The following is a 55,471-nucleotide window of genomic DNA, read 5'->3' as shown; positions in this document are numbered from 1 at the left end:
GACGACGACGGCACCTACGAGGTCGGCCGCCCGAAGTAACCGTAGAGCTTGTCAGAGCTTGTCCAAGGCGGACTGGAGTCGTCCGATCGACGACGACACGCCGTAGCGGTCGGCGAGTTCGGCGACTTTGCCGGGATGGCGGGCCGCCAGTGGCAGTTCATCACCATCGGTGGAGAACGAGATGTCGGCGTCGGTGGCCACCCGCACCACCGGTCCGGCCCTTTGGATGTAGTCGGCCGCGGCCAGCAGCTTGTTCCGGTGCGCCTTGGGCAGCCGCGACTTCGGGTCGTGGGCGGCGGCAACGATCCGCTCCAGCGACCCGTGCTGAGCCAGCAGCGCGGCCGCTGTCTTCTCTCCGATACCCGGGACGCCCGGCAGCCCGTCGGATGGGTCGCCCCGCAGCAGCGCCAGCTCTGCGTAGGCCGGCCCGGCCCGGTCGACGGGCACGTTGTAGGTCTCGGCTACCTCGCGTGGGCCGTACTTGACCGCCTTGGACAGTCCGCGGCCCAGATAAAGCACCCGGACCGGGACCGGCTCGTCGCGTACCAGCTGCAGCAGGTCGCGGTCGCCGCTGACCACCACCACGGGGTCGCGGCGCTCGCGTTCGGCGAGCGTGCCCAGCACGTCGTCGGCCTCGCACTGCTCGGCCCCGGCCGTCGGGATGCCGAACGCGTCGAGCATCTCCATGATCATGTCGACCTGCGGGGTCAACTCGTCGGGCACCTGCTCGATGTCGACGTCGGTGGCCGGGTTCGCTTCCTCGGCAGGGACAGCTACCCGGTGCGCCTTGTACGACGGGATCAGGTCGACGCGCCACTGCGGCCGCCAGTCGTCGTCCCGGCAGACCACCAGCCGGCGCGGCCGTTCGCGGGCGATCACTGTGGCGACCGCGTCGAAGAACCCGCGCAGCGCATTGACCGGCCGACCGTCCGGCGCGGTGATCGACGACGGGACACCGAAGAACGAGCGGAACCACATACTCGCACCGTCGAGCAGGACCAGTGGGGCTTCATTGGACGTGCGGGCCATGCCGGCCATCCTGCCAGGTCACCTTTCCCCGCGAGCAGACACAAACTCGCATACTTTCGCGGCGATTCGTGCGAGTTTGTGTCTGCTCGCGGGGAGATCGCCGCGCGCACTAGCCTGAAAGACATGACAGGCGCTCGATTCGACACCGACGTGTACGCACAGCGACTGCGCGCGGCGGTGGCTGCCGCGGCCGACGCCGGGCTGGCCGGCCTGGTGATCACACCGGGATACGACCTGCGCTACCTTGTCGGCTCCCGGGCCCAGACCTTCGAACGGCTGACCGCGCTGGTGCTGCCGGCAAACGGTGAGCCGACGATCGTGGTGCCGCGGCTGGAGCTCGCCGCGCTGAAGGACTCGGCCGTGCCTGAACTCGGTGTGGCAGTACGGGATTGGGTTGACGGTGACGATCCGTACCGCCTCGTCGCCGACGCGTTGCCCGGTCAGGTTCCACACCATGTCGCGGTCACCGATTCGATGCCGGCGCTGCATCTGCTGCCGCTGGCCGACGTGCTCGCCGCGGTGCCGGTGCTGGCCACCGACGTGCTGCGCAGGCTGCGGATGGTCAAGGATCCGGCCGAAATCGACGCACTGCGCAAGGCCGGTGCCGCGATCGACCGCGTACACGCGCGGGTCCCCGAGTTCCTGGTCCCGGGCCGGACGGAAGCCGACGTCGCGGCGGACATCGCCGAAGCCATTGTGGCCGAAGGACATTCAGAAGTGGCGTTCATCATCGTGGGCTCCGGTCCGCACGGGGCCGATCCGCACCACGAGTGTTCGGACCGGGAACTGCGCGTCGGCGACATCGTCGTCGTGGACATCGGCGGCCCCTTCGACCCGGGCTACAACTCCGATTCCACCCGGACCTACAGCATCGGTGAACCCGACCCGCAGGTGGCACGCCGGTATGCGGTGCTGCAGCGGGCCCAGCGCGCCGCGGTCGAGTCCATCCGGCCGGGCGTGACGGCCGAACAGGTCGACGCCGCGGCCCGTGACGTGCTGGCCGCCGCGGGACTGGCGGAGGCGTTCGTGCACCGCACCGGGCACGGTATCGGGTTGTCGGTGCACGAGGAGCCCTACATCGTGGCGGGAAACACGCTGCCGCTGCAGGAGGGGATGGCGTTCTCGGTCGAGCCGGGAATCTACTTCCCGGGCCAGTGGGGTGCGCGCATCGAGGACATTGTGGTCGTCACCGCCGACGGAGCGGAGTCGGTGAACAACCGGCCGCACGACCTCGTCGTGGTCCCGGTGCCCTGACCGGTCAGGCCTCGCCGCGGTCGAGCAGCGCCGACGACCCGAGCACCCGCGCGATGCGCACCTCGATCACGACGCGCTTCGGGTTCGGCCGGGGCGTGCGGTAGCGCTGGGCGTACCGCAGTTCGGCGTCGCGTACCGCGTCGGCGTCGGTGTGCACCGCCGACTTGCCCTCCAGCGACAACCAGCGGGCGCCGTCGACCTGGCTGAGGACCGCGACCCCGCGATGCTCGGCGTTGACGGCCTTCTGGGAGCCGCCCGAGGTGATCACCCGGGCGATGTGGGTGGCGGGGTCGAACGTAAAACCGACGGCCACCACATGCGGGGACCCGTCGGCCCGCAGCGTGGTCAGCATCGCGAGGTGGCGCTCGGACAGGAACGCGAGCGCGTCGTCGGTCAGTCGGGTCGTCGCCTTGGCCATCGGCCCCACGCTAGCGCAGGCGATAATCAGCGCCGTGGAGGACACGAACGCGGGACCGGTGGTGATTTTCGGCGGTCGCAGCGAGATCGGCGTGGAACTGGCGTGCCGGCTGGCGCCGGGGGCGGCGGTGGTGTTGGCCGCCCGCAGACCCGACGCGCTGCGCGAGCAGATCACCGCGGTGCAGCGGGCCGGGGCCGCGTCGGTGCACACGGTCGCGTTCGACGCCGACGATCTCGCCGCGCACCGCGGGCTGGTCGATGCGATCGAGGCCGAGCACGGCCGGATCGGCACCGCGGTGCTGGCGTTCGGGATCCTCGGCGACCAGGCCCGCGCCGAGGAGGATCCCGCGCACGCGGCCGCGATCACGCACACCGACTACGTGGCCCAGGTCAGCCTGCTGACCGAACTGACCGCCAGGATGCGCCGGGCCGGGGCGGGGACGCTGGTGGTGTTCTCGTCGGTGGCCGGCGTGCGGGTGCGTCGCGCGAACTACGTCTACGGGTCGGCCAAGGCGGGCCTGGACGGCTTCTGCAGCGGTCTGACCGATGCGCTGCACGGCACCGGTGTGCGGTTGCTGCTCGTGCGGCCCGGCTTCGTGATCGGCAGGATGACGCAGGGAATGACCCCGGCGCCGCTGTCGAGCACGCCGGCGCAGGTGGCCGACGCGACGGCGCGGGCGCTGCGCAAGCGGCGCGACACGGTGTGGGTTCCCGCTCCGCTGGCGTTGTTGGCGCTGGTGTTCCGGCTCCTGCCGCGGCCGGTGTGGCGTAGGCTGCCGCGGTGATCGTCGTGGTGGGCATCGGCGCCGACGGAATGGCCGGGCTGCCGCCGCCTTCGCGCGCTGAACTGGCAAGGGCCACCGTTGTTTACGGTTCCCGTAGGCAGCTTGATCTGCTGGACGCGACGGTGACCGCGGCGCGGCGGACGTGGCCGAGCCCGCTGCTGCCGGCGCTGGACACACTGCTCGACGGTGGTGATGTCGACGTGCACGTGGTGGCCAGCGGAGACCCGCTGCTGCACGGCATCGGCAGCACGCTGATCCGCAGGTTCGGTCCGGACAGGGTGGCGGTGCTGCCGCACGTGTCGTCGGTGACGCTGGCCTGCTCGCGGGTCGGCTGGTCGGTGCAGGACACCGAGATCATCAGCGTGGTGTGGCGCGAACCGCACACCGCGGTGCGCCGTGGCGGGCAGGCCGTGGTGTTGTCGCGGGACGGTTCCACGCCGGCGGAACTGGCACGGCTGCTCACCGCCACCGGACGGGGTGACTCGGAGCTGACGGTCCTCGAACAGTTGGGCGGCCCAAAAGAGTTGCGGCGCACCTCGACAGCGCGGGAGTGGGCGGCCCGGCCACCGGCGGACGTCGACGACCTCAACGTGATGGCGGTGCGGTATCTGCCCGACGAGCGCCGGTTCGGCGCGCTGCCGGACGACGCGTTCGCCCATGACGGGCAGATCACCAAGCAGATGATCCGTGCCGCGACACTGGCCGCGCTCGCGCCGCGGCCGGGGGAGTTGCTCTGGGACGTGGGTGCGGGGTCGGGCAGTGTCTCGATCGAGTGGTGCCGCAGCGGACCGGGTTGCCGCGCGATCGCGTTCGAACGCGACGACGCCCGCCGCGCCAGAGTCGGCGAGAACGCGGTCGCCTACGGTGTGCCGGTCGAGACCGCACGCGGCGCGCCGGAGTCCTTCGCCGATGCGGCGCCGCCCGCGGCGGTCTTCGTCGGCGGCGGCGTCAGTCAGCCCGGCCTGATCGAGGCCTGCTGGGAGAAACTGCCCGCCGGTGGCCGACTGGTCGCCAACGCGGTCACCGTGGAATCGGAAGTGACACTGGCGCAATGGTATTCACGTGTCGACGGGCGACTGCGCCGGTTCCAGCACTACCAGGGCGACGCGGTCGGCGCGTTCACCGGATGGCGGCCGGCGATGCCGGTCACACAGTGGTCGGTGACGAAGCCTGATACGACCTGACCAGTGCTATCGACTCGAGTTCGCGGATGGCGCGGCAGCCGCGGCGCAGCATGGTCAGCATCATCTCGTCGCCGCGGTCGGTCGACGACGCGAACGCGGTGCCCAGCGCGGTGATCAGCGGCGCCTGCAGCACCCCGAGTCGGTAGTCGTGCCAGCAGGTCTGGAGGTCGTAGCCGGTGACACCGTGGCCCAGCAGTGCCGCGTGGTACCGCTCGACCAGACCACGCTCGACCTCGGCCCGGGTCTCCGGTAGCAGACTGGTGGCGGTGAAATACGCCAGATCCCGGCTGGGTAACCCGAGCCCGAGAGTCTGCCAGTCGACGACGGTGACGCGGGTGCGGTCCGGGTCGTAGAGCAGGTTGTCGAGCCGGTAATCGCCGTGCATCAGCGAGAACCGGTCCGGCACCGCGAGCAGCCACGGGGTGATAAGGCCCATCGAGGTGAGCAGTGTGTCGCGGTCTTGGTCGCTGATGGACGCCCCCAGCTTGTCCAGTGTGATGTCAGCCGCCACCTTGGCCACCTCGCCCATGCCGGTGGCGGCCGCTTCGTCGCCGGGCTTGGGCATCACGATCGACGGCAGGTCGAAGTATCGCCGGTCGTTCCAGGTCGGCCCGTGCAGCCCGGCCAGCGCCTCGACGGCCAGTTCCGCTTCGCCGGGGGTGCACCCGGCGATCTGGTCGCCCTGTTCGGCGGGCGCCATGTCGGCCAATACGAGCACGAAATCCTTGCCGTCAGCGGAAATCTCGCTGTGAAAGCAGCCGGGCGCCGGGATGGCGACGTCGCTGGCGATGGCGGTGTAGAAGTCCACCTCGGACACGTAGCCCAGGGCGACTCGTTCTCGGACTTCGTCGTTCTGTGCGGGCAGCTTGACCGCGAAAGTGGTGGGTAGAGAAGGTGATCGGGAGTCAGTGGAGTAAGCGGCGGTGACCCGGTAGGTGGCGCCGGTCTGCCCCGTGCCGATGGCGACCACATCGGCCCTGTCGACGTCGGTGCCCAGGACCGCGGTCAGCCACGCGGGCGTGATGTCCTCAGGACTACGCGGAATCGTCACTCGGACCGCCTTTCGTCAGTCGCCGTCGCCGGCGTAGATCGTGCGCAACCAGATGGTCTCGGCGCCGGACAGCAGTTCGGCGCGGGTGAGCCGGCCGCCGACGGTGTAGCGCTCCATCAGCCGGTCGTTGAACTCCAGCAGCAGGCTCGCGAGCACCTCGGCAGGAGCGCCGGCCGGGGCCCGTCCGCTCTCGCGTTCACCGGCGATCATCGACGCGACCGGGCCCACGAAGGATTCCCGCGCGTCGTCCCACACACCGCGGACCGCGGAGCTGGATGCGCGGGCTTCCAGCATGGCCGCCAGCAGATAGCGGTGTTCGTCGACGGTGCCCAGCAGCGCCTCCAGCATTCCCCGGATGCGGGCGCGGGGCGGCTGGGAGGTGTCGCTGAGCAGGTCGCTGGCCAGGAAACCGTCCTCGTACATCGGCTCCAGCAGCGCGGCCACTGCGGCGGCCTTGTTCTCGAAGTAGAAGTAGAACGCCGACCGGGTGACACCGGCCCGGCGGGTGACGTCGGCGATGTTGAGGTCGTCGAAGCCGGATGCGCGCAGGTGGTGGTCCAGTGACTCCAGGATCGCGCTGCGCCGCAGGTCGCTCTTCTGTGGCTGCCGCCGGTCGGTCGGCGAACGCACCGGGAGGCCTCGCTGCACGCGCGACCTTAACCCGCAGTTCTGACAACTGTCAACGATGCGCGACAGATGTCAGATGGCTCAGGATTGCGGGTACCGGCGCGGGGTGAAGACGCGGTCGGCGCCCCCGGCGCCCCCGGCGGCCCAGCGCGTCTGTGACGAGCCGACGATGAGCAGGCAACGCATGTCGACCTCACCGGGATCCAGATCGCCCAGCGCGACCACCCGCACCGATTCGCTCGGCCCGGACACGTCGCGGCCGATGACGACCGGCGTCGCCGGATCACGGTGTTCCAGCAGCAGGGCCCGCATCGCGGCGACCTGCCAGGTGCGGGTCTTGGAGGCCGGGTTGTAGATCGCGAGCACCATGTCGGCGGCCGCGGCGGCGGAAAGTCGGCGGGCGATGACGTCCCACGGCTTGAGCCGGTCGGACAGCGAGATCACCGCGTAGTCGTGCCCCAGCGGCGCGCCGACCCGGCTGGCCACCGCCTGGGCCGCCGTCATCGCCGGGATCACCCGGACCTGCACCCCGGGCCACTGCTCGGCCTCCTCGAGCACGGCGGTCGCCATCGCGAACACCCCCGGATCGCCCGACGACACCACCGCCACGGTGCGTCCCTGTTCGGCCAACTCGCAGGCCAGCCGCGCACGGGCGGGTTCGTCGGTGTTATCGCTGGGATGCAGGCGCTGCCCACCGCGGACCGGCACGCGGTCCAGGTAGGGGCCATAGCCGATCAGGTCGGTGGCCGCGGCCAGCTCCCGCCGGCTCTGTGGCGTCATCCACCCGATGTCACCGGGCCCGAGCCCGACCACCGCCACCGAGCCGGCGCCGGACGGCTCGGGATCGCGGCCGGGCAGCATGGCCAGCGCGAAGTAGGGCACCGACGCGTCGTCGACGTCGCTCGCGGGCAGGACCCGCTGCCTCTCGGTGCTGGCGCGTTCGACGTAGAACGCGTCGGTCATCCGGCCTGACGCGCAAAGCGCTTGCCGCACAGCGGGGTAGGACCGTCCCAGCTTGAGGATCACCGCCGCGTCGGTGTCGGCCAGGCGGCGTTGGAGTTCGTCGGCGGGCAGCGTGCCCGGCAGGATGGTGAGCACCTGGTCGCCCTGCACCAGTGGCGTCGACACCGCGGCCGACGCGGCGCTGACCGAGGTCACCCCGGGCACGATCACGGCGTCGAACCGCTCGGTGAGGCGGGTGTGCATGTGCATGTAGGAGCTGTAGAACAGCGGATCGCCCTCGGCCAGCAGAGCGACGTCGCGCCCCGCGTCCAGGTGGGCGGCGATGCGGTCGGCGGATTCGCGGTAGAAGTCCTCCATCGCTGCGGCGTATCCGCCGGGGTGGTCGGAGGTCTCGGTGGTGACCGGGTAGACGAGGTGCTCCTCGACCTGCCCGTTGCGCAGATAGGGCTCGGCGATCGAACGGGCGATGCTGCGACCGTGCCGCGCACTGTGATAGGCGACGACGTCGGCGGCGCCGATCACCCTGGCCGCCTTGACGGTCACCAGCTCGGGGTCGCCCGGGCCCAGTCCGACTCCGTACAGCGTTCCCTGCGGGTTGCTCATTCTTCCTCTGCCGCAATCGAGTTCACGGCGGCAGCGGCCATCGCGCTACCGCCGCGCCTGCCTGTCACGACCAGATACGACACGCCCCTGGGGTTGTCGATGAGCTCCTGCTTGGACTGCGCGGATCCGACGAACCCGACCGGTCCGCCCAGCACCGAGACCGGCGGCGCCAGGCCCTCGTCGACGAGTTCGAGCAGCCGGAACAACGCGGTGGGGGCGTTGCCGATCGCCACGACCGCCCCGGGGATCCGGTCGCTCCACAGGTCCACCGCGGCCGCCGAGCGGGTGGTGCCCAGTTGAGCTGCCCGTTCAGGCGCACGCGGATCGGCGACCAACGACACCACCTCGTTGTCGGCGGGCAGGCGGCTGCGGGTGATTCCGGCGGCCACCATGGACGAGTCGCACAGGATCGGAGCGCCGGCGGCGAGGGCGGCGTGGGTGCGGGCAGTGACATCCGGGGTGAATGCGACGTGCTCGGCGACATCGACCTGTCCGCACGTGTGAATCAGGCGGACCACCACCCGGGCCACGTCGGCGGGGAACCGGGCCAGGTCCGCCTCGGCGCGGATCGTCGCGAACGACTGACGGTAGATCTCAGTGGCGTCGCGGATGTAGTCGAGCACCCGATCACCCTACGGGTGGGGTTCGCGGGCCCGGTAGCCGTCTCCGGTCGCGATCAGCACCCGGGCGTCGGCGGGGCTGCCGCAGGCCCGCTCACAGCCGACGAAGTGCCGGTGAACTGTGATGTCGGGATCGTCGACCGCTGCCGCTGCGGCGTCGGTGCGCACATCGGCGACCGAGCGCGCGCAGCCCGGGCTGCCCGTGCACGCCGACACCGACAACCACGGCGAGTTCTCGTCGAAGATCAGCCCGAGCGGCGCCAGCACCCGCAGTGCGGCGTCCGCGACGCCCTCGTCGAGGTCGAACACCAGCACCGAACGCCACGGGGTCACCGCCAGCGGCGCCTCGACGGCGGCGAGGTAGCGGGCGACCTGTGCGTCGAGGACCCCGAGCGGCACCGCGGCGCCGAGCGCGATCCGCCCGTCGTCCTGCGGGATCCAGCCGACCGGCGGGCGGGAGGTCGGCGGCCACGTCGCACCCGGCGGGGCGGTCGGGGTGAGGTTGCCGAGCAGTTCCGCGGGATCTGCGAGTTCGGTGACGCGCCAAGCCGTTCCGCGTATCTCGGTGAAGCGCCGCGCAAGACGCAGCAGTTCGGGCACCGCCTGGTCCAGCGGGATCCGCACCCCGGTGTCGCGGCCGGCGAGAAGCACTGCCGCGGTGTGCCTGTCGAGCACGTGAACCCCGGCGTCGGCGCCCAGGCCGGAGATGTCGCCGCGTCCGTCGTCGATGCCGAACAAGAACCGGCCCGGCAGATTCGCCAGGTCGGGATCGTGCTGCATCGCCATGTCGAGGGCGCGGACCAGCGCTCGTGTGTCGCGCACACCGCCACGTCGGCCCGACAGCGGGGAGGCCAGGATGTTGCGCACCCGCTCGTGGGTGGGTGACGGCAGCAGCCCGGCATCGGCGAGTGGCCCGGCAACCGCGGCGGCGTCCTGGATTGCGCGGATCTGCAGGTTGGCCCGCGAGGTCAGTTCGAGGGTCGCGCTGCCGAAGTCGATGGCGACCTGGGCCAGGGTTTCCAGCTGGGCGGCCGTGAGCGCGCCACCGGGAAGCCGCACCCGGACCAGCTCCCCGTCGGCGGCCTGATGGGTCTGCAATGCGCCGGGGCACGCGTCGTCGTCCCGGACCCTGGCCATGGATCCACCGTAGTCGACGGTGCGAGAGCCCGTCGATTCGCGTAGTCGAGTACCTGCGGCCGCGTGGTCCGGTGCTTCTACGTTGGCCAGACAGGGTCCGGTGGACCGCCGACACGCAACCGCGGAGTGATCGAAATGACCTATCTGACAACGACACACGTCCCGCAGAGCGCGCGACAGACGCCGGCCGCGGCAGCCGCGGCGCTGGACGGGTCGAAGGCTCGCCGCCGGCACCGTGCGGAGCGCGCCGGCTACCTGGAGGACGCGCTGTTGGCGCGGATGATGTACCGGCTGTGAACCTCAGCTCACCAGACGGGCCGCGGGCGCGGCCACCGGCGAATAGGTCGAGGCGTCCCCGGCGATGACGCGGCTCCGATCGCCGCGGACGTCGACGGGGACGTCGCCGGCGAGGGTGACCCTGCTCAGGCGGCGGTACTGGTCGTCGTAATCGGCGACGGCGTAGTGCTGGGTGGCCCGATTGTCCCAGACGGCGAGGTCACCAGGCTCCCAGTTCCAGCGAATTGTGTGCTCCAACTTGGTGATCCGATTCTGTAGCAGCTGGAACAGGGTCGCCGACTCAGCCTGGCCCAGACCGACGAAACGCTTGACGAAGTGGCCGAGCAGCAGCACCTTTCGGCCGGTCTCCGGATGCACCCGGACCACGGGATGCTCGACCTCGTAGTAGTCCGAGGCGAACTCCTCGCGATACTGGAGTTCGGTGTCGGCGAGTCGCTCGGAGCGGGGGTCGACGTCACCGGCGTAGTCGTAGGCGTTGGTGTGCACCGCCCACAGGTTCTCCACCAACGCGCGTAACGGTGTCGGTAACCGGTCGTATGCCGCCTCGGTAGAGGCCCAGGTGGTGGTGCCGCCGTACCGCGGCAGGGTGATCGCCCGCAGCAGCGAGGCCTTCGGGATGCGGTCGACGAACGTCACGTCGGTGTGCCAGCTGTTGGCCTTGTCGTAGCGCGAGTCGATCGGCAGAACCCTGTTGCCGCGCGAGGTGACCGTCGGATGCGCTGTGGTCGGGGTGCCCAGCGCGCGGGCGAACGCCAACTGGCCGTCGTCGTCCAGTTCGTGCTGGCCGCGGAAGAAGATCACCTTGTGCTCCAGCAGCGCGTCGTTGATCCGCGCGGCCGTGACCGCGTCCACGCCGTCGCGCAGCCGTATCCCGTCGATACGTGCCCCGATGACGGCTCCGAGCTTGACCACCTGTAGTGACGACGACATCCGTACACCTCCCTAACGTCTACGAAGCACTCTGACCGTCGGTGGCGCCGCCGCCCAGCGTTTGAGTCAGGCGGAGTCGAATCGGTGCCGTTTCGCAAGGGTCAAGATCGGGTACGGGGGGTCGCTGTGAGGCCGTCGCCGTGAATGCGCTGTGGGAGTACATCAGTGCGCACCACACGCAGTTGATCTTCGACTCCTACCAGCACGTCAGCGCGGTGGTGCAGAGCGTGCTGCTCGCGACGGTGCTCGGGGTGGCCATCGGGGTGCTCACCTACCGCAACACGTTCGCCGCCGATCTGGCCACCGCGACGTCGAGCGTCATCCTGACCATCCCGTCCTTCGCTTTGCTGGGTCTGCTGATCCCGCTGTTCGGCCTCGGCGTGATCCCCAGTGTGGCGGCGTTGGTGCTGTACTCGCTGCTGCCGATCATCCGGAACACCATCGTCGGCCTGACCGCGATCGACCCGGCGTTGACCGACGCCGCCCGTGGCCTCGGAATGAGCCGGCTGCAGACGCTGGGCCGGGTGGAACTGCGCCTGGTGTGGCCCGCCGTGCTGTAGGCGATGCGCCTGAGCACCCAGATGTCGATGGGGGTGCTCGCGATCGCCGCCTACGTGAAGGGGCCCGGGCTGGGCAATCTGATCTTCGCCGGCCTGGCCCGGGTGGGCAGCCCGACTGCGTTGCCGATGGCGGTGAGCGCAACCCTGCTCATCGTGGTTCTCGCGCTGGTGCTCGACGGGCTCCTGGTCCTGCTCGGACGCCTCACTACGTCGAAAGGCATTCGTTGACAGACCAATCAGAGCCCACCGGCGTGCGCATCGAACTCGACCACGTCTCCAAGACGTACCCGGGCGCCAAAACCGCTGCCGTGCATGACGTCTCGTTGGAGATCCCAGCCGGGGAGATCGTGGTCTTCGTCGGCCCGTCCGGCTGCGGGAAGACGACCACCATGCGAATGATCAACCGGCTCAGCGAACCGACGTCGGGCCGGATCCTGATCGGGGACAGAGACGCGCTGTCGATCAAACCGAACGAGCTGCGCCGCTCGATCGGCTACGCGATCCAGCAGGCCGGCCTGTTCCCGCACATGACGATCAGGCAGAACGTGGGACTGGTGCCGGGCCTGCTCAAGTGGGACCGCACACGTATCGAGAACAGGGTCGACGAGCTACTCGACATGGTCGGGCTGGAACCCGCCCTGTACGCCGACCGCTATCCGCGACAGCTCTCCGGCGGCCAGCAGCAACGTGTCGGCGTGGCCAGGGCGCTGGCCGCCGACCCGCCCGTGCTGCTGATGGACGAGCCGTTCGGGGCCGTCGATCCCATCACCCGCAGCACCCTGCAGGACGAACTTCTCGGGCTGCAGAGCGAACTCCGCAAGACGATCGTGTTCGTGACCCACGACTTCGGCGAGGCGGTCAAGCTCGGTGACCGCATCGCGGTGCTCGGACAGCAGTCCAAAGTGCTGCAGTACGACACCCCGCAGAACATCCTGGCCAGCCCGGCCGACGACACCGTGGCCGGCTTCGTCGGTTCCGGTGCGTCGCTGCGCCAGCTCGGGCTGCTGCGCATCAAGGAGGTCGCGCTGGAGTCGCGTCCGGTGGTGCACCGCGGAGACAGCGTCGAACACGTGCGGTCGGTGGTCGCCGCCAGCGACCACGACTGGGCGGTGGTGCTCGACGACCGTGACCGGCCGGTGAGCTGGGTGCGCGAGCGCATGCTCAGGCACGCGCGCTCGCTGGCCGACGCGGTCGAACAGCTCGGCGTGGTCAGTACGCACTCGACCCTGGAGGACGCGTTGGAGGCGATCCTGGCCGAGCAGCACGCGTCCGCGGTCGTGGTGGGCGCCGGGGGCCGCTACGCCGGTGTGGTCACCCTCGACACGCTGATCGACACGATCACCCGGCTGCGCACCGAGGCCGATGCGGCCACGGGTGGGGGAGACGGCCCGCCGTGACCACCGCCGTCGACACCAGGTCGGACACCTCCGGCTCCCCGGCCCCCTCGGCCGCGGAGCGGATCCGGTTGCTGCTGCAGCCTGTGCTCGTGCTCGTCGTCGGCGCCGCGGTGGTGTTCTGGGCGTTCCACCGCGAACTCACCGCCACCCAGCAGGAGAACATCAACCCCGGCAACGTCGCCACCCTGATCTGGCAGCACCTGCTGATCACCGGCGCGGTCACCGCGATCGTGCTGCTGATCGGAGTGCCGTTGGGCGTACTGGTCACCCGTCCGGGAGCAAAGGTGTTGCGGCCCCTGTTCGTCGGGATCGCCAACGTGGGCCAGGCGGCACCTGCCATCGGTCTGCTGGTGTTGCTGTTCCTGTGGACGGCGCAGACGGGCTTCTGGATCGGCGTGCTGCCGATCGCGCTGTACTCGCTGCTGCCGGTGCTGTCGAGCACGATCCTCGGCATCGATCAGGTGGATCGGTCGTTGCTCGACGCCGGGCTCGGCCAGGGGATGTCGCGGGGCTCACTGCTGCTGCGGGTGGAGCTGCCGTTGGCGGTGCCGTTCATCCTCGCCGGTCTGCGCACCTCCCTGGTGCTGGCCGTCGGCACCGCGACGCTGTCATTCCTCGTCAACGCCGGCGGGCTGGGCATCCTGATCGACACCGGATACAAGCTGCAGGACAACGTGACGCTGGTCCTGGGCAGTGTGCTCGCGGTCTGCCTGGCGCTGCTGGTGGACTGGCTGGGAGGACTCGCCGAGTTCTTCCTCAATCCCAAGGGGCTGCGGTGACCGCGCGCCGGATCGCCGCGCTCATAGGGGTGCTCACGACGGTGCTGACGGCCTGCGGACTCGGCTCGGGCAGCGCGGTGCCGCTGCCGGTGGGGCCGGGCTCGGTACGGCCCCACCCCGGTCTGGAGGGGGTGCCGATCACGGTGGGCTCCAAGGAGTACACCGAGCAGGTCATCATGGGCTACATCCTGGAGTACACCCTCTCTGCCGCCGGTGCCGACGTCCGCGATCTCACCGGCATCGTCGGATCCCGAAGCACAAGGGGGGCACAGCTTTCCGGTCAGGTTGACGTGGCCTACGAGTTCACCGGCAACGCGTGGATCAACTACCTCGGCCACGAGAAGCCGATCCCGGACAGCCGCGCACAGTACGAGGCGGTGCGCGACGAGGACCTGGCGCGCAACGACATGGTGTGGCTGGAACCCGGGCCGATGGACGACACTTATGCACTGGCCGCCAGCCCGCAGACCGTCGAGAAGACCGGGGTGCGCACGCTGTCCGACTACGCGGCACTGGTCCGGCGTGACCCGGCGGCCGCGCGCACCTGCGTGGACACCGAGTTCCGGGCCCGCCAGGACGGCTTCCCCGGGATGGCGGCGGCCTACGGGTTCGACCCGGCCCGGGCACAAACGCCGATCCTGCAGGTCGGGATCATCTATCAGGCGACCGCCGACGGCACCGAATGCGACTTCGGCGAGGTGTTCACCACCGACGGCCGCATCGCAGCGTTGAACCTCACCGTGCTGACCGATGACAAGCAGTTCTTCGCCCACTACAACCCGTCGGTGACGATGAAGCGGGAGTTCTTCGAGGCGCACCCCGAGATCGCCGAGGTGACCGCACCCGTGACCGCGGCGCTGACCAACGAGGCGATCACCGAACTCAACCGGCAGGTCGACGTCGACGGCCGCGACCCGAGCGTGGTGGCGCGCGACTGGATGGTGGCGCAGGGATTCGTCACCACCGGATAGTCGGGCGATTCCGCCGTGGCAGACGGGCGTCGGGAGTAACGTCGGCCCTGCTCAAGGGGGTTCGGCATGCGGGTCACGGTGGCGGTCGTCGGCGCAGGCATGTCGGGCCTGTGCATGGCCGCGAAATTGCAGGACGCCGGCATCGAGGACTTCACGATCTTCGAGAAGGCCCACGAGGTCGGCGGCACGTGGCGCGACAACACCTATCCAGGGCTGACGTGCGATGTCCCGTCCCGTTACTACTCCTACTCGTTCCGGCCCAACCCGGAGTGGTCGCACATGCTGCCTCCCGGGCGCGAGATCCAGCAGTACTTTTGCCGGGTCGCCGACGAGCGCGGCATCCGGCGGCACATCCGCTTCGGAGCCGAGGTCACCGAGGCCGTCGTGCGCGACGGAAAGTGGTGGCTCACCACCGCTGCCGGTGTCGAGGACTTCGACGTACTGGTTACCGCGACCGGTTTCCTGCGCGTTCCCCACTACCCCGATATTCCGGGCTTGGAAACCTTCGCCGGACCGATGTTCCACTCGTCGCGCTGGGATCACTCGGTCTGTCTGCCCGACAAGCGGATCGGGCTCATCGGCACCGGTTCCACCGGCGTGCAGCTCACCGCCGAACTCGGCGGTAACGTCAAACACCTCAAAGTCTTTCAGCGCACGGCGCAGTGGATCTGCCCCTGGCCTAACCTCAGGGTGTCCGAACGCACGAAAGCCGCAATGCGCCGCTGGACGTGGCTCAACAGCTTCGGCTACTGGTTCTGGGGCGGCTTTGTCCGGTCCGTGTTCGGTGTCGCGCCCGTGCGGCCGGGGTGGCAGCGCCGGCTTTACCAGACTCAGTGCCGGTGGAATCTGCGGCTGTCGGTTCGGGACAAGCAGCTCAAGAAGAAGCTCACGCCCAAGGACCAGCCGATGTGCAAGCGGATGATCTTCGCGAGCCGCTACTACAGGGCCGTCCAGAATCCGGGCGTGGAGATCGTGACCGAGCCGATCGTGGAGGTGCAACCCCGGGGAGTGGTCACCGGCGACGGCACACTGCACGAGATCGATCTGCTGGTGCTGGCTACCGGGTTCGACTTCCACGCTTACGTTCGTCCACTCACGATCACCGGCGAGCACGGTCGCACGCTCGACGACGTGTGGGCCGACGGGCCGACGGCCTACCGAGCGGTGGCGGTGCCGGGCTTCCCCAACATGTTCATGCTCATGGGTCCCCACGCCCCGGTCGGCAACAACTCGTTGGTCCCGGTCGCCGAGGATCAGGCCGACTACGTGATCTGGTGGATCGACCAACTGCGCGCGGACCGGATCGTCTCGGCCTCGCCGACCGAGGAGGCGACCAAGCTCTACAACGACGCCATGAAAGCGGCGATGCCGAACACGGTGTGGACCACCGGCTGCCACAGTTGGTATCTCGGCAAGGACGGACTGCCGGAGCTGTTCCCCTGGGAGGCCTCCCGATACACCGAGCTGTTGCGTACACCGCAGGTAAGCGATTTCGAGGTGCGGACGGCCCGTGAGGAAGCCCGCTGTGATGCTCGTCACTTCGCTGCGCGGATAGTTCCGTCACGCACAGGCCGGCTCTCTTGACCGGTACCGGCAGTACCGTTTCGCTACCGGACCCGCGGTGAAGACGCGGGAAGCCTGAGAGGAATGGCAATGCTGGCATTCATCGTTTTCACCGCAGTGATCGTCGCGTTCGTCGCCGCCATCGGCACGCCGTACCGGCAGACCTGGTACGGCCGCTGGCACGGCTGAATCGGTCAGGTACGAATAGGGGGTGACTGCGCCCGCCCCCGCCCAGGCTCCGCCGACCGTTCTGCTCCTGTCCACCTCGGACACCGACCTGATCACGGCCCGTGCCAGCGGCGCCTCGTACCGCTGGGCCAACCCGTCACGGCTGGTCGAGGGCGAACTCGAGGACCTGCTCGGCGACGCCGACATCGTTGTCGTGCGGATCCTCGGCGGCTACCGGGCCTGGGAGGACGGAATCGACGCAGTGGTCGCCAGCGGTGTGCCGGCGATCGTGGTCAGCGGTGAACAGACGCCCGACGCGGACCTGATGAACCACTCGACCACGCCGGCCGGGGTGGCCCTGCAGGCCCACATCTACCTCGCACAGGGCGGCACCGACAACCTGGCGAATCTGCACGCGTTCCTATCGGACACGCTGCTGATGACCGGTTTCGGGTTCGCCGAACCGAGCTCGACGCCAAGCTGGGGCGTGCTCGAACGTCCGTCTGCCGGCCCGGGTGGCCCGACCGTGGCGGTGCTTTACTACCGCGCCCAGCACCTGGCCGGCAACACCGGTTACGTCGAGGCGCTCTGTGACGCCATTGAAAACGCCGGGGGAGTGGCACTTCCGGTGTTCTGTGCGTCGCTGCGCACCGCCGACGACGCGCTGATCGAGTTGCTCGGCACTGCCGATGCGCTCGTCACCACTGTGCTGGCCGCGGGCGGAGCCACCCCGGCCGCCGTCGGAGCGGGCGGCGCCGACGATGCGTGGAACGTGGCACACCTTGCCGCACTGGATATTCCGATCTTGCAGGGCCTGTGCCTGACGAGTTCGCGTACGCAGTGGGAGTCCAACGACGACGGGTTGTCGCCGCTGGACGTCGCCACCCAGGTGGCGGTGCCCGAGTTCGACGGCCGCATCATCACGGTTCCGTTCTCGTTCAAGGAGATCGACGACGAGGGACTGATCTCCTATGTCGCCGACCCTGAACGCTGTGCCCGGGTGGCAGGCCTGGCCGTCCGGCACGCGCGACTGCGGTCCATCGCGCCCGCCGACAAGCGAGTCGCGCTGGTGTTCTCGGCGTACCCGACCAAGCACGCCCGCATCGGCAACGCGGTCGGGCTGGACACCCCGGCCAGTGCCATCGCACTTCTGAACGCGATGAAGGACGCCGGTTACGACGTAGGCGGCGACTACGGTCTAGAGGCCGGTGCGCTGAGCACCATCATCGCATCCGGCGACGGTGACGCGCTGATGCACGCACTGATCGAACGCGGGGGCCAAGACGCCGACTGGCTCACCGAGGGACAGCTGTCCGGCAACCCGATCAGGGTGTCCGCCAAGGATTATCGGGTCTGGTTCGAGACGTTGCCCGCCGAGTTCGCCGACGCCGTGGTCGAACATTGGGGTCCGCCGCCGGGTGAGTTGTTCGTCGACCGAAGCGCCGACCCCGAGGGCGAGATCGTGATCGCGGCCATGCAGGCCGGCAACATCGTGCTGATGGTTCAGCCGCCCCGGGGGTTCGGCGAGAACCCCGTCGCGATCTACCACGACCCCGATCTGCCGCCCAGCCACCATTATCTGGCCGCCTACCGCTGGATTGACACCACGTTCCGGGCTGACGCGGTCGTGCACCTCGGCAAGCACGGAAACCTGGAGTGGCTGCCCGGCAAGACACTCGGCATGTCCGCGGCGTGCGGCACGGACGCAGCGCTGGGGGACCTGCCGCTGATCTACCCGTTCCTGGTCAACGATCCCGGCGAAGGCACCCAGGCCAAACGGCGCGCACACGCCACGCTGGTCGACCACCTGATCCCGCCGATGGCCCGGGCCGAAACCTACGGCGACATCGCACGTCTGGAGCAGCTCCTCGACGAGCACGCCAACATCTCCGCGCTGGACCCCGGCAAGCTGCCCGCGATCCGTCAGCAGATCTGGACGCTGATGCGGGCGGCGAAGATGGACCATGACCTGGGCCTGGAAGACCGGCCCGACGAGGACACCTTCGACGACATGCTGCTGCACGTCGACGGCTGGCTGTGCGAGATCAAAGACGTCCAGATCCGCGACGGCCTGCACATCCTCGGTCAAACTCCAGCGGGGGAAGCGGAACTCGACCTGGTGCTGGCGATCCTGCGGGCCCGCCAGCTGTTCGGCGGTGAACAGACGGTGCCGGGTCTACGGCAGGCGCTCGGCCTGGCCGAGGACGGACACGATGAACGCACGGCCGTCGACGCCGCCGAGGCTCGCGCCCGCGAACTGGTTGCGGCGCTGCAGGACAGCGGCTGGGACGCCGACGTCGTCGACACCCTCACCGATGACGCGGACGTCGCGGCGATCCTGAAGTTCGCCGCGACCGAGGTGGTGCCACGGCTGGCCGGGACCGCCGGCGAGGTCGAGCAGATCCTGCGCGCGCTCGAGGGCCGTTTCATCGCATCGGGTCCGTCTGGCTCCCCACTGCGCGGCCTGGTCAACGTGCTGCCCACCGGGCGCAACTTCTACTCGGTGGACCCCAAAGCGGTGCCATCGCGGCTGGCCTGGGAAACCGGTGTGGCCATGGCGGATTCACTGCTGGAGCGGTACCGCACCGACTACGGCCGCTGGCCGGAATCGGTGGGTCTGTCGGTGTGGGGCACCTCGGCGATGCGCACCGCCGGCGACGACATCGCCGAAGTACTCGCGCTGTTGGGGGTGCGGCCCATCTGGGACGACGCGTCGCGCCGGGTCGTCGATCTGGAGGCGATCCCGACGGCCGAGCTGGGCCGCCCGCGCATCGACGTCACTGTGCGTATCTCGGGGTTCTTCCGCGACGCGTTCCCGCACGTGGTGTCGATGCTCGACGACGCGGTACAGCTCGTCGCCGGTCTCGACGAACCCGCGGAGGACAACTACGTGCGGGCGCACGCCCAGGCCGACCTCTCCGATCACGGTGACCAACGCCGTGCCACCACAAGGATTTTCGGATCCAAACCGGGCACTTACGGCGCGGGTCTGCTGCAGTTGATCGACAGCCGCAACTGGCGCGACGACGCAGATCTGGCGGCGGTGTACACCGCGTGGGGTGGATTCGCCTACGGCCGTGGGCTCGACGGCGCCCCGGCCACCGACGAGATGAACCGGGCGTACAAGCGAATTGCGGTGGCGGCCAAGAACACCGACACCCGGGAGCACGACATCGCCGACTCAGACGACTATTTCCAGTACCACGGCGGCATGGTGGCCACGGTGCGCGCGCTGACCGGAAAAGACCCGGCCGCCTACATCGGCGACAACACCCGTCCCGACGCGGTGCGCACCCGCACGCTGTCCGAGGAGACCACGCGCGTGTTCCGCGCCCGGGTGGTCAACCCGCGGTGGATCAACGCCATGCGGCGCCACGGGTACAAGGGGGCGTTCGAGATGGCAGCCACGGTGGACTACCTGTTCGGCTACGACGCCACCGCGGGTGTGATGGCCGACTGGATGTACGAGCAGCTCTCGCAGAGTTATGTACTGGACGACGAGAACCGCAAGTTCATGTCCGAGTCCAACCCGTGGGCTCTGCACGGCATGGCCGAGCGGTTGCTGGAGGCGGCAGGGCGGGGCATGTGGGCTGCGCCCGAGCAGAGCACCCTGGACGGGCTGAAGCAGGTGCTTCTCGAGACCGAAGGCGATCTCGAAGGCTGACCCGGAATCACTGTCGGTGGGTGGTTGTAGCGTCGGGTTTATGTTCGAAAGTGTGTTCGATGTCGATTTCGATGTTGATGAGGGGGCGTCGCAGGCCGAGTTGCGGGCGGTGGTCGAGCGGTGTGAGGCGCTGAAGTCGGCCGCGGCCGCCGCCCAGGCCCGCGCGACCGCGTTGTGGGCGGCCAAACGCCGCGCCGCCGAGGACGCCGCCGGGATCCGCGCCGATCGGCGCGGGAAAGGGTTGGCCTCTGAGATCGCGTTGGCTCGCCGTGATGCCCCGGTGTGCGGGGGCCGCCATCTCGGGTTCGCCCAGGCCCTGGTCGAGGAGATGCCCTACACGTTGGCCGCGCTGGCGTGCGGGGCGCTCTCGGAATGGCGGGCCACCCTGATCGTGCGGGAATCCGCCTGCCTGTCGGTGCAGCATCGCCGCGCACTCGATGAAGAGCTGTGTGCCGATCCGTCGCGGTTGGCGGGGTGGGGCAACAAGCGCGTGGAGGCCGAGGCCAAGAAGATCACCGCCCGCCTGGACGCCGCCGCGGTGGTGGCACGGATCAACAGCAGCGCCGCCGATTGTGCGGTGTCGTGCCGGCCGGCCCCCAACACCATGGTCTACGTCACGGTGCGGCTGCCGCTGGCCCAGGGGGTCGGGCTGTATGCGGCGTGCAAACGCGCCGCCGACACCAGCGGGGACGGGCGCCCGCGTGGGCAGGTGATGGCCGAGACGATCTATGAACGGGTCACCGGGCATCCCGCTGCCGGGCCGGTGCCGATCGCACTGAATCTGGTGATGGCCGATACCACCCTGGCCGGTGATGACGACGAGCTGGGCTGGCTGGACGGGTACGGCCCGGTCCCGGCCGGGTTCTGCCGGGCGTTGACCGCCGATGCGGTTGCTGATGCCCAACCCAAAGCCAGCCTGCGCCGGCTCTACCGCCATCCCGACAGTGGGCAGTTGGTGGCGATGGAATCGGCCGCCCGGATCTTCCCGAAAGGGTTGGCGCAGCTGCTCGAGCGCCGCGACCGCACCTGCCGCACCCCGTACTGCAACGCCGTGATCCGTCACCACGACCACGCCACACCCGATCGGGCCGGCGGGCCGACCAGCGCGCGCAACGGGCTCGGGATGTGCGAGGCGTGCAATTACGCCAAGGAAGCCCCCGGCTGGCAGGTCAGCACCGACGAACAAGACGGTGAGCACACCGCCGAGTTCCCCACCCCCACCGCAGCGATCTACCGCACCAGCGCACCCCAACTACCCGGCCCACCGGTCCGCCGCCGCCTCAGCCTCCTCGAAGGCAAACTCACCATCGACCTCATCACCTTCGACGCCGCGTAATCGCGGCAGGCATCACCTCGCGGCGTGCCGTTACATTGGCGGCATGACCGCCACCTTCGCCGATGTCGCAAAGTCCGAGTACATCCTGCTGACCACCTTCACCAAGGACGGCAGGCCCAAGCCGACGGCCATCTGGGCGGCCCCGGCCGGCGACGGACTGATCGCGATCACGCAGGAGCAGTCGTGGAAGGTCAAGCGGATCCGCAACACCGCGCGGGTGACCATCGCGCCGTGTGACCGCGCGGGCAAGCCCAAGGGCGACGCGGTCGAGGCGACGGCGAGGATCCTCGACAAGTCCGCCAACGGCGCGACCTACGACGCGCTCGGCAAACGCTACGGGTTGCTCGGAAAGACGTTCAACTTCTTCTCCAAGCTGCGCGGCGGCATGGAGAAGAACGTTTCGATCGAGCTGCGACCGGTCAATTAGAGGGCTCATGGCAGCTCCGACGTTCAAGGACGTCTACCGCGAGAAGTACCTGTTGCTGACCACCTTCACCAAGGACGGCCGGCCCAAGCCCACCCCGGTGTGGGGCGTGCCGCACGGTGACAAGCTGCTCATCAGCACCGACGACGGCTCGTGGAAGACCAAGCGGATCAACAACACACCGCGGGTCACCATCCAGAAGTGCGGCGTGCTCGGCAAAGCGAAGGGCGAACCCGTGGAGGCCGTGGCCCGCAATCTGCCGAAGTCCGAGACCCGGCGGGTGTTCGACATGGTGACGCGCCGGTACTGGTGGCACGCGTGGTGGTGGGTCCCGCAGGCGATTCTGCGCGGAGGTGTCGACAAGGTGCACGCCGCGATCGAGGTCGAGGCCGCGCCTTGACCGTGCGCCTTTCCTGACCGAGACCCGACTCCTGCCGGAAAACCGACCTGGAACCCGCGGCGGCGCCCGCGCGTTGGCACACTATGGCGATGCGGCTGTTCCTGGTCTACGCGGTGCTCGAGTTGGCGGTTTTGGTGGCGCTGACCTCGACGATTGGTTTCGGCTGGACCGTGCTGCTGTTCGCAGGCACATTCCTGCTCGGCCTGGTCCTGGCCGGTTCGCAGCTGCGCCGTCAACTACGTCGGTTGCGGTCCGGACTCACGCTGGCCGACGCGCAAGGGGCGGTCACCGACAGCCTGTTGGTGGCGCTCGGTACCGTGCTCGTCGTGATTCCCGGCATGGCCAGTTCCGTCCTCGGCGCGCTGCTGCTGCTTCCGCCGACCCGCGCCGCAGCCCGACCTGTCGTCACCGCGATGGCCGCGCGCCGCGCCCCGCTGATCGTCGGTGTGAGCACCGTCGGGTCGGCCGCCGCGGGCCGCGCCGGGCGTGGCGACTACATCGACGGTGAAGTGGTCGAGGTCATCGACGACGTCGAGGTGCGGCCCGAGCGGCCCCGACTGCCCGAGTGACCACCACGCTTCTGCTCAACGGTCGTGTGCACAGCCCGACCATGCCCGACGCGACCGCGATGGCGGTCCGGGACGGCATCGTCGCCTGGTTGGGCAGCGACGACGTAGGGCGCACCCAGTTCCCCGACGCGAGGGTCGTCGACCTCGACGGTGGATTCGTCGCACCCGCCTTCGTCGACAGCCACGTTCACACCACCGCGACCGGTCTCGCCCTGAGCGGCCTGGACCTGCGCGGTGCGGCGTCGCTGCGGCACTGTCTGGACCTGCTCGCCGACTACGCCCGAAGCCATCCCGACGGGGTCGTGTGGGGACAGGGCTGGGACGAATCGCGCTGGCCGGAGCGCACCGCACCGGGCACCGCGGACGTCGACGCCGCGGTTGGGCAACGGCCGGCCTACCTCGCCCGCGTTGACGTGCACTCGGCGGTGGCCTCGACCCACCTGCGCCGGACCGCCGGTGTCGCCGACGGCGTCCCACTGACCGCCGACGCCCACCACACCGTCCGCCGTGCCGCCCGCGAACAGCTGACCGCAGCGCAGCGCCGCGACGCCAGGCAGGCCGCCCTCGACGCCGCAGCCGCGTCGGGCATCGCCGCCGTGCACGAGTGCGCCGGCCCGCAGATCGGCGGCCTCGACGACTGGCGGGAGCTGCGCGCCCACCGGCACGGCGTCGAGATCGTCGGCTACTGGGGCGAACCGGTTGCCGATGCCGAACGAGCGCGCGAACTGTTGGCGTCCACCGAGGCGCGCGGCCTGGCCGGTGACCTCTTCGTCGACGGCGCGCTCGGTTCGCGGACCGCGTGGCTGCATGAGCCGTACGCCGACGTGCCCGCCGACTGCCCGGCGCCCACCGGTAACAGCTACCTCGACGCCGACGCCGTCACCGCGCACCTGACCGCCTGCACCGAAGCCGGCATCACCGCGGGTTTCCATGTCATCGGCGACGCCGCCGTCACTGCTGTCACCACCGCGCTGGAGGCCGTCGTCGAACGGTTCGGCGTCGCGGCGGTGGCGCGCTGCGGGCACCGGCTGGAACACCTGGAGATGGTCACCGAAGAGCAGGCCGGCAAGCTCGGCAGGTGGGGCGTGATCGCGAGCATGCAACCGAATTTCGATGCGTTATGGGGCGGCACGGACGGCATGTACGCCCGCCGCCTCGGGGAGAAGCGGGCCGCGGGACTGAACAATTTCGCGGTGCTGGCGTCCCGGGGTGTGCCTTTGGCGTTCGGGTCCGACACCCCGGTCACGGACATGAACCCGTGGGCGACGGTCCGGGCCGCGACCACCCACCACACTCCCGGAAGCGCTGTCTCGGCGCGCGCCGCGTTCGCGGCGGCAACCCGCGGCGCCTGGCGCGCCGGCGGCGTCCGCGACGGCGTCACCGGCACGCTGGTCCCGGGTGCCCCCGCCACCTACGCGGTCTGGGATGCCGAGGAGTTCGACGTCAGCGCACCCGCCGACGCGGTGCAGCGTTGGTCTACCGACCCGCGCTCCCGGGTGCCGGTGCTGCCCAGGCTGGACGGCGACCTCCCGCGGTGCCGGCAGACAGTGCACCGGGGGCGCGTTCTTCATGGCTGACGTTCTCTCGCGGTTCGGGCGCGCGGTCGCCGACCGCTGGCACGAGCTGGCCGTGACGATCGGCGCCGGTCTGCTGCTGTGTGTGAGCTTCCCGCCTTTCGGCTGGTGGTACGCCGCGATCCCGGGGTTCGCGCTGCTGGGCTGGGTGCTGACGCGGAGGTCGACCACGGCCGCCGGTGGTGCGGGGTACGGCCTGTTGTTCGGGCTCGCGTTCTACCTGCCGCTGCTCCCGTGGATCAGCGGGCTGGTCGGGGCGCTGCCCTGGGTGGCGCTCAGTGCCGCCGAGGCGCTGTTCCCCGCGCTGTTCGGACTCCTGGCGGTGGTTGTCAGGAAGCTGCCGGGTTGGCCGCTGTGGTTCGCCGGGCTCTGGTCGGCGCAGGAATGGCTGAAGTCCACGGTGCCGTTCGGCGGATTTCCCTGGGGGGTGGTCGGCTTTTCGCAGACCGAGAGCCCGCTGCTGCCGCTGGCCTACGTCGGTGGCGCCCCGCTGGTGTCCTTCGCCGTCGTTCTGGTCTCTTTCAGCCTGGCCGCGCTGATCCTGGAGGTCGTCGCCTGGTGGCGGCGGGACACGCGGGCCCGCGCGGCCACGCCGCCTGCGGTGGTGCTGCCTGGGCTGTGTATCACCGCGGTGCTGCTCGCCGCGACGCTGGCCTGGCCGAACGTGCGCAAGGCCGGTCTCGGGGTCGCCGACGAACCGCTGGTCACCGTCGCGGCCGTGCAGGGAAACGTGCCGCGGCTCGGGCTGGACTTCAACGCCCAGCGCCGGGCCGTGCTGGACAACCACGTGAGCGAGACTCTGCGGTTGGCCGACGACGTCCGGGGCGGCAAGGCCGCCCGCCCGATGCTGGTGATCTGGCCGGAGAATTCCTCCGACATCGACCCGCTCGCCAATCCCGATGCTGCACAAGAGATCTCGAAGGCCGCCGACGCCATCGGTGCACCGATCCTGGTCGGTGGGGTGGTGGCCGCACCCGGTCGCAGCCGCGCCGATCCGGCGTCGACCAACACCGTGATCGTGTGGAATCCCGGGACCGGTCCGGCCGACCGTCACGACAAGCGGATCGTGCAGCCCTTCGGCGAGTACCTGCCGTGGCGCGACTTCTTCCGGAAGCTGTCGTCGTACGCTGACCGCGCCGGCTACTTCATTCCCGGTGACGGTGACGGCGTGGTCCATGCCGCGGGCATGTTGGTGGGCATCACCACCTGCTGGGAGGTCATCTTCGACCGTGCGGCCCGCGAATCGGTGCGCGCCGGCGCCCAGTTCTTGGCCGTGCCGAGCAACAATGCGACGTTCAACGAGGCGATGAGCGAACAGCAGCTGGCCTTCGGCCGGCTGCGCGCCGTCGAGCACGACCGCTTCGTCGTCGTCGCAGGCACCACCGGCATCAGCGCGGTGATCACGCCCGACGGCCGCGAGATTGCCCGCACCGAGTGGTTCGAACCGGCCTATCTGGACCGGCAGATCCGGTTGAAGACCTCGCTGACGCCCGCGACCCGGTTCGGCCCTTACCTCGAAGGGGTGCTGGTCGCCCTCGGCGTTGCGGGTCTTCTCGGGGCGATGCTGCACAATGGTTCATTCGTGCCCGCAAGATTCAGGGGTCGGCGATCGACCACCGACGACGACAAAGGAGCCCCATGAGCGTCCCCGGTGGCATGAGCGACGGCTCCGCAACCGGTGTGCGTCCCACGCGCCGCACCCTGGTCATCATCCCGACGTACAACGAGCGGCAGAACCTCCCGCTGATCGTCAGGCGTGTCCATGAGGCGCAGCCGGACGTGCACGTGCTGATCGTCGATGACGACAGCCCCGACGGCACGGGTCAGCTGGCCGACGAGCTAGCCGTCGCAGACCCCGACAGGGTCCATGTCCTGCACCGCAGCGCCAAGGAAGGCCTGGGCGCGGCGTACCTGGCCGGCTTCGCGTGGGGGTTGGGCCGGCAGTACACCGTGCTCGTCGAGATGGATGCCGACGGTAGTCATCCTCCGGAGCAGCTCGACCGGCTGCTGCGCGCCGTCGACGCGGGCGCCGACGTCGTGATCGGCTCGCGCTACGTCGACGGTGGCGAGGTGGTCAACTGGCCCCGGCGACGGCTGGTGCTGTCGCGCACCGCCAACGGCTACTCGCGCATCCTGCTCGGGGTGGACATCCACGACATCACCGCCGGCTACCGGGCGTACCGCCGCGAGGTGTTGGAGAAGATCGATCTCGGTGCGGTCGACACCAAGGGGTACGGGTTCCAGGTCGACCTGACGTGGCGGTCGATCAACGCCGGTTTCACCGTCGTCGAGGTGCCGATCACGTTCACCGAACGTGAGCACGGGGTGTCGAAGATGGACGGATCGACGATCCGGGAGGCGATCTTCAAGGTCGCACAGTGGGGCCTGCGCGCCCGGCTGGACCGGGCGCGCGGCGTGGCCCGCTGAGGCGGGCCCGCGGTTCTCAGTTCCCGCGGCGGCGGGTCTTGACGATCTCGAGGCGCTCCTTGAGCAGTTCCTCGAGTTCCTCGATCGAACGGCGCTCCAGCAGCATGTCCCAGTGGGTGCGGGGAGGCTTGACCTTCTTCGGCTCCGGAACGTCACCCTCGATCAGGGTGCCCTCGAGGCCGTTGCGGCACAGCCAGGTGCCGGGAATCTCGGCGTCGTCGGCGAACGGGACGTCGAACTCCTCGCCGTTGTCGGTGCGGTAACGGGCGACCTGACGTGGCGCCAAGTCGTGGTTGCGGTCCGTCTCGTAGCTCACGGCTCCGAGGCGGCTGCCCCTCAAGACACGATCAGCCATCGTCAACTCCTCTGTAGCGATTGGGTCCGGACTTCGCCGGAGGCGAACCAAGGACCTCTTTTCAACGCAGATACGCCTCACAGAGTTCCCGACTCGACCGTCGATGATACCGGGATTCCGGGGCAGGCCCGTCTACAGTCTGGCCCATGACGTCGCTGAGCCCCCAAACCAGCACCCGCAGGCGTCCGCAGAGCTGTCGGTGGTGTGGGCGGGAAGTCGCCGACGCCGGGCTCGGGCGCCGCCGTCAATACTGCAGACAGTCCTGCCGGCAGCGGGCCTACGAGCAGCGCGCCATGGTCAAGGGCACGTCGGTTCCACCTGATGCGGTGGTGCTGTCCGCCGAGGAGGCCTCCGAGTTGTCCGACCGGGTGTATCAGGTGCGGTGTGCGGCCGAGGACATGGCGATCGCGCTCGACGAGGGCGCCGACCCCGCAGAACTGAAGGAGCTGTGTGACGCGGTGATGCGGGCGGCGCGGGAAGCCGACGGCTGGCGCTGAGCGAGGCCCGGCGAGCAGGTGCTGTCGCCGCTACTCTTATCGCGTGACCAGCGCAGATTCCGCGCTTCCCCCGTCGCTGCGAGTGTGGCGATGGGACGATTTCGTTCTCGATGCGGGCCGCTACGAACTCCGGTGCGGCGACCGGGTGATCCGGGTCGAGCCCCAGGTATTCGACGTGCTGACCCACCTGGTCAGCAATCACCAGCGTTTCGTCACCAAGAACGAGCTCTTCGACACCGTCTGGGGCGGCCGCTTCGTCGGCGAGGCGGCTCTGACCAGCCGCATCAAAGCAGCTCGGCGCGCACTCGGCGACGACGGCGAGTCGCAACGCTACATTCGCACCATCCGCGGGCGCGGTTATCAGTTCGTCGGCAACCTGCACGCTGCGGCTGATCCTGTCGCGGCTCCCGCCGAGCCCGAGTCCGAGCCGCCGCAGCAGCACATCGCCTTCACCAGGGCCGCCGACGGTGCGCGGCTGGCCTACGCCGTCTCGGGCGAGGGGCCGCCGCTGGTCCGAGCGGCGAACTGGATGACGCACCTCGGCTACGACATCGAGAGCCCGGTGTGGCGGCACTGGGTGCGCGAGCTGTCCGCGCGGCACCGTTTCATCCGCTACGACGAACGCGGATGCGGCCTGTCGGACTGGGACGTCGGCGGGTTCACGTTCGCCGACTGGGTGACCGACCTGGAGTCCGTGGTCGAGGCCGTCGGCCTGGATCGGTTCCCGCTGCTCGGCGTGTCCCAAGGTGGCGCTGTCGCGGTGGCCTACGCCGCCCGTCACCCCGATCGGGTCACCCACTTGGTGCTGTGCGGGGCGTACGCCACCGGTCGCGGGGTAAGGGCGCATTCCGACGACGAAAAGCGGGCAGCCGCACTCGATCTCGACCTCGCCAGGGTCGGGTGGGGGCGCGATGACCCGGCCTTCCGGCAGGTTTTCGCCACCCAGTTCCTGCCGGACGGCAGCCGTGCGGACTGGGAGGCGTTCGACCAGCTTGCGCGGCGCACCACCTCGCCGTCCAACGCGGTGCGGTTCCTGGAGGAGTTCGGCCGCATCGACGTCCGCGAACAGTGCGGCCGCATCCGCTGCCCGACGCTGGTGCTGCACTCCCGTGACGACCACCGCGTGCCGATGCGTTGTGGTGAGGAGCTGGCTGCGCTGATCCCGGGAGCCGGCCTGATTGCGCTCGCGAGCAACAACCACCTCCTCACCGGTACCGAGCCGGCATGGCGGGTGTTCTGCGCGCAGGTCGAGGCCTTTCTGGCTGCCTGAGCGCGCACATCTCCACGCAATCTCCACCGAATCTCCAAGCACCGCCCGCTGCCGCCGACAATGCTGAGCGCATGAGAAATCGCCTCCGCCCCGTGCTGGTCGGGATCGGCGCCCTGATGGCGCTGACCACCGCCTGCACCAACGGTTCGACCACCCAGACCGCGTCGCCGTCGCCGCCGGCGCCGACCGCGCAGACCGCCGAATCCCCGCCCGCCGCACCGTTTCCCGCGTCCGCGCGTTATATGGCCGACATGGCCGCCGCCGACGGCAAGACCATGACGATCGGAATCAGCGTCGACGGCCCGTCCGTCGCGGCCTACGCATGCAACGGCGTCGACGACGAGGCATGGTTCTTCGGCGACCAGTCCGACGGCGGCATCGACCTGAAGTCCCGGTTCCGGGACACGCTCGTCGCCGAGTACCACGGCGACGATGTCACGGGCGAGGTCACGATGAACGGCGTCGAGTACGCCTTCACCGCCGCATCGGTGTCCGGGGTGGCGGGTATGTACACCGCGGATTCGGACGGGGTGCGTGCCTCGTGGGTGGTGCGTCCCGACGGCTCTGCCACCGGAGTGCAGTTCAGCGGGTTCGCCCAGGGCGACCGCAATTTCGACCCGTTCAACCTCGACGAGCTCAGCGACTTCGACGTCCGTGACAAGGTCCGCAACACGCGGAACCTGTCACCTGCCGGCCCGATCGAGTTCGGGTCCGACGGCGCCCCCCGCGCCACCATCAACGGTGTCGCCGTGACCCCGACACTGGTCACCGGGACGTTCCGGCTCAACTGAGCCGGCCCGCGCTGTGCTTCCTGGGCGAAGCGTCGCCGGACGTGACGATGTAGGCGAAGCTGACCGGGTGGACGATTGGTTCGAGCGCAGCCCCTTCGTCGGCTTTGTCCCGTGGATCATCTACTGGGTGGTCGCCGACGGGCCGAGCACCTGGATGTTCGGCGCGGTCTGCGCGGTGATCGCGACGCTGATCATGGGGATGTCGGCCGGGTTCGCCGGCCTGAGGTTGCTCGACGTGGTCACCGTGGTGTTCTTCGCCGGTGTGACCATCGCCGGGTTGGTCCTCGGCGCCGCGGACCGCGACTGGATGGACACCTACGCGACGACGCTCTCCAGCGGGGTGCTCGCGGCCATGGCGCTGATCTCGCTGGCCTTCGAGCCGTTCACCGCGCAGTACGCCCCGGCCGGGGCGGCCCGCGGGAACCGGGAGGCGCTCGCCTTCCGGCGTACCAACCAGGTGCTGACGCTGATGTGGGCGCTGGTGTTCGCGCTGATCGCGGTGCTGGGATTCCTGGCCGCGACGGCGCCGTCGACCGTCCACCTCACCAAGGCCGTCATCCCGGTGGTGGTCATCATCGGCGCAGTCGGGATGACGCAGGCCTACCCGGCCCGGGCCAGGGAGAGAGCCCGTCAGGGCGCGGGATGACCCGGGTTCAGCAGCGGTACGACCTCGCCGACCCCTCCGGCGGGGTGACCTCGGCCAGGCACCCGAACGCGACCACGCCGTCGGCGGCGAGCCGGACCGCCGCGCGGTGCGCGTAGTTGACGCAGAACAGCCCCGACGCGTCGCTGCGGCAGCGGTTGTCACCGATGGTCAGCGACTGCCCGACGGGTAGTTCCGCACCGGAACCGTTGAGGAACGGGCCCGGGTCGCCGCGCAGTGCGCCGACCGTCAGGTCGGTCCCCGTGAATTCCACCCACCCCGGTTTCCACCTGCCCTCGGCCTGTGCCGGCCGCGGTGGAGGCGACGTGAGGTCGAGCAGGCACGTCATCGGGCCCGCGGGGCCGGTGACGCACTGGGTGTCGGAGTGCGGCGCCCCGGACGGCGCGGTGAAGGCGATGTCGTCGCCCAAACGGGTGGTCACACCGTCACGGAACGCGACGTGGAAGCCTGCCGAGTCCGCGGCCGGGCCCGCCTCGATCCAGCCGATGACCTGATCGATCGACGCGGCCGCCGTCGGCGCGCCGGAACGGTTCGGCGGCGGCGCTACCGGCTGGGCTGCCGAGGTGGTGGCGGGCGGCGCCGCCTCCCCGGCCCGCGACGGTTCGGCCTCCCCGCCGACCGACTGTGAGCAGCCCGCCGCCAGGACGCTCATCGCGATCAGGGCAGCTATACGCATCCGGCCAGGCTAGCGACCCGACACGGCATCTAGTGCGAGGCGGGCCGCGGAAGAGTTCGCTACCGTCGTGAGAATGCACGAGCACACCGTTCGGGTGAAGACTGCGTCGGGCACCGTCGAGGGTTTTACGCGCGACGGCGTGAACCGGTGGCGCTCGATTCCCTACGCCCGGCCCCCGGTGGGGCCGCTGCGGTACCGGGCGCCCCAGCCGGTGCAGCCCTGGCCTGGGGTGCGGTACTGCCACGGATTCGGCTCCTGCGCGCCCCAGCAGCGCATGTACACCCTCCTGGCCCCCGGCCGATACCAGCCGATGAGCGAGGACTGCCTGACACTGAACGTGGTCGCCCCGAAACGTGCCGAGGCCGGCGCGGGACTGCCCGTGATGGTGTTCATCCACGGCGGCGGATACATGCTGGGCAGCTCGGCGACGCCGATCTACGACGGAGCGTCCCTGGCGCGCAAGGGATGCGTCTACATTTCGGTCAACTACCGGCTCGGTGCGCTCGGGTGTCTGGAGCTGTCGTCGCTGTCGACCCCGGAGGTCACGATCGACGACAACCTGTTCCTGCGTGACCTCGTGATGGCGCTGCGATGGGTGCGCGACAACGTCGCGGCGTTCGGCGGCGATCCGGGCAACGTGACGATCTTCGGGGAGAGCGCCGGCGCGCACGCGGTGGCGACGCTGATGGCCACTCCCGCGGCCGAAGGCATGTTCGCCCAAGCTATTTCGCAGAGTCCGGCCAGCGGGATGATCAGCAGCGCCGAGATCGCCGAGGACTACGCGGCGCGGTTCGCCCGCCAGTTCGGGGCAACCACCGGCGAGGCGGTCCAGGCGCTGATGCGCGCTCGGCCGGCCGAACTCGTCGACGCGCTGGAGCGGCTCGTCGTCGAAGGGCAGCGCGACATGCTCGGAGCGTTCGCCATCGGCCCGACGTACGGCACGGAGTACCTGCCGGAGGATCCCGTCGTGGCCATGCGCGACGGCAGCGCGCACCGGGTACCGCTGATCGTCGGCACCAACGCCGACGAGGGGCGGCTGTTCACCCGCTTCCTGAAACTACTGCCGACCAACCAGCCGGCCATCGAGCGGCTGCTGGCGCACGTCGAACCCGATGCGCGAGAACGCATCCTGGCCGCCTACCCCGAGTATCCGGCGTCTGAAGCCTGTGTCCGCTTCGGTGGCGACTTCATCTTCGGCTCGGCGGTGTGGCAGATCGCCCACGCGCACTCGGCGCACGCGCCGACGCACGTCTACCGCTACGACTACGCCACCCGCGCGCTGCGCTGGTCCGGGATGGGCGCCACCCACGCCACCGAGCTACTCGCGGTGTTCGACGTGTACCGGTCCCGGTTCGGCAAGCTGCTCGCCGCGGGCCTTGACTCGCGTGCGGCGGCGAAGGTGTCAGACGACATGCAGCGGCGGTGGCTGGGATTCGCCGAACGCGGTGTGCCCGGCGACGACTGGCCGCGCTACCACCGCGACGAGCGTGCGGTCCTGGTGCTCGACCGGCGCCGGCGCGTCGAACTGGACCCGCACGCCGAGCGGCGAACGGCGTGGGAGCACTTCTTCCTCGCCGCGCGCTGAAACCGGGGCGACTTGCCGTAATCGCCGCACCCTGTGGTCGGGGATGTGGTTGCGTGGGCACGTGCGCCATCCCCTCGACCCGATGAATGCGGACGAGTTCGCCACGGTCGCCGCGATTCTGCGCCGTGACCGTGGAGTGCGGCCCGAGGATTGGCGCATCGCGTCCATCGATCTGGCCGAACCGGGGAAAGCGGAGATCGCCGAATTCGACGCCGGCGGCCCGCGGTCGCCGCGCCGCACCGAGGTGATCTGCTTCCACCGCACCGACAACGCCACCTACCGCAGCATGGTGTCGCTGTCTGACCACCGCGTCGAGACGTTCGAACACATTCCCGGCGTGCAGGCCAACTTCACCGTCGACGAGTTCGTCGAATGCGATCGGCTCCTGCGCGCCCACCCCGACGTGGTGGAGGCACTGCGCCGGCGCGGCATCACCGACATGGAGCTGGTGTTCTTCGACACCTGGACCTACGGCGACGCGGTGGCGCCCCCGGAATTCCGTGACCGGCGCCTGGGCTGGTCCGACAGCTGGGTCAAGGCAGCGCCCGGGGCCAATCCATATGCCAGGCTGGTCAGCGGGCTGCACTGCGTCGTCGATGTGAACGCGATGGAACTGCTGCGGGTCGAAGATGTCGGACCGTTCGCAGCAGACGCGGGCGCTGCAGACGGCACGGGGGAGCCGACGCCCGACGTGATGGGTGAGTACGTGCCCGCCCACATACCTGAGCGCATCCTTGCTGCCTCGACCCGCGAGCGGGTGGCACCGCTGCACATCACCCAGCCCGACGGGCCGTCGTTCACGCTGGAGGGCAATTTGCTGCGGTGGCAGAACTGGTCGTTGCGGGTGGGCTTCAACCACCGCGAGGGCATGACGCTGCACACCGTGCGTTACCGCGACGGGGACCGCGACCGGTCGATCGCGCACCGGATGTCGTTCGCGGAGATGATCGTGCCCTACCGCGACCCGTCACCGGATCATTACCGGCGCACCGCATTCGACATCGGCGAATGGGGCCTGGGATTCATGACCACCTCGCTGGAGCTCGGTTGCGACTGCCTCGGCGAGATCCGCTACCTCGACGCGGTGCTGCACAACAGCCGCGGCGAGCCCTACACCATCACCAACGCCATCTGCATCCACGAAGAAGACAACGCCGTGCTGTGGAAGCACGTCGACCCCGAGATCGGCGCGGAGGTGCGCCGGATGCGCCGGCTGACGATCTCATTCCACGTCACCGTCGCGAATTACGAGTACCTGGTGTACTGGCGGCTCTATCAGGACGGCAACATCGAGTGCGAGGTGCGCGCGACCGGCATCATGGTGACCACCCCGCTGCCGCGCGGCGCGCCCAATCCCAACGGCACCCTGGTCGACGAACGAACTTACGCTCCGTTCCACCAGCACTTTCTGGTCGCGCGGCTGGATCTGGACATCGACGGACCCGACAACACGGTGGTGATGACGGAGTCGTGCGCAGAACCCGTGTCGCCGGACAATCCGCATGGTCTGTCGCTGGTGGTGCGCAACACCCCGCTGCGCACCGAGAGCGAGGGCAAGCAGGACGTCGAGTTCGCCACGCAGCGCGCGTGGAAGGTGGTCAACCCCAACGTCGTGACCCGGCTGGGAGCCCACCCGGCGTACAAGCTGGTGCCCACCGGGGCGATCCCGGCCATGTTCGCCGCAGGCACGCCCGTACTCGAACGCGCGAGCGTGATCGCCCACACCTTGTGGGTTACGCCCAACCATCCCGAGGAGCGTTGGCCCGCAGGACAATTCGTCAACCAATCGGTGCGTGACACCGGCCTGGCGCGGTGGACTGCGGCCGACCGGTCCATCGAGAACACCGACGTGGTGCTGTGGTACGTCTTCGGCATCCATCACATCACCCGTCCCGAGGACTGGCCGGTGATGCCCGTCGACGTCGTCTCGTTCTGGCTCAAGCCGTTCGGCTTCTTCGACCGCAACCCGGCCCTCGACGTCGTCGGCACCCCGCCGGACGCGTGCCACACCACCACGACCAGCGCGCACCACTGATGGCACGCTGTGGGGCGTGGTCGTCAAATCGGTGCTGCTGTTCGTCCTTGCCGCCGTCCTCGAGATCGGCGGCGCGTGGCTGGTCTGGCAGGGCGTCCGGGAACACCGCGGCCTGCTGTGGGTCGGGGCCGGCGTGCTGGCCCTGGGCGCCTACGGGTTCGTAGCGGCGTTCCAACCCGACGCGAACTTCGGCCGGGTGCTGGCCGCCTACGGCGGCGTGTTCGTCGCGGGCTCGCTGATCTGGGGCATGGTCGTCGACGGTTTCCGGCCCGACCGGTGGGACATCACCGGAGCCGCGGTGTGCCTGGCCGGCGTCGGCCTCATAATGTACGCGCCGCGCTGACCCGTCAGCACAGGTGCGCGCGGTCGTCGTCGAGGTCGGCGCGGCTCAGTCCCATCGGTGTCCCCTCCGGGATGTCGCCGGCGTCGACCACCGCGCGGGCGATCGGCGTCAGCGTGCGGAACAGCGCCTCGACCTCGCCGTCCTCGAGGCCGTCCAGCACGGACAGCGCCAGCGCATCGGTGCGGTCCTCGATGTGCTGCTTGAACTCGCGTCCGGCCGCTGTCAGCGCGCCATCCCCGTCGAGCAGTCCCCGCTGCTGCAGCGCGCCACGGTGCCGGGCCCACTGCTCCTCGTCGTAGTCGCGGGCGCGCTTGATCATCTCCTCGGGGACCCCGCCGGCCGCGGCGTGCAGGACGTTGCATTCACGCCCGGACACCCCCTCTGCGGTCAGCACGGCGACGTGTCCGTCACCGCGGTGTTCGCGCAGCAGGGTGCTCGCGTGCCACAGCCTGGCCACAGGTTCGGCGGGCCAGTCCAGCGCCGCGTTGGCGGCGAACAGGGGGCGACCGCCGACGTTGGCGCCGGCCAGCGCCTTCGCGGTCAGATCGGCGACCGTGGCCGCCGCGTCGTCGGTCACCCCGCTGCGGCGCAGCGCCGCCACCGCCGCCTCCCGGCGCGCCGTCAGCGCGAGGGCCGGAGAGGCGATGTCCCAGGCCGCGGGCAGGGCCTTGGCGACCCGCTCCGGGGCGAAGTTGTAGAACGCGGCGGTGACCACGGCGGCCGGTACCGCGCCGAGCGGGGCCGAGCGGGCGGCGAAGTAGCCCATCCAGAAGCCGCGGTAGCCGAGGCCGTCGAGCGCGGCGCGGCACTCCGGCGCGAAATAGGTGACGGCGTGCACGGGTTCGGCGCGGTCGTGCAGACGGCGGGCCAGCGTTCGGTTGCGGGGCACCCTGGCAGTCAACCACCATTGACCCATGAGGAAGGCCACCGGTCGGCTCGCCGTCGCGGCGGCGGCTGCGGCCGCGCTGGCGGGCTGCAACGTCGAGGCAGCGTCCGGCCTGCCCGCGGTGGCCACCGACGATCTGCAGGCCGACATCTGGGCGCGGCTGGGCGAAGCGGGGGAACAGCCACAATCGGTGACGTGCAAGGATCCACTGGTCGGCGAGGTCGGACAGACGGCGCGCTGCGAGGTCATCGTCAGTCCCACCAACAGTTTCGAGCCGATCGTCACCGTGACCGCGGTCGACGGCGAGACCATCGACTACGAGCTGATTCCGGCGCTGTCCGTCGAGCAGGTGCAACGCGCGGTGGCCCGCCTGGTGGACGACGGCGGCGGGCCGCCCGCTTCGCAGGTCAGGTGTGAGACGGGCCTACACGGCCACGTGGGCGAGGTGACCCACTGCGATGTCACAGTCGCCGGCGCCATCCTGCGCAGGACCGCGGAGGTGACCAGCGTCGACGGCCTGATGATGAACTTCGACCTGGTGCCGATGCTGACGAAGGCGGAGGTCGAGACCTCGCTTCTCGACGAACTCGCGCGGCACCTGAAACGGCGTCCCGAGTCGGCGACGTGCACCGGCGACCTGGAGGGCCGACCGGGAAACACCGTCGACTGCGCGGTGACCGACGGCCCCGAGCGCGCGGCGTTCATCCTGACGGTCACCGCGGTGGACGGCGACAAGATCGACTACAGCTACGCGCCCCGCGGCTGAGGCGCCGCGGCCCGGAGCTCAGCGCAGCCGGCGCTTCTGCTTCTTGACCTCGACGTTGGCGGTATCGGCAAGCACCGCCGCCCGCTGGCGGGCCAATTCGGCGCGTTCGCGGGCCAGGTCGGCGAGCTCAGGAGCGCGCTCGCGGGCGACCTCGGCCAACTCGGTGCCCCGCCCACGGGCCACCTCGGCCAACTCCGCGGCGCGCTCGCGAGCCACCTCAGCAAGTTCCGGCGCCCGTTCGCGGGCCACCTCGGCGAGCTCGCCGCCGCGCTCGCGGGCGACATGCGCCAGCTCCCCGCCGCGCTCCCGGGCGACGTGTGCCAGCTCGCGGCCGCGCTCGGCGCCCACGTGCAGGCCGTGCCCGACCTTGTCCGCGAGCGGGCTGTCGGTCAGGGAACCCCCTGCCGCGGCGCCCGCAGGCAGAGCCGCCGTCACGGCCTCGGAGACCTTGCGCGCGGCGCGGCGACCACGCCAGCCCAGCGAGGGTTTGCCCTCGGTGTCCACCGCGGCGATGATCAGACCGCCGATCAGGCTGACGTCGGTGATGAAGGCGCGCCGCTCGTCGGTCTTTCGCTGCGGGTCGTTCTCGTTCCAAAAAGCATGTCCGCCAAGCGAACTCGGTACCACGCTGAGTGCCAGCGCCGCCGAGGCCACCCGGGGGAGGCGTCCGGTCGCCAGCAGCAGGCCGCCGCCGATCTGCACGGCGGCGGTCACCTTTGCGACGGTCTCAGCGTTCGACGGCACATTGGTGCCGACCGGGTCGGGCAGCTTGCTCAGGCCCTCGAGGGTCTGGCGGGTGGCGTCGGTGGCGGGTTTCGGGCTTCGCAGCGCCTCGACCCCACGCGAGATGAACACTGCTGACAGCATCGGGCGCGCTACACGTCGGATCAACATGAGGCCTGTGTTCCCCGGGGTCTGGGGAGGCAAACCAGGCCGCGCGGGCTCACCGGCCGGCCTCGGGGCGTGGCCACCGCGGGCGCAACAGGTCGCCGGACGGCGGGCGCATCCGGTCGAGGATGGCGCGCAGCGGGGACCACGCCGAGCGCCCCCGCCGGGTCACCGCGTAGGCCGTCAGGGTGACGGCAGGGTTCTGCAGATCCAGCACGGTCACCCCGGCACGGGTGGGCCTGCCCAGGGGGAGCAGACCCACTCCGAACCCCGCCGCAATGAGGTCCTCGACCAGATCGAGGCTGTCGATCTGGTGTGCGATCGTCGGGGTGAAACCGGCCAGCGATGCGAGGGTGCGGACCGCGGTCTCGTCGGCGGTATTGCGTGAGTTGACGATCCAGGTGGCGTCGGCGAACGCCGTCAGCACAGTGTCGGCATCCGTTCCCGACTGCACCCCCAGCCCCCACTCGATCGACCACAGCGGCACCGCGTCCAGGGCCGCGCCCGGCGAGGCCGGCGCGAGGTTGTAGTCGTAGGTCAGTGCGAGATCGAGATCGTCGGCGATCAGCAGCGCGAACGCCTCGATCGGTTCGTACTCGCTGATGACGACCTCGACGTCCGGGTAACGCACCGCCAGGTCGGCGACGATGGGCAGCAGCGACACCCGGATGCCGGTGGCGAACCCGCCGACGCGGACCGTACCGGCCGGTTCGGCGTCGGGGTCGAGGTCGCGCCGCGCGCTGTCGACCGCGGCCAGGATCGTCACGGCGTGATCGGCCAGGCGGCGGCCGGCCGGGGTGAGACGCACGCGGCGGCCCTCGGGTTCGATCAGCTTGGCTCCGATGTCCCGAGCCAGCGCGGCGATCTGCTGGGACACCGTGGACGTGGTCAGGTGGTGTTCGTCGGCGACGGCACGCATCGAACCCAGGCGTGACAGTGCCAGCAGCAGTTCCAGGCGGCGGGTGTCCATCCCCGGATTCTCTCCGGTGAGGCGGCGCCGGGTCGGTAAGTTTCGCCGCATGCCCGACCTGACCGTCACCGTCGCCGACGGTGTCGCGGTGCTGACGTTCAACCGGCCCGAGCGGCGCAACGCCTACACCGCGGAGATGGGGGAGTTGCTCAACACCGCTTACCAGGAGTGCGACCAGGATGACGATGTCCGTGCCATCGTGCTGACCGGGGCCGGTGACGCGTTCTGTGTGGGAGCTGACCTCGTCGGCGGGAAAGGACCGTTCACCGAGGCCGGCGACTCCTTCACCGCCTCGCCCACCGATCCGGCGGCGTTCGAACTCCGGACGCCGGTCATCGCGGCGGTCAACGGCCACGCCGTCGGCATCGGGCTGACCCTCGCGCTGCAGGCTGACATCCGGATCATGGCGGCCGGCGCCTCCTACGCGGTGGCGCAGTCGCGCCGTGGGGTGATCGGCGACTGCATGTCGCACTGGACGCTCCCGCACCTGGTCGGTGGTGCGGTGGCGGCCGATCTGCTGCTGACGGGACGCAGCTTCGACGGCGCCGAGGCGGCCGCGCTGGGTGTCGCGTCGCGCTGCCTGCCGGCAGCGGAGGTCCTCACGGAGGCCATGTCGCTCGCCGCCGACATCGCCGTCAACGTCGCACCGATGTCGGCGGCCTTGAGCAAGAGACTGTTGTGGGACACCATGATGTACGGATACCGGCCCCGACAGGTGGCGGCGCTGGAGACCGCGCTGCACCACCGGGTCATGGGCGGCCCGGACGCGCGGGAGGGCGTGGCGGCCTTCATGGAGCGGCGCACTCCCCGCTGGAGCGGGTCGGTCTCGCGCCAGTGGCAGCCGCTGCCCGAAGTTTAGGCAAAGTACGTCCCGGGCAGAGGCGCCCACGTGGCAGCATCGGCGTCATGCCGACTTCTGGGGCGCGCCGGAACTGGGGCGATGACCGGGCGCTGCTCAACGACGACGAGGCCCGCGACCGCCTGCTGGATGCGGCCGAGCGCTGTACCGTCTACCGCTACTACCTGAACCGCGACGACCTGTTGCTGCGCCGGGTCGACCGGGCGAGTGCGCGATGGGTCGAGCTGAGACGACCAGGCGACGCGGCATCGAGCATCCGGGAACTGGTGCTGCTGCCCGCGGTGTCGGTGGACAACGGCGACCCGCTCAACCTTGCGCTGTACGCCGGCGAGAGTGCCGGCCTGACAGCGGTTCTCGAAGCCGGGGCGAAACCGATCACCGACGTGGTGGCCGGCCACTACAAGCCACTGTTCGCGGCATGGAAGCACGACGGGAAGGTCTACCCCGACCTCGATGCACCGGCGAGGTGTTGGGCCGGCCGTTCCTGGTCATGGAGCGGGCTGCACGCACGGTGTACGAGATGAACCCTCCGGCAGGGGAATCCGACGACACCATGGCCGGGATGTGTCGAAGTCTGGTCGAGGCGCTCGCCGCGATCCATGCTGTCGACCTCGACGCCACCGGGCTGAAGGCCCTCGACGACGGCGCCACCCATCTGGTCCGCGAACTCGACCGCTGGTCCGAGGAGATGTCACGCGTCCGGCACGGGCGGTTGTCGGCCCTGGAACGTCTGCACGCGGCGCTGCGCGACAGCATGCCGGCCGGGTGCCCGACCGTCACGCTCGTCCACGGAGACGCCGGCCCCGGCAACTTCGCGTTCGCCAACGGTGCGGTCAGCACCGTCGTCGGCTGGAAGATGGCCACCGTCGGCGACCCGCTGACCGACGTGGCTTGGCTCGAGCTGCGGTGGATGTAACCGGTCGGAGTCGCCGGCCACCCGGGCGCTCCGGGTATCGACGAACTGATCGCCCACTACGAGGCGATCACATATCACCGTCCAGAACCGGCCCTGGTACCGGGCGTTCAACGCCTACACGATGGCGGTCATCTGTCTGCTCGGCGCGATGCTGGTCGACGCCGGCCGCAGCGACGACCACGCGCTGGTGCTCGCCGCCCACCGCACGTCGATGCTGACCGCCACAGGTCTGGCCGACTGGGCATCACCGACATACCCGACGACGGGCCGGTGATGCCGCGGGAGGAACGCATGCAGCAGGTGCTCGCTCAGGTGAGCTGATTGCGGTCAGGGGGCGGGAACGCTGGCGCAACCCACGCCTGGGATGCAGCCTGCCGCGCCGCCGGGACCCGCGACCCCCGAGGGGCCGCCCGGGATCGCTCCCGCGGCTCCGCCGGGTCCGGCCACGCCGCCCGGTCCGCCGGGGATCGTGCCTGCGGCTCCGCCGGGTCCGGCCACGCCGCCCGGTCCGCCGGGGATCGTGCCTGCGGCTCCGCCGGGTCCGGCCACGCCGCCCGGTCCGCCGGGGATCGTGCCTGCGACGCCGCCGGGTCCGGCCACGCCTGCGGGTCCACCGGGCACGGCGCCTGCGACGCCCGGGGCGGGCGGGGTAGGCGGCAGCACGGCGCAGCCGGTGCCGGCCGGGTCATAACATCCGGGCGGGCCCCCGGCCGGAAGAATCCCCGGAGAGGCGAATCCGGTGGGCGCGGTGACGACAGCGGCGGCGGCAGCGGCCGCCATCAGGAGCGGTGCGCGGAGCGTGAAATTCCTCATCATGGCTGGACATGTACCTTTTCGGCAAAATCTCAAACGTCTTGAAAATGGGAGTGCCCACCGACCGTTCGTAATTCGCGAACGGTATGTCTTGGAAAATCACGTGGACCGCAACGGTCGGCATCCCGTTCAATGCCCTGATGGCGACAGATCAGGCGCGCACCGGTGCCTTCATGGCGGTGGGCTCGATGGTGTGCGTGCAGCTTGGACTGGCGATCGCCGTCACGCTGATCGACGACATCGGCGTCGAGGGCGCGGCCTGGCTGCGGTTGGCATGGGCCGGGGTGCTGTTCCTGGTGATCGTTCGGCCGCGGAGGAAAGCCTTCACCCGCAACACCTTTGCAATGTGTGTGCTGCTCGGTGTGGTCACCGCCGCTATCACGTTGCTGTTCATGGCCGCGGTGGCCAGGATCCCGCTGGGCACCGCGAGCGCGCTGGAATTCCTCGGGCCGCTGGGGGTGGCGGTGGCCCGAGGCCGCGGGCAGGGCCGGTGGGCCTGGCCGGGGTTGGCTGCTGTCGGCGTGTTGCTCCTGACCCAGCCTTGGAGCGCCGCGGTGGACCCGGTCGGGGTCGGGTACGCGCTCGGTGCGGCGGTCTGCTGGGGTGGCTACATTCTGCTCACCCAGAAGGTCGGGGACGACGTCGCCGGCATCAACGGGCTGGCGGTGTCGATGCCGGTCGCCGGACTGGTCGCGACGTTGACCGTCGGGCCTGCCGTCTTCGACCGGATGACCCCGCAGATCCTGCTCATCGGGGTCGGTCTGGCCGTGCTGCTGCCGGTCATCCCGTTCGCGCTGGAGCTGCTGGCGTTACGCCGGCTCACCGTCGCGGCGTTCGGCACCTTGATGGCGTTGGAGCCCGCCTTCGCGATGATCCTGGGATGGCTGATCCTGCACCAGGAACCGGGTCTGCTGGGTGTGGTCGGGATCGGGCTCGTGGTGGCCGCGGGCGTCGGCGCCGCGCGCACCGGCACCCGGACCACGCCGGTACCCCTCGAAGTCGGTTGAGCCCCGGTTAGCGTGGATCCATGTCCAGAGGAATCTTCGACTCGCCGCTCGTCGGCGTGTTCAATGCCGGTGCGGCGCGCCTGATCGACGCGCCGGTCATCGGCCCGGTGGTGCGCCGTGCCATGGTCGTGATCCGCTACACGGGCAGGCGGTCCGGCCAGACGTTCCAGACCCCGGTGAACTACCAGCGATCGGGGGACGCCGTCGTGATCCGGGTGATGGCGCCGGACAAGAAGACGTGGTGGCGCAACTTCACCGGCGAGGGGGGACCGATCACGCTGATGAACTTCGACGGCGCCGACCGCACCGGCCACGCCGTGGCCGCCCAGGATGAGCAGGGTCGGGTCACCGTCAGGATGCGGCTGAACCCCTGATCCGTCAGAGCTGACAGCACCAACGACACTCGGCAGATCGTGTCAGCCCTCGAACCTCTTGCGCCGGTACAGCGTGCTCACCCCCAGCAGCAGCAGGCTCACCACGAGGATCGCGGTGGCCAGCACGTTGATCTGAGGCGGCACCGCGGCTTTCACCGCGGCGTTCACATACAGGGGATAGGTCACCTCGGCGCCGCTGACGAAGTAGGTGATGATGAAGTCGTCGAGCGACAGCGCGAACGACAGCATCGCCGCCGCGACGATGCCCGGAACGATCAGGGGCAGCGTCACCTTGAAGAAGGTGCGCGCCGGGCTAGCGCCGAGGTCGAGCGACGCATCCTCCAGCGTCCAGTCGAAACCGCGCACCCGGGCCCGCACCGTCATCGCGATGAAGCTGACCTCGAACGCGATGTGCGACAAGACGATCGTCAGGTAGCCGGCGGCCGTGTTGAAGTCCAGGAACAGTGTCAGCAGCGCAGCGCCCATCACCACTTCGGGGGCGGTCAGCGGCAGTACCAGGAAGGTGTCCACGGCGCGCTGGCCGCGCCACCGCTGGCGCACCAGTGCGATCGCCACCAGAGTTCCCAGCACCAGCGCGACCGCCGTCGACACCGCCGCGACGTTCAGGCTGAGCTTGAGGGCCTCGGTCAGCGCGGGGTACTTGAACGGGTCCAGCCAGTTGTCGAGTGTGAAGCCCTGCCACGTGTAGTTGAACTTGCCGGCAGGTTTGTTGAACGAGAACAACACGATCACGAAGATCGGCAGGAACAGGTACAACAACACCAGAGCGGCCGCGAACCGCAGCACCAGGTCACCCCAATTAGGGCGGGTACGAACCTTTTTCGGCTTCGGGTCCTGCGATGCTGCGGTGGCGATCGCCGCCCCGGCCTGGGTGGTCATACCAGATCCTCCGTACCGAGCGCCCGGGTATAGAGCAGCACGCCGATCAGGATCAGCAGCATCAGACCCAGGCTCAGCGCCGCCGCGGCCGGATAGTCCTTCACGACGAGGAACTGCTTCTGGATGACGTTGCCGATCATCGTGGTCTGTGTGCTGCCGAGGTAGTCGGCGTTGATGAAGTCGCCGACCGACGGGATGAACACCAGCATGCTGCCGGCCAGGACGCCCGGCATCGACAGCGGCAGAATCACTTTCCGGAAGCTGCGCGGGGCCCCGGAGTAGAGGTCCTTGGACGCTTCGAGCAGCCGCGGATCGATCTTCTCCAGGCTCACGTACAACGGCAGGATCATGAAGATGATCCAGTTGTAGGTCAGCCCGCCGATCACCGCCCAGCTCGTCGACAGCAGGCGACCCTCGTCGGGCAGCAGCCCGATCGTGCCCAGCGCACTGACCAGCCAGCCCTCGTCGGCCAGGATGGTCTTCCACGCGATCGTGCGGATCAGGAACGTCACGAAGAACGGCAGGATCACCAGACCCAGGATCAGGTTCTTGAACCGGCCGGCCTTGAACGCGATGACATATGCCAGCGGGAACGCCAGCAACAGGCACAGCGCCGTGGCGACGAACGCGTAGCCGAACGAGCGGAAGATCTGCTCCCGGTACAGCGTGAACGCGTCGACGTAGTTCTGAAGATCCCAGGCGAACGTCAGCGTCGGCATGAACACCGAGCCCGCGGTCTCCGACAGGGAGGTCCGTGCCAGCGAGAAGAACGGCACCACGAAGAAGATCGCGAGGTACGCGAGCGCCGGCAGGACCATCAGATACGGAGCGGCCTTGCTCCGCTGACGGCTGCTGGTGGCGACACCTGCCATGTACTCAAGCTCCTCGCGTCCGCGCTGTCACCGCGTCAGCCGCCCGTGACGGCCGCATACGCGGTGTTGTATTCCTGCGTCTGCTCGTCGGTCAGCGGGGCCCAGCTCTTGGACCGCGCCAGCACGTCGGCGGGCGGGTTGATCAGCGGGTTGCTCGCCGCGGCCGGGTCGACCTTCTCCAGTTCGGCGGTCATGTCCGACAGCACCGGGACGAACTGGGTGTACGCCACCAGCTTGGCGTAGTTGGCGCGGTCGTAGATGTAGTTGATCCACGCCTCGGCGGCCTTCTGGTTCTGCGTGGTGTATGGGATCACCATCGTGTCCAGGAACGTGGTTCCGCCGGTGTCGGGGACGACGAACTGAAGGTCGGGGTTGTCGGCCTGCAACTGTACAACGTCACCCGAATATGCCTGTGCCACAGCGATGTTTCCCGCCGCGAGGTCGTCGGCGTAGTCGTTGCCGGTGAACCGGCGGATCTGGCCGCGGTCATTCTGCTCGCGGACCAGGTCGATGGCCTGCTGGACCGCCTCGGTGGTCGGGTTCTCCGGCGAATTCCCCTGGGACAGCATGATCATCCCGAGGCCGTCCTGAGCGTCGGACAGCAGGCTGACCCTTCCCTTGAACGCCGGATCCCACAGGTCGTTGATCGACGTGATGTCGCGGCCGGTCGCGGCCCGGTTGTAGGCCAGGCCGACGAGGCCGGACATGTATGGGGCGCTGTACTTGCGGCCAGGATCGGTCTTGCTCTCCAACAGGTCGGGCCGGATGTTCGTCTTGTTCGGCACACCCTCGTCGCTGATGTCGTTGAGCCAGCCCAGATTGTGCAGGCGCACGGCCATGAACTCCGTCGGCACCACCAGATCGGCGCCGATGTCCTGCTTGCGCGACAGCGGCTCCCTGACCTTGGCGAACCACTGCTCGTTGTCGTTGAAGTCCTCTTTGTAGTCGACCGTGATGCCCGTCGCGGTCTGGAAGCCGGCGACGAAACCGTCGGCCATGTAGAGCGGCCAGTTCGAGACACGCAGAGTGCCGCTGGCCGGACCGCTGTCCTCGGCCGTGGTGCTCGACGTGCCGCTGTCGGACCCGCAGGCCGCCAGGAAGGACGAACCGAGGGTCAGGCCCGCGGCGGCCGCGGCGCTACCCCCGATGAAGCGGCGGCGCGAGGTACGGCGCGCGGTCATCCGGGCGAGCAGTTGAGGGTCGATGTCACGGGACATGGTGAGACGTGCCTTTCGTCGGCTCCAGGGAGGGGGATGGGGTCGGCAAGCAGGAATCGCTCAGGAGTCGTCGAGCATCTCTTCGAGATCCTCCGAGGTGGGGATGTCGGCGCCGGGCAACACGAGCGACGCGTCCGGCGCCCAACTCACGTGTACCTCGTCGCCGGGACGCAGCAGCGGCAGCTCTTGCTCGGGTCCGACGTGCGCGATCACCGTCGAGCCGTCCGGCGCGGCAAGCGAGAGCCGCACCACCGGACCCTGGAATGTCAGATCGGAGACCGTGGCGCGCACGGCGGCTGCGTCACCGGTGGGTGCGTCCATCGACACCCGGACGCGTTCAGGACGCACCATGAGCGTGGCGTGCCCACCCGGCTCGATCGTGGTCTCACCGGGACGTGCCTTCAGCGTCGAGCCGAGCACGTCGACCTCGACGAAATCTCGGTTGGCGCGGCCCGTGCGACGGCCGGCCCACAGATTCGCCTGCCCGATGAAACTGGCGACGAACACGGTGGACGGACGGTCGTAGATCTCGGTCGGGCTTCCGATCTGCTCGACGTTGCCCGCGTTCATGACCGCGATGCGGTCACTCATCGTGAGCGCTTCCTCCTGGTCGTGGGTCACGTAGATGAACGTGATCCCGACCTCGCGCTGGATCCGCTTGAGCTCGAACTGCATGACGTGCCGCAGTTTGAGGTCGAGGGCACCGAGCGGTTCGTCGAGCAGCAGCGCGCTGGGGTAGTTCACCAGTGCGCGGGCCAGCGCCACGCGCTGCTGCTGGCCGCCGGAGAGCTGCGCGGGTTTGCGCTCGGCGAAATCGGTGAGCCGCACGATCTCCAGCAGCTCGTCGACGCGCTTGCGAACCTCGCCCTTGTCGAGTTTCTTGCTGCGCGGGCCGTAGGCCACGTTGTCCCACACCGACATGTGCGGGAACAGCGCATAGTGCTGGAACACCGTGTTGACGTTGCGCTTGTTGGGCGGGGTCCTCGACACGTCCGCACCTTCGAGGCGGATGGCCCCTTCGGTCGGCGTCTCGAAACCCGCGATCATCCGCAACGTCGTCGTCTTTCCGCACCCGGACGGGCCGAGCATGGAGAAGAACTCTCCGGACGCGATGGAGAAGTCGGCGTCGGCGACGGCGACGTACTCGCCGAAGCGCTTGGTGACATGGTCGATCTCGATCACCGGAGCGCCCTTGGGGCGGGCGGCCGCGCTGTCCGCCGTCTTGTCTGCAGCGGTCGTGTGTGTGCCGGTCAGGGCAGGTCCTCCTCGGGGACAGCCATCATGGCTGTGGGTAAACCTTCGCGGATCGAGCGGACGTTCGCAAGCGATTCCGCAACGAATTTACATTTCCACAATGGATTCCTTCGTCGCAGCCCGCTCTCGACGCGAGAATCCGCGCAACGAGCAGCGATCTACTGATGCCTGACCTGCGCTCGGGCCGGCACTGTTCTTGTCGCACTCACGAGTTTCGCAGCTCCATGTCACGGTTCGGCGCCGTTTACGTCGACGATGGGGCGGGGTAGTGAGAACCCATGGCGACAGTCGATGTGTCCGTGACCTCCGACCTCAGCCCCGAGCGGGCCTGGGCCCTGGCCTCGGATTTGAAGCGGTTCGACGAGTGGTTGACGATCTTCGGCGGATGGAAGAGCGACGTCCCTTCCAAGATCGACGTCGACACCGAGGTGTCGTCGCTGATCAAGGTCAAAGGCTTCCGCAACGTGATCCACTGGCGGGTCACCCGCTACGACGAGCCGAAGGAGATCGAGCTTGTCGGCAAGGGCCGGGGCGGTGTGTGCATCGCGCTCTCGCTCAAAGTCGAACCCGCCCCCGGAGGCGGCTCGTCGTTCAGCGTGAGTGCCGAGCTGACCGGCGGGCTGCTGTCCACTCCGGTCGGCAACGTGGTCGCGAAGGTGATCAAGGGTGACGTGTACCGCTCGGTGTGCAATCTGGCCGAGCTTCGCTGACGCTCGCCCGCAACCTTGTCACCGCGCTCGTGCCTCGAGTCGGCGATCAACCCCATTCGTGGTTCATCGCACGCGTTTCGAAGCGTTCCTCGCCGGATTCCACGGTCCGCGGGTGTGACAGCGCGATCAGCACCATGGCCAGCAGTGCCGTCACCGCGCCGCCACAGAAGATCAGCGTGAAACTGCTTTCCTGCGGTACGCCCGCCACGGTGGTCCGGGCGAGGAGCACCGCGACGAGGGCGGCGGCCATCGAGCTGCCGACCGTGCGCGCGATCGCGTTCATGCTGGTGGCCACGCCGGTCTCGCCGGCGTGGCTGGACCCGACCACCAGCGCGGGCAGCGCGCCGTAACCCAGGCTGATGTAGGCGTTGGCCAGCACGTTCGCGGTGATGACCTGCCACGGCGAGTTGTGTGCGAACGCGATGAACAGGAAACCCGCGATACCGGCCAGCGCGGCGACGATCAGCACCGGCCGGGCGCCGAACCGGTCGATGAACCGCCCGCTGACCAGCGCGACGACGAACCCCGTCACCGCCCCGGGCAGCAGGTACACCACGCTGGCTTCGAGGACGTCGGCGCTGAAACCGTATCCGGCGGCGTCCCGATCGATCTGCACGAACTGTGTCAAACCCAGGAATGCGAAGTACAGCCCCATACCGACGAAGATCGTCGCGAGGTTGGTGAACAGCATCGACCGCTGGGCGAGCATCCGCGTCGACACCAGCGGACGTGCCGCGCGGCGCTCCCAGAACCACCACGCCACCAGCACCGCGGCGCCTCCGCCTCCGGCGCCGATCGTGCGCGGCGACCCCCAGCCCCACGAGTTGGCCTGGGTGATGGCCAGCAGCAGCGAGGACAACCCCAGCGCCAACCCCACCGCCCCGAGCCAGTCGACCGAACCTGTCATGGTGCGTCGACGGTCGGGGACGAGGGTGACGACGATGACGATGACGAGCACTGAAAACGCCGTGGTCAACCAGAACACCCGGTGGTATCCGGCGTCGCCGCTCATCAGCAGGCCGACCACCACCAAGCCGGTGCCGCCACCGAAGCCCAACGTCCCCGACAGCACCGCCATCGCCGAGACCATCCGGTCGGGGTGCAACTCCTCCCGCAGGATCGCGATGCAGATCGGGTAGAGCGCGAACGACGCGGCCTGCAGCACGCGGGCGAGCACCAGCAGCGCCAGCGACGAGGTCGCCGCGGCCAGCACCGAACCGGCGAGCACGACCCCGAGCACCGCGAGCAGCACCCGCTTCTTCCGGTACAGGTCGGCCAGCCGCCCGATCAGCGGGGTGGCAGCCGCGGCGGCGAGCAGGTTGGCGGTGACGGCCCAGCTGACCGCGACCAACGACACATCGAGTTGGTCAGCGATGACGCCGAGCACCGGCACCACCGCGGTCTGCAGCACCGCGACGGTGAGCACCACGACGCTGAGCCCGACGACCAGCAGCCGGGGCCGCCGGACCGGGGTGGCGAGCGCAGCGCCGGAAGTTCCGGTGCCCGCCTGCGTCACGGTGGCCTCCGTTCGTTAGCTGATCTTCAGTTCTCCGATTATGGCCAACAGCCTGACCGCTCAAACACTCGGGCGCTCTGGTCGACCCGGACCGGGCGTGGTCGAATGAGGCCATGTCGCAGGGGACCTCATCGGATCCGTCGGTCGAGGACGTGTTCAGCGGGCACCGGCCCTCCGGGGCGGGAGACCTGTCGGTCGAGACGCACGGCATCGCACCGATTCCCACCGGCCATCGTTATGGAAGCGCCGGCCGGCTGTTCACCGTCTGGTTCGCCCCGCAGGTCAACATGACCGGTGTCTTCACCGGCACGTTGGCGATCGTGCTCGGACTCGGCTTCTGGCTGGGCCTGCTGGCGATGGTGATCGGCACCCTGCTCGGCTCGCTGGTGGTCGGCTACCTGTCGACATGGGGCCCGCGCACCGGAACCGGTCAGCTGCCGAACGCGCGAATGGCCTTCGGCGGCACCGTCGTGGTGCCTGCCGCGCTGCAGTGGATCTCGTCGATCGCCTGGGACGCGCTGGTCGGCCTGTTCGGCGGTGAGGCGCTCGCGGCGCTGCTCGGCATCCCGTTCTGGGCCGCGGTGGCGATCGTGCTCGGGGTGCAGGGCGTGGTCGGTGTCTTCGGATACGAGCTCATCCACCGGGTGCAGGCGGTACTGACGGTGGTTCTGTTCGTCACGTTCGTGGTGTTCACGGTCAAACTCGTCGGTGGCCATGAGGTCGTGGTGCCTGCCGAGGTCGCCGGGCCCGACCTGGTGGGCGCCTTCGTGCTTGAGGTGACGATCGCGTTCAGCCTGGCCATCTCGTGGGCGACCTACGCCGCGGACTTCAGCCGGTACCTGCCCAGCGAGGTGTCACCGGCCCGGGTGTTCGGGTTCACCACCGCTGGTCTCGGGCTCGGGTATGTGTTCGTCCAAGGTGTCGGGATCGCCGCCGCCGGCGTCGTCAGTGAGCACACCGCCGAAGGGGTGCGGTCGGTGATGGGCGGGGGATTGCTCGGCGGTCTGGCCTTGCTGGTGATCGCGGTGGCCTCCATCGGATCGGGCGTGATGAACGACTACAGCGGCTCGCTGGCGCTGCAGACGCTCGGCGTCCGCGTGCGCCGGCCGGTGTCGGCGGTGATCGTCACGGTGCTGGCGTTCGCGCTCATCCTCTGGCTGCACAGCGCCGACACCGCCACCCGGTTCACCGATGTGCTCCTGCTGGTCAGTTACTGGATCCCGGCGTTCGTGGCCGTGGTCGTGGTCGACTGGCGATACCGGGCGAAGGGCCGCCGCACCATCGACCCGGCCACCGAGACCACGGACCGTGCGGATGCCGTAGCTGCGCTGGTCGTGTTCGTGGTCTCTTATGCTGCGGCCATCCCGTTCATGAACACCTCGCTGATCCACGGGCCGGTCGCGATGGCCTGGCATGGCGCCGACATCGCCTATTTCGTGAACCTCGCGGTGGCCGCGGTGCTGTACGGCGGCTACCGCGCGGTGCGCAGCCGGTCGCGGTTCGGGGCGCCGTCGTCGGGGTACTGACCGTGGTGCGCGCCGCGCCGTTGCGTCGCGCAAATCCGAAAGGACCCCGATGCGCCCGTTGACCCTCGCCAAGACCGCGGGCGCGGCATTCGCCGCTGCCGCCGTCGGTGGGCTGGCGACCCGCCCCGCCGTCGAGTCCCGCTGGTACCGGCGGCTGCGCAAGCCCGATTTCCAGCCGCCCGGGGCGGCGTTCCCGATCGTCTGGAACCTGCTCTACAGCGACATCGCGGCGGTGTCGGCGTCGACGATCGACACGCTCGATGACCGCGGCGAGACCGATCGGGCGCGCGCCTATCAGCGCGCGTTGGCCGTCAACCTGGTGCTCAACGCCGGCTGGAGCTGGATTTTCTTCAACCGGCGCATGCTCGGTCCCGCGGCGGCGGTGGCCGGCGCGCTGACTGTCAGCAGCGCCGATCTGGCCCGTCGGGCCGCAGCGGTGAACTCGAAGGCGGGAGTGGCGCTGGCGCCCTACCCGCTGTGGTGCGCGTTCGCGACGGTGCTGTCCACCCGCATCTGGCAGCTGAACCGCTGAAGCCGCCGAGGGGACGCGTTGGTGCGCCCCGGTGCCGACCGCTGGTCGGCCGCGGGTTCTACTGAAAGCGTGGAGCAGACAACCGAAGCCGCGGACGCGGCGCATTTCCAGGCGGTCGACGGAGGGTTCACCCCGACGCGGTACGCACAGAGCCACTGGGGAGAAGACCATCTCAACGGTCCCGCTGTCGTCGGGCTGGTCGCACGCGGTCTCGAAAAGGAGTGCGGATCCGACGAATTCCACCCGACCCGGCTGACCGTTGATCTGTTCCGCGCCGCCCGCAACGCGTTGACCACCCTCGACATCCGGGTGGTGCGCGATGGTCGCCGAGTCCGCAGCGCCGAATGCGACGTCGTGCAGAACGGGAACGTGGTCGCCAGGGCCACGCTGATCCAGTATCGGCCGTCCGAGCCGCCACCGGGGGCGCTGTGGCATCCGCCGTCGACCGGGCCGGAGTTCCCCGTACCCGACGGGGCCATCCAGCCTTTCGTCGGCAGTGACGATGTCGGGTGGACCCGCTCGCCGGCTGCGCACCAAAATCCCTCGCGGAAAAGGTTTTTCAACGATGGGATCCGAACGGTGGTCGGTGAGGAGAACTCGCCTTTCGTGCGGGCGGCGATGGTGGCCGAGGCGACGAGCCTGGTGACGAATCTGGGTACCGCCGGGGTCGGTTACATCAACGGCGATCTGACGGTGGCGTTGTCCCGATTGCCCGTCGACGACTGGATCGGCATCCAGGCCGACTCCCACCACGCCGCAGCAGGCGTCGCGGTCGGCACGGCGACACTGTTCGACAGCCAGGGTGCGTTCGGCGCCGGACTGACCACCGCCATCGCCAATCCGGCGGCCCAGATCGACTTCTCCACAAGAAGTTTCAATCCGGGCGACATCAATTACGAGTAGGTGCCCGACCCGGCGGGGTTCTCGATACTGCGGGCTGCTCGAAGCTGCCGGGCTCGATCCTCTACAGGCCGACCCGTGCGCAGGCCTCATCGAACTCCTCGAGCGCTACCTTGTCGCTTTTGCCGTCGGCCAGCGCCCGCTGATAGACCGCGACGACATCGTCCTGGAGCTCGGCGAACCGCTGGTCCCAGGCCTCGGAATCGAAGCGCCAGTAGCCGGAGACGTCGTATTGGTCAATGGTCCACCCCAGTCCACGAAGGTGCCGGCGCGCAGCCCGAGATTCTGCGGCCTCGCCGGCGAACCAGCAGTAGCCGCGGCCCTCGGGCAGGCGGAGCGCTTCCACAGTTCGCGCGAGCGCGCTTGGAGCACAGCCGTTTCCGGATCCTACAAGTGGTATCACGGTGACGAGGGGATGTTCCGGCAAGTACCCGAGATCGCCGGGGTCGGCGACCTCGACGACCAGGACGGCCTCGGCGTCCTCGGCGAGTTCGTCCACGATCCGGGCAGCCGCGGGCAAACCCGCCAGGTCGGCGACCAGCAGCTGCCACGCCGTGTCCGCGGCGGGGCGGTACCACGACCGGGCGTGGTCGAGTCCGACACGGTCTCCGGGTTCCGCGGTCAACGCCCACCGGGTGCCCGGACCGCCCGTGTGCACCGTGACGTCCACGGTGATGATCGGCCCGTCGTGGTGCCGCAGCGAGTAGTGACGACCCACGGAAACGGAACCAGCGCTGCCATCGCTGGGGAAGTAGACGCCGACAGCAGAGTCACCGGCCGGCTCGATGTCCAGGGTGGCCGGATCATCGACATGCAACACGATGCGTTGCATGCGATCGGTCAACCGCAGGGTCTCGACGACGGAAGCATGCGAGAACGGCACCCAGGCAGGTTAGCTAGATGCAACCGCTCACGGAGATCCGCCGTCCGACGTTTGCGCACACCGACACGTTCGGAGGTGGTGGGGGAGGCGGCGGGGGCGGCGGCGCTGCCTGGTAGTCCTCGGGCAGCGGTGCGTATGCGGCCGGCGGCGGCACCCAGGGAGCGATCGCGTCGGCGACGCTGCCGCACGCATTCACCGACACGTGACGTCCGCCGACCGACCCGCAGACGTCCGCACCGGCCTGCGCCGGTTCGGCCAACGCAGCAAGGCCCAGTGTCGCCAGCACCAATCCGGTCGACGCCATCACTCGCGCGGTCCACACGTGTGGGATCGTACCGCGCGAACCATGGATTTTGGGTGTAGCTTCGACCCGCCGGATCCGAGAGAAAGCAGCCTGCGCATGCCGACGATCACCACCCGCGATGGCGTCGAGATCTTCTACAAGGACTGGGGTTCGGGGCAGCCGATCGTCTTCAGTCACGGTTGGCCGCTGTCGTCCGACGACTGGGATGCCCAGCTGATGTTCTTCCTCGAGAGAGGGTTCCGGGTGATCGCGCATGACCGCCGCGGCCACGGTCGTTCCGCCCAGGTTGCCGACGGCCACGACATGGATCACTACGCCGACGACCTGGCCACGGTCGTCGAGCACCTCGACCTCCAGGACGCAGTGCACGTCGGACACTCCACCGGCGGCGGCGAAGTGGTGCGCTTTCTGGCTCGCCACGGGGAGAGTCGCGCGGCCAAGGCGGTGCTGATCGCGGCCGTTCCGCCGTTGATGGTGCAGACCGAGAGCAATCCGGGTGGGCTGCCGAAGTCGGTGTTCGATGACTTCCAGCACCAAGTCGCGACGAACCGGTCGGCTTTCTACCGTGCAGTCCCCGAGGGCCCGTTCTACGGGTACAACCGCGACGGGGTCGAACCCGTCGAGGGCGTCATCGCGAACTGGTGGCGACAGGGGATGATGGGCGGGGCGAAGGCCCACTTCGACGGCGTGGTGGCGTTCTCCCAGACCGACTTCACCGAGGACCTCAAGAAAATCCAGCTGCCGGTGCTGGTGATGCACGGCGACGACGATCAGGTGGTCCCGTATGAGGCGTCCGGGCCGCTGTCCGCCGATCTGCTTCCCAACGGAACGCTGAAGACCTACAACGGATTTCCGCACGGCATGCCGACCACCCATGCCGACGTGATCAACGCCGACCTGCTGGCGTTCATCCAGTCCTGAGGTCAGCGATTTCTTTCGGCACAGACCCTTCGGGTCCGCCGGGCCGTCATCGCGACAGTTGGTGGGTTGTCGGGTCGGTCCTGACTTGGATGCGGTGGCCGCCAGGTCAGTTGGTGGTCGGTGGTGGGGGTTGGTAGGCGGGGTACCAGCGCCAGCTGATGCGTTCGCCGGTGGGGCCGCGGTAGGGCGTCACCGCTGGTGGGGGTTGGGTGGGTGGTGGGCGGGCCAGGGATCCGGGTTTGAGGTCTCGGCCGGTGCTGTCGGTGACCCGGAGCCGCTCGGCGGGGCCGGTGATGGTGATGACTCCGCGGTGGTGCAGCCGGTGATGGTGGGGGCAGACCAGCACCAGGTTGTCCAGCTCGGTCAGTCCGCCGTCTTCCCAGTGCTCGATGTGGTGGGCGTGTAGCCCGCGGGTGGCCCCGCAGCCGGGCACCGCGCAGCTGCGGTGCCGGTGTTCCAGCGCGCGGCGCAGCCGGCGGCTGATGGTGCGGGTGGTGCGCCCGGCGCCCAGGGGTTGTCCGTCGCGTTCGAACCACACCTCGCAGGTGGCATCACAGCTCAGGTAGCGGCGCTGCTCGGCCGAAAGCAGCGGTCCCAGATGCAGGGCGGCGATCTGGTCTTTGACATCGACATGGACCACCACCGTGGTGTGCGCACCGTGCGGGCGGCGTGCGGCCTCGACATCCCAGCCCGCCTCGACCAACGCCATAAACGCATGACCGGCCGTCGGGATCGGCGAACGCCCCAGGCCCCGCCCCTCGCCGTCGCCATGCCCGTCACGGTCGCCGCGGCCGTATCCGCCAGCGCGGTCACCGCTGTCGTGGTCGGTGTCGGGGTTGGTGGTGTCGTCGCGTTTCCACTGGGCGATCAGCCCGTCATGGTGTGTCTTCAGGGCCGCTTCGAATTTCGCCGACTCCAGCAGCGGGAGCCTGATCCGCCAACACACGAACTCCCCGTCGATGGTTTTGGATAGCGACGGCTGCGGCACCGGCCCACGCACCGGCTCAGGCTCGGGGTCGGGGTCGGGTTCGGGGTCGGGCTGGGGTTGGGGGCGGGCTTCGACGCTGATCGCGGTCCGCAACTGGCTGACCGTGGCATTGGCGGCCAACTGCGCATAATGGGCATCCGAACCCCTCCCCGCGCCCTCGGCGATCGCCCCGACCTGATCCAACGACAGCCGACCCTCCCGCAAATCCCCTGTACAGAGTGGGAATTCGGCCATCCGACGTGCCACCGCCACCAGCGTCTGCGCGTTACGAAACGACGTCCCCAGTTTCCACGCGATCAACCCCTCCATCGATTTCACGCCCGTGATCGCCCACAACCCGGCCCGATCAATCTCGGCAGTGATCTCAGCGATGCGCCCGTCGATGGCGTTGCGCTGGCCGGCCAACTCCGCCAACTCCTCAAAATGCGCCTCCAGCCGATCCGACTGACGCACCACACCGTCGGTACCAGTACCAACCGGGGTCTTCGCGGGCATAACCCCATCCTGACACCACCCACCGACAA

Annotated in this window: 56 protein-coding genes and 2 pseudogenes (1 of these 58 cut by a window edge); 36 read left to right on the top strand and 22 right to left on the bottom strand. The window is 69.3% G+C overall.

The genetic code is table 11. The annotated features are described in order from the left end of the window. A protein-coding gene (locus tag ACTWP6_RS19670) for a DUF4333 domain-containing protein (protein WP_443188570.1) crosses the window boundary here: on the top strand, positions 1-39 show its end. It extends 750 nt beyond the left edge of the window; 39 of the gene's 789 nt are visible here — the last part of the coding sequence; the start codon falls outside the window, past its left edge; the stop codon is at positions 37-39. 12 nt (positions 40-51) lie between these two features. Here the strand turns inward: ACTWP6_RS19670 and ACTWP6_RS19665 are convergent, their stop codons facing one another. Then, complete coding sequence (locus ACTWP6_RS19665) at positions 52-1,038, bottom strand: 5'-3' exonuclease (protein ID WP_260753339.1); 987 nt, start codon at positions 1,036-1,038, stop codon at positions 52-54. Positions 1,039-1,152: 114 nt separating this feature from the next. Between ACTWP6_RS19665 and ACTWP6_RS19660 the strand changes: the two genes are divergently transcribed. Then, positions 1,153-2,283 (top strand): M24 family metallopeptidase, encoded by a 1,131-nt coding sequence (locus ACTWP6_RS19660; RefSeq protein WP_443188569.1) that lies wholly within the window; start codon positions 1,153-1,155, stop codon positions 2,281-2,283. A gap of 4 nt (positions 2,284-2,287) precedes the next feature. Here the strand turns inward: ACTWP6_RS19660 and ACTWP6_RS19655 are convergent, their stop codons facing one another. Next, positions 2,288-2,701 carry a F420-dependent biliverdin reductase gene (locus tag ACTWP6_RS19655; protein WP_260753336.1) on the bottom strand — a complete coding sequence of 138 codons (414 nt, stop codon included), beginning with the start codon at positions 2,699-2,701 and terminating at the stop codon, positions 2,288-2,290. Between the two features lie 34 nt (positions 2,702-2,735). Between ACTWP6_RS19655 and ACTWP6_RS19650 the strand changes: the two genes are divergently transcribed. Both ACTWP6_RS19650 and cbiE read left to right on the top strand, forming a co-directional pair. Continuing rightward, entirely contained in the window at positions 2,736-3,485 is a 750-nt protein-coding gene (locus tag ACTWP6_RS19650; protein WP_443188568.1) for an SDR family NAD(P)-dependent oxidoreductase, read from the top strand. Then, positions 3,482-4,669, top strand: coding sequence for a precorrin-6y C5,15-methyltransferase (decarboxylating) subunit CbiE (cbiE, locus tag ACTWP6_RS19645; protein WP_443188567.1), 1,188 nt, complete (start codon positions 3,482-3,484; stop codon positions 4,667-4,669). Before ACTWP6_RS19650 ends, cbiE begins: the two co-directional genes overlap by 4 nt. On the opposite strand, the gene ACTWP6_RS19640 is transcribed toward cbiE, so the two are convergent. The 5 genes from ACTWP6_RS19640 to cobG all read right to left on the bottom strand — a co-directional run bounded on the left by ACTWP6_RS19640 (position 4,632) and on the right by cobG (position 9,670). Continuing rightward, positions 4,632-5,720, bottom strand: coding sequence for a phosphotransferase family protein (locus ACTWP6_RS19640; protein ID WP_443188566.1), 1,089 nt, complete (start codon positions 5,718-5,720; stop codon positions 4,632-4,634). The genes cbiE and ACTWP6_RS19640 overlap by 38 nt on opposite strands. A 15-nt stretch (positions 5,721-5,735) precedes the next feature. Further along, the gene (locus ACTWP6_RS19635) at positions 5,736-6,350 is read right to left on the bottom strand and encodes a TetR/AcrR family transcriptional regulator (RefSeq protein ID WP_260758146.1); all 615 of its coding nucleotides are present in this window, start codon (positions 6,348-6,350) and stop codon (positions 5,736-5,738) included. 78 nt (positions 6,351-6,428) lie between these two features. Continuing rightward, positions 6,429-7,913, bottom strand: coding sequence for a precorrin-2 C(20)-methyltransferase (locus ACTWP6_RS19630; RefSeq protein WP_443188565.1), 1,485 nt, complete (start codon positions 7,911-7,913; stop codon positions 6,429-6,431). Next, the gene (locus ACTWP6_RS19625) at positions 7,910-8,536 is read right to left on the bottom strand and encodes a precorrin-8X methylmutase (RefSeq protein WP_260753323.1); all 627 of its coding nucleotides are present in this window, start codon (positions 8,534-8,536) and stop codon (positions 7,910-7,912) included. Before ACTWP6_RS19625 ends, ACTWP6_RS19630 begins: the two co-directional genes overlap by 4 nt. Before the next feature lie 9 nt (positions 8,537-8,545). Then, positions 8,546-9,670 (bottom strand): precorrin-3B synthase, encoded by a 1,125-nt coding sequence (gene cobG, locus ACTWP6_RS19620; RefSeq protein ID WP_443188564.1) that lies wholly within the window; start codon positions 9,668-9,670, stop codon positions 8,546-8,548. Between the two features lie 135 nt (positions 9,671-9,805). Between cobG and ACTWP6_RS19615 the strand changes: the two genes are divergently transcribed. Beyond that, positions 9,806-9,967: a hypothetical protein gene (locus ACTWP6_RS19615; RefSeq protein WP_260753314.1), complete on the top strand. Its 162-nt coding sequence runs from the start codon at positions 9,806-9,808 to the stop codon at positions 9,965-9,967. Between the two features lie 3 nt (positions 9,968-9,970). Here ACTWP6_RS19615 and ACTWP6_RS19610 read toward each other — a convergent pair whose 3' ends face one another. Beyond that, positions 9,971-10,897 carry a TauD/TfdA dioxygenase family protein gene (locus tag ACTWP6_RS19610; RefSeq protein WP_443188563.1) on the bottom strand — a complete coding sequence of 309 codons (927 nt, stop codon included), beginning with the start codon at positions 10,895-10,897 and terminating at the stop codon, positions 9,971-9,973. 140 nt (positions 10,898-11,037) lie between these two features. On the opposite strand from ACTWP6_RS19610, the pseudogene ACTWP6_RS19605 reads away from it, so the two are divergent. The 13 genes and pseudogenes from ACTWP6_RS19605 (at position 11,038) to ACTWP6_RS19545 (ending at position 26,729) form a co-directional block, all read left to right on the top strand. Beyond that, a pseudogene (locus tag ACTWP6_RS19605) lies at positions 11,038-11,685 on the top strand (ABC transporter permease). Then, positions 11,682-12,854 carry an ABC transporter ATP-binding protein gene (locus ACTWP6_RS19600; RefSeq protein ID WP_443188562.1) on the top strand — a complete coding sequence of 391 codons (1,173 nt, stop codon included), beginning with the start codon at positions 11,682-11,684 and terminating at the stop codon, positions 12,852-12,854. Before ACTWP6_RS19605 ends, ACTWP6_RS19600 begins: the two are co-directional and overlap by 4 nt. Beyond that, the gene (locus ACTWP6_RS19595) at positions 12,851-13,633 is read left to right on the top strand and encodes an ABC transporter permease (RefSeq protein WP_443188561.1); all 783 of its coding nucleotides are present in this window, start codon (positions 12,851-12,853) and stop codon (positions 13,631-13,633) included. The genes ACTWP6_RS19600 and ACTWP6_RS19595 overlap by 4 nt, the downstream gene beginning before the upstream one ends. Then, entirely contained in the window at positions 13,630-14,604 is a 975-nt protein-coding gene (locus tag ACTWP6_RS19590; protein WP_443188560.1) for a glycine betaine ABC transporter substrate-binding protein, read from the top strand. Before ACTWP6_RS19595 ends, ACTWP6_RS19590 begins: the two co-directional genes overlap by 4 nt. A gap of 66 nt (positions 14,605-14,670) precedes the next feature. Next, entirely contained in the window at positions 14,671-16,188 is a 1,518-nt protein-coding gene (locus tag ACTWP6_RS19585; RefSeq protein ID WP_443188559.1) for a flavin-containing monooxygenase, read from the top strand. 190 nt (positions 16,189-16,378) lie between these two features. After that, the gene (gene cobN / locus ACTWP6_RS19580) at positions 16,379-19,999 is read left to right on the top strand and encodes a cobaltochelatase subunit CobN (RefSeq protein WP_443188558.1); all 3,621 of its coding nucleotides are present in this window, start codon (positions 16,379-16,381) and stop codon (positions 19,997-19,999) included. 40 nt (positions 20,000-20,039) lie between these two features. After that, positions 20,040-21,335 carry an HNH endonuclease gene (locus ACTWP6_RS19575; protein ID WP_443188557.1) on the top strand — a complete coding sequence of 432 codons (1,296 nt, stop codon included), beginning with the start codon at positions 20,040-20,042 and terminating at the stop codon, positions 21,333-21,335. Positions 21,336-21,378: 43 nt separating this feature from the next. Beyond that, positions 21,379-21,762, top strand: a complete 384-nt coding sequence (locus ACTWP6_RS19570; protein ID WP_260753294.1) for a PPOX class F420-dependent oxidoreductase — start codon at positions 21,379-21,381, stop codon at positions 21,760-21,762. A gap of 7 nt (positions 21,763-21,769) precedes the next feature. Beyond that, positions 21,770-22,159: a PPOX class F420-dependent oxidoreductase gene (locus ACTWP6_RS19565; protein WP_443188556.1), complete on the top strand. Its 390-nt coding sequence runs from the start codon at positions 21,770-21,772 to the stop codon at positions 22,157-22,159. A gap of 83 nt (positions 22,160-22,242) precedes the next feature. After that, on the top strand, positions 22,243-22,728 hold the full coding sequence (locus tag ACTWP6_RS19560; protein ID WP_443188555.1) for an FxsA family protein: 486 nt from the start codon (positions 22,243-22,245) through the stop codon (positions 22,726-22,728). 41 nt (positions 22,729-22,769) lie between these two features. After that, complete coding sequence (locus ACTWP6_RS19555; protein WP_443188572.1) at positions 22,770-24,305, top strand: amidohydrolase; 1,536 nt, start codon at positions 22,770-22,772, stop codon at positions 24,303-24,305. Next, the gene (gene lnt, locus ACTWP6_RS19550) at positions 24,298-25,944 is read left to right on the top strand and encodes an apolipoprotein N-acyltransferase (protein WP_443188554.1); all 1,647 of its coding nucleotides are present in this window, start codon (positions 24,298-24,300) and stop codon (positions 25,942-25,944) included. The genes ACTWP6_RS19555 and lnt overlap by 8 nt, the downstream gene beginning before the upstream one ends. Next, positions 25,941-26,729, top strand: a complete 789-nt coding sequence (locus ACTWP6_RS19545) for a polyprenol monophosphomannose synthase (RefSeq protein WP_443188553.1) — start codon at positions 25,941-25,943, stop codon at positions 26,727-26,729. Before lnt ends, ACTWP6_RS19545 begins: the two co-directional genes overlap by 4 nt. 16 nt (positions 26,730-26,745) lie before the next feature. On the opposite strand, the gene rbpA is transcribed toward ACTWP6_RS19545, so the two are convergent. Then, entirely contained in the window at positions 26,746-27,084 is a 339-nt protein-coding gene (rbpA, locus tag ACTWP6_RS19540; protein WP_260753282.1) for an RNA polymerase-binding protein RbpA, read from the bottom strand. A 146-nt stretch (positions 27,085-27,230) separates the two neighbouring features. Here rbpA and ACTWP6_RS19535 point away from each other — a divergent pair, with 146 nt between their 5' ends. From ACTWP6_RS19535 to ACTWP6_RS19520, 4 genes are all read left to right on the top strand, one after another. Beyond that, the gene (locus ACTWP6_RS19535) at positions 27,231-27,581 is read left to right on the top strand and encodes a hypothetical protein (RefSeq protein ID WP_443188552.1); all 351 of its coding nucleotides are present in this window, start codon (positions 27,231-27,233) and stop codon (positions 27,579-27,581) included. A 43-nt stretch (positions 27,582-27,624) separates the two neighbouring features. Further along, on the top strand, positions 27,625-28,851 hold the full coding sequence (locus tag ACTWP6_RS19530) for an alpha/beta fold hydrolase (protein WP_443188551.1): 1,227 nt from the start codon (positions 27,625-27,627) through the stop codon (positions 28,849-28,851). Positions 28,852-28,922: 71 nt separating this feature from the next. Next, positions 28,923-29,642, top strand: a complete 720-nt coding sequence (locus ACTWP6_RS19525) for a hypothetical protein (RefSeq protein WP_443188550.1) — start codon at positions 28,923-28,925, stop codon at positions 29,640-29,642. Between the two features lie 67 nt (positions 29,643-29,709). Continuing rightward, entirely contained in the window at positions 29,710-30,288 is a 579-nt protein-coding gene (locus ACTWP6_RS19520) for a hypothetical protein (protein ID WP_443188549.1), read from the top strand. A 7-nt stretch (positions 30,289-30,295) separates the two neighbouring features. Here the strand turns inward: ACTWP6_RS19520 and ACTWP6_RS19515 are convergent, their stop codons facing one another. Next, positions 30,296-30,982, bottom strand: a complete 687-nt coding sequence (locus tag ACTWP6_RS19515; RefSeq protein ID WP_443188548.1) for a hypothetical protein — start codon at positions 30,980-30,982, stop codon at positions 30,296-30,298. A gap of 73 nt (positions 30,983-31,055) precedes the next feature. Between ACTWP6_RS19515 and ACTWP6_RS19510 the strand changes: the two genes are divergently transcribed. The 3 genes from ACTWP6_RS19510 to ACTWP6_RS19500 are packed head-to-tail and all read left to right on the top strand — an operon-like array spanning position 31,056 to position 34,945. Then, the gene (locus ACTWP6_RS19510; protein ID WP_443188547.1) at positions 31,056-32,567 is read left to right on the top strand and encodes a carboxylesterase/lipase family protein; all 1,512 of its coding nucleotides are present in this window, start codon (positions 31,056-31,058) and stop codon (positions 32,565-32,567) included. 43 nt (positions 32,568-32,610) lie between these two features. Next, positions 32,611-34,602 carry a primary-amine oxidase gene (locus ACTWP6_RS19505; protein ID WP_443188546.1) on the top strand — a complete coding sequence of 664 codons (1,992 nt, stop codon included), beginning with the start codon at positions 32,611-32,613 and terminating at the stop codon, positions 34,600-34,602. Between the two features lie 16 nt (positions 34,603-34,618). Beyond that, the gene (locus tag ACTWP6_RS19500; RefSeq protein ID WP_260753262.1) at positions 34,619-34,945 is read left to right on the top strand and encodes a YnfA family protein; all 327 of its coding nucleotides are present in this window, start codon (positions 34,619-34,621) and stop codon (positions 34,943-34,945) included. Between the two features lie 4 nt (positions 34,946-34,949). Here ACTWP6_RS19500 and ACTWP6_RS19495 read toward each other — a convergent pair whose 3' ends face one another. Continuing rightward, positions 34,950-35,861 (bottom strand): SCO6745 family protein, encoded by a 912-nt coding sequence (locus ACTWP6_RS19495; RefSeq protein ID WP_260758143.1) that lies wholly within the window; start codon positions 35,859-35,861, stop codon positions 34,950-34,952. On the opposite strand from ACTWP6_RS19495, the gene ACTWP6_RS19490 reads away from it, so the two are divergent. Continuing rightward, complete coding sequence (locus tag ACTWP6_RS19490) at positions 35,860-36,597, top strand: DUF4333 domain-containing protein (protein WP_260753261.1); 738 nt, start codon at positions 35,860-35,862, stop codon at positions 36,595-36,597. The two genes, ACTWP6_RS19495 and ACTWP6_RS19490, sit on opposite strands and share 2 nt — an antisense overlap. Positions 36,598-36,615: 18 nt before the next feature. Here the strand turns inward: ACTWP6_RS19490 and ACTWP6_RS19485 are convergent, their stop codons facing one another. Continuing rightward, entirely contained in the window at positions 36,616-37,491 is an 876-nt protein-coding gene (locus ACTWP6_RS19485) for a DoxX family protein (RefSeq protein ID WP_260753259.1), read from the bottom strand. A gap of 49 nt (positions 37,492-37,540) precedes the next feature. Then, the gene (locus tag ACTWP6_RS19480) at positions 37,541-38,455 is read right to left on the bottom strand and encodes a LysR family transcriptional regulator (RefSeq protein WP_260753258.1); all 915 of its coding nucleotides are present in this window, start codon (positions 38,453-38,455) and stop codon (positions 37,541-37,543) included. Between the two features lie 49 nt (positions 38,456-38,504). Here ACTWP6_RS19480 and ACTWP6_RS19475 point away from each other — a divergent pair, with 49 nt between their 5' ends. The 3 genes and pseudogenes from ACTWP6_RS19475 to ACTWP6_RS19465 all read left to right on the top strand — a co-directional run. Further along, on the top strand, positions 38,505-39,314 hold the full coding sequence (locus ACTWP6_RS19475) for an enoyl-CoA hydratase/isomerase family protein (protein WP_443188545.1): 810 nt from the start codon (positions 38,505-38,507) through the stop codon (positions 39,312-39,314). Between the two features lie 47 nt (positions 39,315-39,361). After that, entirely contained in the window at positions 39,362-39,838 is a 477-nt protein-coding gene (locus ACTWP6_RS19470) for a hypothetical protein (RefSeq protein WP_443188544.1), read from the top strand. After that, positions 39,772-40,551 (top strand): annotated as a pseudogene (locus tag ACTWP6_RS19465) (phosphotransferase family protein); the annotation flags it as partial. The gene ACTWP6_RS19470 and the pseudogene ACTWP6_RS19465, both read left to right, overlap by 67 nt. Positions 40,552-40,557: 6 nt before the next feature. Here the strand turns inward: ACTWP6_RS19465 and ACTWP6_RS19460 are convergent. Continuing rightward, positions 40,558-41,046 (bottom strand): hypothetical protein, encoded by a 489-nt coding sequence (locus tag ACTWP6_RS19460; protein ID WP_443188543.1) that lies wholly within the window; start codon positions 41,044-41,046, stop codon positions 40,558-40,560. Positions 41,047-41,183: 137 nt separating this feature from the next. On the opposite strand from ACTWP6_RS19460, the gene ACTWP6_RS19455 reads away from it, so the two are divergent. Continuing rightward, positions 41,184-42,050, top strand: a complete 867-nt coding sequence (locus ACTWP6_RS19455) for an EamA family transporter (RefSeq protein ID WP_443188542.1) — start codon at positions 41,184-41,186, stop codon at positions 42,048-42,050. A gap of 20 nt (positions 42,051-42,070) precedes the next feature. After that, positions 42,071-42,424, top strand: coding sequence for a nitroreductase/quinone reductase family protein (locus tag ACTWP6_RS19450; RefSeq protein WP_443188541.1), 354 nt, complete (start codon positions 42,071-42,073; stop codon positions 42,422-42,424). A 42-nt stretch (positions 42,425-42,466) separates the two neighbouring features. Here the strand turns inward: ACTWP6_RS19450 and ACTWP6_RS19445 are convergent, their stop codons facing one another. From ACTWP6_RS19445 to ACTWP6_RS19430, 4 genes are read right to left on the bottom strand one after another with little or no spacing between them, the layout of a single operon-like run. Continuing rightward, the gene (locus ACTWP6_RS19445) at positions 42,467-43,324 is read right to left on the bottom strand and encodes an ABC transporter permease (RefSeq protein ID WP_260753249.1); all 858 of its coding nucleotides are present in this window, start codon (positions 43,322-43,324) and stop codon (positions 42,467-42,469) included. Next, positions 43,321-44,196, bottom strand: coding sequence for an ABC transporter permease (locus tag ACTWP6_RS19440; RefSeq protein ID WP_260753248.1), 876 nt, complete (start codon positions 44,194-44,196; stop codon positions 43,321-43,323). Before ACTWP6_RS19440 ends, ACTWP6_RS19445 begins: the two co-directional genes overlap by 4 nt. A gap of 35 nt (positions 44,197-44,231) precedes the next feature. Next, complete coding sequence (locus tag ACTWP6_RS19435; protein ID WP_260753247.1) at positions 44,232-45,413, bottom strand: polyamine ABC transporter substrate-binding protein; 1,182 nt, start codon at positions 45,411-45,413, stop codon at positions 44,232-44,234. 60 nt (positions 45,414-45,473) lie between these two features. Then, the gene (locus ACTWP6_RS19430; protein ID WP_443188540.1) at positions 45,474-46,595 is read right to left on the bottom strand and encodes an ABC transporter ATP-binding protein; all 1,122 of its coding nucleotides are present in this window, start codon (positions 46,593-46,595) and stop codon (positions 45,474-45,476) included. Between the two features lie 350 nt (positions 46,596-46,945). On the opposite strand from ACTWP6_RS19430, the gene ACTWP6_RS19425 reads away from it, so the two are divergent. Next, positions 46,946-47,377 carry a type II toxin-antitoxin system Rv0910 family toxin gene (locus tag ACTWP6_RS19425; protein WP_260753242.1) on the top strand — a complete coding sequence of 144 codons (432 nt, stop codon included), beginning with the start codon at positions 46,946-46,948 and terminating at the stop codon, positions 47,375-47,377. Between the two features lie 46 nt (positions 47,378-47,423). Here ACTWP6_RS19425 and ACTWP6_RS19420 read toward each other — a convergent pair whose 3' ends face one another. Beyond that, positions 47,424-48,893, bottom strand: coding sequence for an MFS transporter (locus ACTWP6_RS19420; RefSeq protein ID WP_260753240.1), 1,470 nt, complete (start codon positions 48,891-48,893; stop codon positions 47,424-47,426). 113 nt (positions 48,894-49,006) lie between these two features. On the opposite strand from ACTWP6_RS19420, the gene ACTWP6_RS19415 reads away from it, so the two are divergent. The 3 genes from ACTWP6_RS19415 to ACTWP6_RS19405 all read left to right on the top strand — a co-directional run bounded on the left by ACTWP6_RS19415 (position 49,007) and on the right by ACTWP6_RS19405 (position 51,854). Next, a complete protein-coding gene (locus ACTWP6_RS19415; RefSeq protein WP_260753238.1) occupies positions 49,007-50,419 on the top strand; it encodes a purine-cytosine permease family protein in 1,413 nt (470 codons plus the stop codon). Positions 50,420-50,468: 49 nt separating this feature from the next. Then, positions 50,469-50,951: a TspO/MBR family protein gene (locus tag ACTWP6_RS19410; protein WP_260753235.1), complete on the top strand. Its 483-nt coding sequence runs from the start codon at positions 50,469-50,471 to the stop codon at positions 50,949-50,951. 69 nt (positions 50,952-51,020) lie between these two features. Beyond that, positions 51,021-51,854 (top strand): acyl-CoA thioesterase domain-containing protein, encoded by an 834-nt coding sequence (locus ACTWP6_RS19405; protein ID WP_443188539.1) that lies wholly within the window; start codon positions 51,021-51,023, stop codon positions 51,852-51,854. A gap of 61 nt (positions 51,855-51,915) precedes the next feature. Here ACTWP6_RS19405 and ACTWP6_RS19400 read toward each other — a convergent pair whose 3' ends face one another. Beyond that, a complete protein-coding gene (locus tag ACTWP6_RS19400) occupies positions 51,916-52,734 on the bottom strand; it encodes a siderophore-interacting protein (RefSeq protein ID WP_260753228.1) in 819 nt (272 codons plus the stop codon). Between the two features lie 13 nt (positions 52,735-52,747). After that, complete coding sequence (locus ACTWP6_RS19395) at positions 52,748-53,056, bottom strand: hypothetical protein (protein ID WP_260753223.1); 309 nt, start codon at positions 53,054-53,056, stop codon at positions 52,748-52,750. A gap of 78 nt (positions 53,057-53,134) precedes the next feature. Here ACTWP6_RS19395 and ACTWP6_RS19390 point away from each other — a divergent pair, with 78 nt between their 5' ends. Continuing rightward, positions 53,135-53,959, top strand: a complete 825-nt coding sequence (locus tag ACTWP6_RS19390; protein WP_260753221.1) for an alpha/beta fold hydrolase — start codon at positions 53,135-53,137, stop codon at positions 53,957-53,959. Positions 53,960-54,065: 106 nt separating this feature from the next. On the opposite strand, the gene ACTWP6_RS19385 is transcribed toward ACTWP6_RS19390, so the two are convergent. Further along, positions 54,066-55,442: a DUF222 domain-containing protein gene (locus ACTWP6_RS19385; protein WP_443188538.1), complete on the bottom strand. Its 1,377-nt coding sequence runs from the start codon at positions 55,440-55,442 to the stop codon at positions 54,066-54,068. Positions 55,443-55,471 lie beyond the last annotated feature (29 nt).

Source organism: Mycobacterium sp. 4D054, from assembly GCF_052245755.1.
Classification (GTDB): Bacteria; Actinomycetota; Actinomycetes; order Mycobacteriales; family Mycobacteriaceae; genus Mycobacterium.
The sequence above is the reverse complement of the archived record's forward strand: the minus strand, read 5'-3'. Positions and strand labels throughout refer to the sequence as shown.

Excerpts from the sequence above, each read along its gene's own strand:
- ACTWP6_RS19415 (WP_260753238.1), top strand. The coding sequence starts at position 49,007 with ATGTCGCAGGGGACCTCATCGGATCCGTCGGTCGAGGACGTGTTCAGC.
- ACTWP6_RS19455 (WP_443188542.1), top strand. The coding sequence starts at position 41,184 with ATGGCGACAGATCAGGCGCGCACCGGTGCCTTCATGGCGGTGGGCTCG.
- ACTWP6_RS19565 (WP_443188556.1), top strand. The coding sequence starts at position 21,770 with ATGGCAGCTCCGACGTTCAAGGACGTCTACCGCGAGAAGTACCTGTTG.
- ACTWP6_RS19385 (WP_443188538.1), bottom strand. The coding sequence starts at position 55,442 with ATGCCCGCGAAGACCCCGGTTGGTACTGGTACCGACGGTGTGGTGCGT.
- ACTWP6_RS19515 (WP_443188548.1), bottom strand. The coding sequence starts at position 30,982 with ATGCGTATAGCTGCCCTGATCGCGATGAGCGTCCTGGCGGCGGGCTGC.
- ACTWP6_RS19490 (WP_260753261.1), top strand. The coding sequence starts at position 35,860 with ATGAGGAAGGCCACCGGTCGGCTCGCCGTCGCGGCGGCGGCTGCGGCC.
- ACTWP6_RS19475 (WP_443188545.1), top strand. The coding sequence starts at position 38,505 with ATGCCCGACCTGACCGTCACCGTCGCCGACGGTGTCGCGGTGCTGACG.
- ACTWP6_RS19485 (WP_260753259.1), bottom strand. The coding sequence starts at position 37,491 with ATGTTGATCCGACGTGTAGCGCGCCCGATGCTGTCAGCAGTGTTCATC.
- ACTWP6_RS19435 (WP_260753247.1), bottom strand. The coding sequence starts at position 45,413 with ATGTCCCGTGACATCGACCCTCAACTGCTCGCCCGGATGACCGCGCGC.
- ACTWP6_RS19615 (WP_260753314.1), top strand. The coding sequence starts at position 9,806 with ATGACCTATCTGACAACGACACACGTCCCGCAGAGCGCGCGACAGACG.
- ACTWP6_RS19390 (WP_260753221.1), top strand. The coding sequence starts at position 53,135 with ATGCCGACGATCACCACCCGCGATGGCGTCGAGATCTTCTACAAGGAC.
- ACTWP6_RS19555 (WP_443188572.1), top strand. The coding sequence starts at position 22,770 with ATGCCCGACGCGACCGCGATGGCGGTCCGGGACGGCATCGTCGCCTGG.
- ACTWP6_RS19610 (WP_443188563.1), bottom strand. The coding sequence starts at position 10,897 with ATGTCGTCGTCACTACAGGTGGTCAAGCTCGGAGCCGTCATCGGGGCA.
- ACTWP6_RS19495 (WP_260758143.1), bottom strand. The coding sequence starts at position 35,861 with ATGGGTCAATGGTGGTTGACTGCCAGGGTGCCCCGCAACCGAACGCTG.
- lnt (WP_443188554.1), top strand. The coding sequence starts at position 24,298 with ATGGCTGACGTTCTCTCGCGGTTCGGGCGCGCGGTCGCCGACCGCTGG.
- ACTWP6_RS19445 (WP_260753249.1), bottom strand. The coding sequence starts at position 43,324 with ATGACCACCCAGGCCGGGGCGGCGATCGCCACCGCAGCATCGCAGGAC.
- ACTWP6_RS19660 (WP_443188569.1), top strand. The coding sequence starts at position 1,153 with ATGACAGGCGCTCGATTCGACACCGACGTGTACGCACAGCGACTGCGC.
- ACTWP6_RS19450 (WP_443188541.1), top strand. The coding sequence starts at position 42,071 with ATGTCCAGAGGAATCTTCGACTCGCCGCTCGTCGGCGTGTTCAATGCC.
- ACTWP6_RS19505 (WP_443188546.1), top strand. The coding sequence starts at position 32,611 with ATGTGGTTGCGTGGGCACGTGCGCCATCCCCTCGACCCGATGAATGCG.
- ACTWP6_RS19480 (WP_260753258.1), bottom strand. The coding sequence starts at position 38,455 with ATGGACACCCGCCGCCTGGAACTGCTGCTGGCACTGTCACGCCTGGGT.
- ACTWP6_RS19630 (WP_443188565.1), bottom strand. The coding sequence starts at position 7,913 with ATGAGCAACCCGCAGGGAACGCTGTACGGAGTCGGACTGGGCCCGGGC.
- ACTWP6_RS19470 (WP_443188544.1), top strand. The coding sequence starts at position 39,362 with ATGCCGACTTCTGGGGCGCGCCGGAACTGGGGCGATGACCGGGCGCTG.
- ACTWP6_RS19440 (WP_260753248.1), bottom strand. The coding sequence starts at position 44,196 with ATGGCAGGTGTCGCCACCAGCAGCCGTCAGCGGAGCAAGGCCGCTCCG.
- ACTWP6_RS19525 (WP_443188550.1), top strand. The coding sequence starts at position 28,923 with ATGAGAAATCGCCTCCGCCCCGTGCTGGTCGGGATCGGCGCCCTGATG.
- rbpA (WP_260753282.1), bottom strand. The coding sequence starts at position 27,084 with ATGGCTGATCGTGTCTTGAGGGGCAGCCGCCTCGGAGCCGTGAGCTAC.
- ACTWP6_RS19570 (WP_260753294.1), top strand. The coding sequence starts at position 21,379 with ATGACCGCCACCTTCGCCGATGTCGCAAAGTCCGAGTACATCCTGCTG.
- ACTWP6_RS19655 (WP_260753336.1), bottom strand. The coding sequence starts at position 2,701 with ATGGCCAAGGCGACGACCCGACTGACCGACGACGCGCTCGCGTTCCTG.
- ACTWP6_RS19425 (WP_260753242.1), top strand. The coding sequence starts at position 46,946 with ATGGCGACAGTCGATGTGTCCGTGACCTCCGACCTCAGCCCCGAGCGG.
- ACTWP6_RS19535 (WP_443188552.1), top strand. The coding sequence starts at position 27,231 with ATGACGTCGCTGAGCCCCCAAACCAGCACCCGCAGGCGTCCGCAGAGC.
- ACTWP6_RS19510 (WP_443188547.1), top strand. The coding sequence starts at position 31,056 with ATGCACGAGCACACCGTTCGGGTGAAGACTGCGTCGGGCACCGTCGAG.
- ACTWP6_RS19585 (WP_443188559.1), top strand. The coding sequence starts at position 14,671 with ATGCGGGTCACGGTGGCGGTCGTCGGCGCAGGCATGTCGGGCCTGTGC.
- ACTWP6_RS19460 (WP_443188543.1), bottom strand. The coding sequence starts at position 41,046 with ATGATGAGGAATTTCACGCTCCGCGCACCGCTCCTGATGGCGGCCGCT.
- ACTWP6_RS19665 (WP_260753339.1), bottom strand. The coding sequence starts at position 1,038 with ATGGCCGGCATGGCCCGCACGTCCAATGAAGCCCCACTGGTCCTGCTC.
- ACTWP6_RS19410 (WP_260753235.1), top strand. The coding sequence starts at position 50,469 with ATGCGCCCGTTGACCCTCGCCAAGACCGCGGGCGCGGCATTCGCCGCT.
- ACTWP6_RS19560 (WP_443188555.1), top strand. The coding sequence starts at position 22,243 with ATGGCGATGCGGCTGTTCCTGGTCTACGCGGTGCTCGAGTTGGCGGTT.
- ACTWP6_RS19545 (WP_443188553.1), top strand. The coding sequence starts at position 25,941 with ATGAGCGTCCCCGGTGGCATGAGCGACGGCTCCGCAACCGGTGTGCGT.
- cobG (WP_443188564.1), bottom strand. The coding sequence starts at position 9,670 with ATGGCCAGGGTCCGGGACGACGACGCGTGCCCCGGCGCATTGCAGACC.
- ACTWP6_RS19575 (WP_443188557.1), top strand. The coding sequence starts at position 20,040 with ATGTTCGAAAGTGTGTTCGATGTCGATTTCGATGTTGATGAGGGGGCG.